Raw genomic sequence first — 46828 nt, 5'->3', positions numbered from 1 at the left:
TGCCTTTTGTAGTATAATGGTTTTGCATCTCAGAGTTCCTTTTAATGTGTTTGTGGTGAACTACATTATATCTCTCTGAGATGTTTTTGCATACTCTCAACTGGCTAACTTCATTTTAGAACTTTCTATTTTAAACTATTAAAATGAATCGGTTACACTAAACTAGACAGAAGAATAAAGTGTTCTACACTAAAGAAAACAGGAGAAACAATATGTCTAGAAAAATACGTCGTCTTTTTACGGATGATTTCAAACACCAAATCGTTGACCTTTATAATGCCGGTATGAAACGACGTGCGCTGATCAAAGAATATGAGCTAACCCCCTCGACCTTTGACAAATGGGTGAAACAGGTCAAAACAACGGGTTCATTTAAAACGGTTGATAACCTCACCGATGAACAGCAGGAGCTGATAGCTCTTAGAAAGCGAAACAAAGAGCTTGAAATGCAGGTCGATATCCTAAAGCAAGCAGCAGTGATTATGGCACAAAAAGGGAAATAATCACTGCTAACAAGGATAAATACAGCATTTCCGCTATGTGTCGGTGGTTGAATCTCCCGCGTTCCAGTTATTACTATAAAGCCTCAGAATCAGTAGCTGAAGCGGCGCTTGAAGAAAAGGTGAAACAAATTTTCCTTGAGAGCCAATCGAGATATGGTGCTCGAAAAATCAAAAAGTGTCTAGAATCTGAAGGCATCCAACTCTCTCATCGTCGCATTCGTCGGATAATGAAGCGATTGAACTTGGTTTCTATTTACCAGAAAGCCGCAGTCAAACCGCAGTCTAAAGGGAAAAATGATGCACCCATCCCAAATCGCTTAGCCAGACAATTCAACCAAGAAACCCCTCTGGAAGTCCTTGTCACTGACTTGACCTATGTCCGTGTTGGTAAGCGATGGGCTTATGTTTGCTTGATGATTGACCTCTATAATCGTGAAATCATCGGTCTGTTAGTCGGTTGGCAGAAGACCGCAACACTCGTCAAACAAGCCATTCAGAGCATTCCTTATGCTCTGACCAAAGTCAAGCTATTTCATTCTGACCGTGGCAAGGAGTTTGATAATCAGCTGATTGATGACATGCTGGAGGCCTTCGGAATCACCCGTTCCCTCAGTCAAGCGGGCTGTCCTTATGACAATGCCGTCGCCGAGAGCACCTACCGCTCTTTCAAACTGGAGTTTATCAACCAAGAAACCTTCCATTCACTCGAAGAACTAACCCTGAAAAACAAGGACTATGTCCACTGGTGGAATCATAACCGCATTCACGGTAGTCTCAACTATCAAACACCTATGGCTAAGCGAGTAATCGCTTAACAAAAACACTTTATAAAAATTGTACAGAAAAGGGTTGCCTTTTCATAGAAACTTCATATTGTCTAAAAATTGCCCCAAAAGGTGGGGAGGCGCAGGGTGTCTAGGAGACATTTGTTGGGTTTTCAATGGCTCATGGTGTAGTCTATTTTTTCTGGCTCGTTTGGTTGAAAAGAGTGAGGGAGCCAATTTGAATAGTGCAACGACTATTAGGTTTAGGCAAGGGAAGACAGACGATTAGAGCACTATCTCGGATACTTTTTGCCAGACCTGATCATTTCCACAAACCGATGGGTAAACAAGGCGGTCATTCCCCAAAGGTTTTCGTCTAGCTTATCGTAGAAGGGAATGGTACGGTGAAAATCCTTGAAGGGGTAGCCCATTCCGTTTGTGATGCGTTCAAATGGAAAATCGCCATTTGCTGTTAATGTTGACGTCAGAGAGTAGTAGACTGGATCGTCTTCTAGTAGCATATCTAGAGGTAAGGTAAAGAGCCGCTCGACTTCTTCGTTGGGAGTGATGGCCTGCCAATCTTCTATCAAAATCTCGCCAACAAAGCAATGAACAGTTCTGGAACCGCTGACTAGAAAGTCAATCTCACCTAAGATTTGAATCTGATCGGAAGCAATGTTGAGTTCTTCCGCCGTCTCACGGATCGCAGCAGCTTTTAGGCTTTCACCTGCTTCTACTTTACCGCCTGGAAAGGCGACTTCTCCTGGCTGGGAGATGTGTTGAGCTCGTATCTGATAGAGAACGTGATAATGATTATCCATTTTGATGAGCGGTAGCAAGACAGCATAGCTGGTCTTCTGATGAATCGGCTTAGGCTGGTAAGTGTTTAAAAGGGACTTGATAGGTTCTAAGGCATGCATATAGGTTTTCCTTGTCATTACTATTTTCTTCATTTTAACATTTTTTGGAAAATCCTACGAATAGAGAGGTAGGAGGATATCAAAATGTTAAATAAAATGATTATGATTGGCCGTTTAGTCCACCAACCTGAGTTGCAAAAAACCACCAATGACAAGCATGTGACTCGTTTTACTATTGCCATCAATCGCAAATACCGTAGCGGAGATGGTGAGCGCCAGACTGACTTTATCCAAACCGTTGCTTGGGGTAAACTGGCAGAGAGTCTGGCAAGCTATGCGACCAAGGGCAGTCTTATTTCTATTGATGGGGAATTAAGGACTCGCAAATATGAGAAAAATGGAGACACCCACTACGTGTCAGAGGTATTGTGCCATGGGTTTCAACTACTAGAGAGTCGTGCCCAGCGTGCCATGCGCGAAAACAATACCAATCAGGATTTAGCAGACCTGGTCTTAGAAGAAGAAGCCTTACCGTTTTAAAGTAGGATGAAACAAAGCTAATTTAAGTTGAGGAAGTGGTCTGAGAAGGTCACTTCCTTAGTTGTTTAGAGTAACGATCTGAGATAAGCAAAGCCTAGTTGCCTTCTGTGGGAATAGGGCATATTATGATGCTGTTTTCATTTGGTAGGCATGGTTTGGTGTTATCCTTCAAAGGAGTTGACGGCTACTGATAAAGTCTAACCCTAAAGCGCAAATAGAACGTCAATGCCAAATTGATTTGCTCTCATGGAAATAGGTGGCTCGAAAATCACCTAATGTAATCGATGGCTTGACTACCTCCAGCAAGGGCTTTGTAGACATGGGGTAGCTTTCATAACGTATAGAGTTGGCGAACCTATCCCCACCAGCTACCACCATTTCAAGCTAGGGTACAATTTGTTGATTGTTCAGCCCCTTCTTGCTATCCAGATTTTACAGGATCTCATAGCCCTTCGATCATCGAGCTGAGTCGGAACAACAACTAGGGTGTCACAGTGTTAACGATTTTTTATGGTTATAAGAGAAATGCTTAGGGGTGGAAGTTGCCAGATTGTTCCAAAACTCCGTGTCATCCATCCTAGCTGCTACAAGTTGCGGGCAGTGTTGCCTATTTCCAAGCTGAGCAATTATACCAATAGCATTACCTTTCAAAAAATGAGTAAAGAGGTTGCGCCGGGGTATTTCAGAAGGGCTTATAACCTCTCTCTGACACCCTTTCTAGTTATTATCCTCTTTTTAGATATCATTTCACGAGTATCGGTAGAATCTTCTTGTTGGAGCATAGAGCAGCCGTTTCTCCATCTTGGGGCGGATTTTTCAGAGAAACCATTTCTTTTTCTTGACTATTTTTGACCAAGTGATAAAATAGAAATTGGATTAGCACTCAAAGATAGAGAGTGCTAAATTATCAATTGTAATATCGGAGGTCTGTATGTTAAAACCATTGGGTGACCGCCTAATTGTGCGTGTCGCAAAAGAAGAAGAGCAAACGGTTGGCGGCTTTGTGCTGGCTGGCGCTTCAAAAGAAGCAACCAAAACAGCTGAAGTCTTGGCTGTTGGGGAAGGAATCCGAACGTTGACAGGTGAGCTAATTGCTCCGTCAGTCGCTGTAGGTCAAACCATTCTGGTGGACAAGTCGGCTGGTATCGACATCAAACACGAGGGCGAAGAGTTTGTTATTATTCGTGAGGCAGACGTTCTGGCTATTGTTAGTTAGCCTACAGTGACAGTAGAGAGGCGATTAACCTGCTTCTGAAGGGCCTTGGGGCAAGCTAGTGATGAGCAAGATGGTTTTGAAACCTGTCTGACAGTGACTTGTTTAACCAATTAACACATCTGGTTTCAAGTAATCAGAGGTGATCTCAAGTTTTCCTCACCTCTCAAAGAGAATTGCTTGGAATCATTGGAGAAGGCTATTCCAAGCTAGCTAGCAAACCTTGTGCTATGCGTGCTTAGCTACAGTGCTATCGCACGCTAGGGGTTACCAGTTGGGCTTGGGAAAGCTCACATCTAGCTAGCTACTGTCGTCAGGCCTTGGATGTCGAGAATTGGGCCTCTAACTGGACAATAGAGCCTATTTAGTATTTATCAGAAAAGAAAAGGAAACAATATGGCAAAAGAAATTAAATTTTCAGCAGATGCGCGTGCTGCAATGGTGCGTGGTGTTGACATCTTAGCAGATACAGTCAAGGTGACCTTAGGTCCTAAAGGCCGCAATGTGGTTTTAGAAAAAGCCTTTGGCTCTCCACTCATCACCAATGATGGGGTGACCATCGCAAAAGAGATTGAATTAGAAGATCATTTTGAAAATATGGGAGCAAAACTCGTTTCAGAAGTTGCTTCAAAGACCAATGACATCGCAGGGGATGGGACAACAACAGCGACTGTATTGACCCAAGCTATTGTGCGTGAAGGCATTAAAAATGTGACTGCAGGAGCTAACCCGATCGGCATCCGCCGTGGGATCGAGAAGGCTGTTGCTGCTGCTGTGGAGGAACTCCAGGCCATCGCTGCGCCAGTGTCTGGCAAGGAAGCCATTGCTCAGGTTGCTGCGGTATCTTCACGTTCAGAGAAAGTCGGAGAGTACATTTCTGAAGCCATGGAAAAAGTTGGAAATGACGGGGTCATTACTATCGAAGAATCACGTGGTATGGAAACAGAGCTTTCTGTTGTAGAAGGGATGCAGTTTGACCGTGGTTACCTCTCTCAATACCTGGTGACAGACAATGAAAAGATGATTGCAGAGCTGGATAACCCTTATATCCTGATTACGGACAAGAAAATTTCTCATATCCAAGAAGTCCTTCCGCTTTTAGAATCTATTTTAAAAACCAATCGTCCACTCTTGATTGTTGCGGATGACGTGGATGGCGAAGCTTTGCCGACTCTTGTTTTGAACAAGATCCGTGGGACTTTCAACGTGGTTGCGGTCAAAGCACCTGGATTTGGGGATCGTCGAAAAGCCATGTTGGAAGACATCGCAATCTTGACAGGTGGTACAGTCATCACGGAAGATCTTGGCTTGGAGTTAAAAGATGCAACGCTTGAAGCCCTCGGTCAGGCAGCTAAAGTAGTGGTCGATAAGGACCATACGACCATTGTTGAAGGAGCTGGTGCTCAGGATGCGATTGCTAATCGTATCGGTGTCTTAAAGGCTCAAATCGAAACGACTACTTCTGAATTTGACCGTGAAAAACTCCAAGAGCGCTTAGCCAAGCTTTCTGGCGGTGTCGCAGTGATCAAGGTCGGTGCAGCTACAGAGACAGAATTAAAAGAGACCAAGCTCCGTATCGAGGATGCCCTAAACGCCACTCGGGCCGCTGTTGAGGAGGGGATTGTCGCTGGTGGTGGAACTGCTTTTGTAACAGTGATGGCTAAGGTTGCCTCTCTAGAGTTGGATGGTGATGAAGCAACTGGTCGTAACATTGTCTTGCGTGCCTTGGAAGAACCTGTTCGCCAGATTGCCCACAACGCAGGTTATGAAGGCTCTATCATCATTGATCGTTTGAAAAATGCAGACCAAGGAGCTGGTTTTAACGCAGCAACAGGTGAATGGGTTGACATGATTGAGGCGGGAATCATTGATCCTGTTAAGGTTAGTCGCTCAGCTCTCCAAAATGCAGCCTCTGTAGCTAGTCTCATCTTGACCACAGAAGCGGTTGTCGCAAACCGCCCAGAACCTGCAAGCCCAGCACCAGCCATGGATCCATCTATGATGGGCGGGATGATGTAGTGCAGTTAGGTGATAGCCCACTAAAAGGTTAGGATTTCCTAGCCTTTTAGTCTATCATTATCTGCTAGTGGCTATCAGTCCACTTTTGAACAGATATTTGTGTGTTCTTTGGTCTTTTTGTGATCGCTTTCAAAAAATATAATAGAAGTGTCATTAATAATATATTTACGAAAAGAGGTAAAGAACATGGAACAATTCCTTGTACCCCTTCAATGGTTCTCGCAGAATATCTTGCAGAAGCCAGCATTTTTCGTTGGTTTGCTGGTATTCATTGGCTACTTGCTTTTGAAAAAGCCCCTGCATGATGTTTTTGCAGGATTTGTCAAGGCGACGGTTGGTTACATGATTTTGAATGTGGCTGCTGGAGGTTTGGTGGTCACTTTCCGACCGATTTTGGCTGCTCTTAACTACAAATTCAACATCGGTGCGGCAGTCATTGACCCCTATTTCGGTCTTGCAGCAGTCAATAACAAGATTGCAGAAGAATTTCCGAAATTTGCTGGCTTAGCCGCCTCTGCTTTGCTGATTGGTTTCTTTGTCAATATTGCTCTGGTAGCACTGCGTAAGGTGACAAAGATTAGGACCTTGTTTATCACAGGTCATATTATGGTTCAGCAAGCTACGACAGTCTCCTTGATTGTTGTCTTGATGTTAGGTGGCTTTATTGGGGAAAATACAGGACTTGCAACGCTTTTGATCGGTTTGGTTTGTGGGCTTTATTGGGCGGTCAGTTCCAATATGACCGTGGAAGCAACCCAGCGCCTGACAGGTGGCGGCGGTTTTGCGATCGGTCACCAACAGCAGTTTGCTTTGTGGTTTGTGGATAAGGTAGCTCCTAAACTAGGGAAAAAAGAAGAGAATTTAGACAATCTGAAGTTACCAGCCTTTTTAAATATTTTCCACGATACAGTAGTGGCCTCAGCCACCTTAATGATGTTCTTCTTTGGAGCAATTCTCTTTGTTCTAGGGCCTGACATTATGGCCAATCCAGAAGTCATCACATCAGGCACGCTCTATGGTGGCCCTGAAAAGCAAGCCTTCTTTATGTATGTCATTGAGGTGGCCTTTACCTTCTCCGTCTACCTTTTCATCTTAATGCAAGGGGTGCGGATGTTCGTGGCAGAATTGACCAACGCTTTCCAAGGGATTTCTGCCAAATTATTGCCAGGATCCTTTCCAGCGGTTGACGTTGCTGCTTCTTATGGGTTTGGATCTTCAAGTGCGGTGCTCTTTGGGTTTGTGTCTGGTTTGATGGGTCAGTTGATTACGATTGTGCTTCTGATTGTCTTTAAAAATCCAGTCCTGATTATTACTGGTTTTGTCCCAGTCTTCTTTGACAACGCGGCTATTGCGGTCTACGCAGACAAACGGGGTGGTTGGAAGGCAGCAGTGATTTTGTCCTTCTTATCAGGTGTCCTCCAGGTGGCGCTTGGTGCCGTTGCGGTAGCGCTTTTAGGGCTCGCCAACTTCGGTGGTTATCATGGCAATATTGACTTTGTTTTACCGTGGTTGCCGTTTGCTTATAGCTTTAAAACTCTTGGGATTGCTGGTTATGTCTTGGTTTGTTTGTTCTTGCTGGCTATTCCGCAACTGCAATTTGCCAAAGCCAAGGATAAAGAGGCTTACTACCGTGGAGATGTCCAAGCGGACTAAGCTTGTGTTAAGATAGAAATTATAAAAACAAAAAATAGAAAAGAGGAAATGATGGTTAAAGTATTAACAGCGTGTGGCAATGGCATGGGATCGTCTATGGTGATCAAGATGAAGGTTGAAAATGCTCTGAGACAGCTCGGTGTGACAGATATCCAATCCGCTTCTTGCTCTGTTGGCGAGGCCAAGGGCCTGGCAGCAGGTTATGATATTGTGGTGGCTTCTAATCATTTGATTGCTGAATTAGAGGGACGCACCAAAGGAAAGTTGGTCGGTTTGGACAATCTGATGGATGACAATGAAATCAAGACCAAGCTAGCAGCGGTACTGGAGTAGGTTAGTCTGAGAGGCTGGAAGATTGACCAGCCTCTTATCTTTGATAGTGAAGGAGATAGCCATGAATTTAAAAAAGGCTTTTGTAGAAAATAATTCGATTCGGTTAGGTTTAACGGCAAGCAGCTGGCAGGAAGCAGTTGAATTGGCGGTGCAACCGCTGATTGAGAGTGGAGCAGTCACTGGGGAGTACTATGACGCTATTATCGCCTCAACTGAAGAATACGGTCCCTACTATGTCCTCATGCCTGGCATGGCCATGCCACATGCTCAGGCTGGAGCAGGCGTTTATCGAGATTCCTTCTCCTTGATTACCTTGACAGAGCCGGTTACTTTTTCAGATGGCAAAGAAGTCAGTGTGCTTTTAACTCTGGCTGCCACAACACCAGCGATTCATACCTCGGTGGCCATTCCTCAAATTATTGCCTTATTTGAATTAGATAGGGCTATTGAACGCCTAGTGGCCTGCCAATCACCAGAGGAAGTTTTGGCAATGGTCGAAGAATCGAAGTCTAGTCCTTACTTAGAGGGCTTTGATCTTGATGATTAGGGAGTTGTTGGCTAGAAGATAACTATCCTAATGAAACTTGGAGAACAGTTTTATTGAAAAACGAGACTTCTTACTTAAAACTGCTTAGGTTGAAGAGAGAATCCATTTGGTGACACTCTTCAATCTTTTTTGTGTCGTTAACTATTAGCCTTCTAAGGGAAGAGCCCTGTTTTTCTTGACCTGCTTCTTTGGGAATGTTTTATAGCATGGCGTTTCTGGGCGAGAGTGGAACTCAATCGGTCATTCGTCAGAATTCGATGAGTCGTTAGCCTACCCCGCACAGTTGATTGGGTCAGTTTTGGAGCCTATAACCTATAAAGCGAACAAAAACTGCCAATCAACCACTGCGGCAAGCTGTTTTTTCTAGCATAGTTTTAATAGAACTGACTTTTTGCCCAGTCTCATTTCCAACTTCCAAAGGTCCCCCGGACCTTTTTGACACTGACGTTGTCAGCTCTATTTCCAACTTCCAAAGGTCCCCCGGACCTTTGGAACTATGCAGGGGGTAACACTAAAACTGGTAAAGCTAGCATTGTTTCTCTTTAATTTCTAGGAGACAAGCTTGGACAGCCTAGCCTCAGGCTGTCAAAGCTCCCAACCCCTTCGTCTTACTCAACCAATCAAAAATCATTGAGAGGCATAGACTTTTGTCCCAGCCTCACTTTCATTAGCATCTTATACCACTGAGGAATTCTATAACCCGAAAGTTCTGGCCTAGGTTATAGGAACTGTATCCATTTTTCAAGGCAGGCATTGTCTTTAAAGTAAGAAGAGGCTTGCTCGTTGCATTTGTCGGACTTGACGATGGCTGCTGATGAGGATTACCGTCCAACTTTGGACACAGTCCTGTGTTTTATTTGGTCTTTTTTAGGTCTTGCAAGCGTTTTATAATAGGGGTGAGTAAGGGATTGGCTCTGCCATTTCCCAAAAGAAAAGGAGAATATCATGACAAAACCTATTCCTAACTTGCAAGTGGCCCTGGACCATTCTGACCTTAAGGGAGCCATCAAGGCGGCAGTCTCTGTCGGTCACGAGGTGGATATCATCGAGGCGGGTACAGTTTGCCTGCTCCAAGTTGGTAGCGAGTTGGTGGAGGTGCTGCGCAACCTCTTCCCAGAAAAGATTATCGTAGCGGATACCAAGTGTGCGGATGCTGGTGGGACTATTGCGAAAAATAATGCTGTACGCGGGGCAGACTGGATGACCTGTATTTGTTCAGCGACCATTCCTACTATGGAAGCAGCCCTCAAAGCCATCCAAGAAGTCAATGGTGAAAAGGGTGAAATCCAAATCGAGCTCTACGGCGACTGGACTTTTGAGCAAGCCCAACTCTGGCTAGATGCAGGAATCTCTCAAGCCATCTACCACCAATCACGTGACGCTCTTCTTGCTGGCGAGACTTGGGGGGAAAAAGACCTCAATAAGGTTAAAAAACTCATTGAAATGGGCTTCCGCGTTTCGGTGACAGGTGGTCTGGACGTGAATACCCTCAAGCTCTTTGAAGGGGTTGAGGTGTACACCTTCATCGCTGGTCGTGGCATCACCGAAGCTGAAAATCCAGCGGCAGCAGCTCGTGAATTCAAAGATGAAATTCGTCGGATTTGGGGGTAAGTATGGCACGTCCGATTGGTATCTATGAAAAGGCGACACCCAAGCACTTGACCTGGTTGGAACGCCTGCAATTTGCGAAAGAACTGGGTTTTGACTTTGTGGAAATGTCTATTGATGAGTCAGATGATCGCTGGGCACGCCTGGACTGGACCAAGGCAGAGCGGCTGGACATGGTCAAAGCCATCTATGAGACTGGTGTTCGGATCCCGACCATTTGCTTCTCAGGGCATCGTCGCTATCCGCTGGGATCAGCTAATCCAGAATTGGAAGCAGAAGCCTTGTCTGCCATGAAAAAATGTATCGAACTGGCTCAAGATTTGGGGGTTCGCGTGATTCAGTTGGCGGGCTATGACGTCTACTATGAGGAAAAATCGCCAGAAACACGGGCTCGCTTTATCAAGAACCTGCGAAAAGCCTGCGACTGTGCGGAGCAGGCTCAAGTTATCTTGGCCATCGAGATCATGGACGATCCCTTTATCAACTCCATCCAGAAATACCAGGCCATCGAGAAAGAAATCGACTCGCCCTATCTCTTTGTCTACCCAGACACAGGCAATATATCAGCCTGGCACAATGACATCTGGAGCGAGTTTTATCTGGGGCACCGCTCTATTGCCGCCCTGCACTTGAAGGACACCTACACAGTGACCGAAACCTCAAAAGGTCAGTTCCGTGATGTCCCCTTTGGTCAAGGCTGTGTGGACTGGGAAGGCATGTTTGATGTACTCAAGAAATCCAACTACCAAGGCCCATTCTTGATTGAAATGTGGTCAGAAAACTGTGAAACCGTCGAGGAAACCAAGATAGCCATCAAGGAGGCGCAGGATTTCCTCTACCCACTGATTGAGAAAGCAGGATTACGCTAATGCCAAAAGAGTTACAGGAAATGAGAAAACGGGTCTGCGAGGCCAACAAGGATTTGCCAAAGCATGGTCTGGTTAAGTTCACTTGGGGCAATGTCTCCGAAGTCTGTCGTGAACTGGGGCGCATCGTCATCAAACCATCAGGTGTGAACTACGACAAGCTGACCCCTGAAAACATGGTGGTGACAGATCTTGATGGCCATGTCATTGAGGGGGATCTCAACCCGTCATCAGACTTGAAAACCCACGTGGAGCTCTACAAGGCCTGGCCCCATATCCACGCGGTTGTCCATACCCACTCAACTGAAGCTGTTGGCTGGGCCCAAGCTGGTCGTGACATTCCTTTCTATGGGACGACCCACGCTGACTATTTCTACGGGCCAGTCCCGTGTGCCCGTTCTCTGACGGCTGATGAAGTCAATGTCGCCTATGAAAAAGAGACAGGAATCGTCATCGTGGAAGAGTTTGCCCGCCGTGGCATCGACCCTGTAGCTGTGCCTGGTATCGTGGTCCGTAACCATGGGCCGTTTACCTGGGGCAAGGACCCGGCACAAGCGGTCTACCACAGTGTGGTCTTAGAGGAAGTGGCCCGTATGAACCGCTACACTGAGCAAATCAATCCGCGGGTGGAGCCTGCTCCTCAGTACATCATGGACAAGCACTACCTGCGCAAGCACGGTCCAAATGCCTACTATGGGCAAAAGGGTCAGGAATAATGATGGCAGAAAGATTGATTTGGCAGTCATTCTTCTCCCCACAGCACATGTCGAGCGTTTAATCACAGGAGTGTGTGGTCAAATCCTGAGGAAAGTGCTATAGTAGGAGATGCATGATCCGTCTCGTGCTCTTTAATACCAAACTCACCCTGGTATTCTTTTCTAAGCAAAAGGTCTACCAAAACCTCTAGATACCAAGGGGTAGGGGGATGTGATCTAGTTTGAAAAGGAATGCTGTAGAGAGGTATGGGCATGGTGAGGTCGGGGAAAATGGTTAGAGGAGGAAGTCATGTTATTACTGGATAAGGATTCGCACGCTTTGTTAACATACTTAATGGATTTAGAGATTCCTGAGACAGTTATGACCATTTCTAAGCGAATTGATCAATCAAGACGAAAAATTTACTATAGCTTGGAAAAATTGAATGAGGCCCTGCCAGAGCATGTGGGGCCCATTATCAGTGTTCCAAGGGTTGGCATTTGTTTGACCGCCCAGCAAAAGATGGCTTGCCAATTTTTGCTTGATGAAATGGATGACTATAGCTATATCATGAGCATGGAGGAGCGGATAGAGTTGTTGCTCTTGTATATCTTGGTCTCTCCAGAGAGGGTCACTCTGGAGCGCATGATGCAGTTGACGGATGTTTCCCGCAATACAACCCTCAACGATTTGAATGCTATCCGAGAACGGCTGAGTCAAGAGTATTGTTATCTGCCCTTGGTGGTGACTAAAAGCCGAGGGTATTTTATCAATTGCCATCTTCTGGACAAGATCCAATATATTTACTCGCTGCTTTTTACGATTTTCACCTCCAGTAATGAGAGTTTTAGGAGCATCTTGGTCAAAAAATTCCAGGAAATAGCAGATGACATGTCGCTTTTTTCGCAGGAAAGTTCGGAAGGCCTGTTTCAGATGCTAAAGGATCTCCGAAAGACTTGGGGCAAGGAGATGTACGATTCGGATATGGAGATGATGATTCGTATGCTCCCTTATATTCTCCTTTGTTATCGTAATAGTGAATTGTCCAGTCAAGAACGGGAAGATGTTAATAGAGAGCTTAGTCTTGTTCACAAACGGATGGAATTCAAAATAGCCAAGCAGATTAGCCTTCACCTCGCCCAACACTACGCTATCTTTTTGGACAATATTGAGCTGGCTCTGATAGGGATCTTGCTGCTATCATCACGCAAGAACTATGATAGCCATACCAATACTTTGGATTTTAGAGACATTGAAGAAGCGATCGAGTTGTTTTTGCAGAAATTTGAAAGGCATACTCCCTTTCAGGTGACTCAGCGGTCGGAACTTGCCAAGCGTCTCCTCATTCACTGCAAGGCACTGATTTTCCGCAAGACTTATCGGATTTTGTCCAAGAATCCTCTGACCTCTCAGATTAAGGATAAGTACGCTTCTCTCTTTGAGGCAACAGCTTTCTGTGTGGACATTCTTGAAGAGGCTTGGCTGATCCAATTAACGGACGATGATATTGCCCACATTGTCATTCATCTGGGAGGGGCGCTTAGAAGCATGGAAGTCCAACGGCCACCAGAGCGCGTCTGCCTGATCTGTGATGAAGGGATAGCCATTCAACGTCTCTTACTGAAGCAATTGGAGTATCATTTCCCGAGCGTAACGGTTGTTGCTGTTTTTACGACAGAACAGTTTAAGAGTGTTGAAGATATCTTAGAAGTGGATGCTATCATTCAGACCAGCGATAGTTTGGAAACCAGTCTTCCTACTGTGGAGGTTAGTCCTATCCTGAGTAGAGATGATGTTTTGAGGGTTGGTAAGATCTTGCTGCACCCGACCTCATTTGGCCATGGTTCACTTGATCAGGAGTTGGAAACGCTTATTGAAGCTTACATTCCCAATCAAGACAACCAACAACTCTTTAGAGCTAAACTGCAAAAATTGATGCGTGATAACTTGATGATCGGCTTAATGTCAGAATAATGCAAGGAACAGTCCAAGAATGAACACAAATTTGTGTCTCATTTGGGCTTTTTTTAGAGCTCTAATAAGTATATGATAAGGGTAGAAAACAAAGCTTTTGGTCAATGATGCTCATGAAAACGACTCTTGCTTCTGTGGTGTTCCAAAAGTATGCAGGACCTGCTATAAAATGGTGCACAGAGAAGGGATTTGGTTTTAAGGGTAGGCATACCAACTATAAGGAGGCATATTATAATATGGCTAAGGTACAAGATATTACAAGAGAATCCTGGATTCTGAGCACCTTCCCAGAGTGGGGGACCTGGCTCAATGAAGAAATCGAGCAGGAAGTGGTGCCAGAAGGCAACTTTGCCATGTGGTGGCTGGGCAACTGTGGTGTCTGGATCAAGACGCCAGGCGGTGCCAACCTCGTCATGGACCTCTGGTCATCGCGCGGCAAATCAACCAAACAAGTCAAAGACATGGTCTGGGGACACCAGATGGCCAACATGGCCGGTGTGCGCAAGCTCCAGCCGAACCTGCGAGTGCAGCCGATGGTCATCGATCCATTTGCCATCAATGAGTTGGACTATTATCTGGTGTCCCATGTTCATAGTGACCACATGGACATCAATACAGCAGCTGCCATCCTCAATAATCCTAATCTTAGCCATGTTAAGTTTGTTGGTCCTGTTGAATCAGGCGACATTTGGGAAAAATGGGGGGTGCCAGCAGACCGTATTATCCGTATCGCACCGGGCGATCATTTTGAGTTTAAGGATATCAAGGTACATGCGGTGGAGTCTTTCGATCGGACCTGCTTGGTCACTCTGCCAATCGATGGTTACGAAGAAAATGGCGGTAGCTTGGCTGGTCTGCCGGTAACGGACGAGCTCATGGCCCGTAAAGCAGTCAACTATGTCTTTGAAACACCAGGCGGCACCATCTACCACGGGGCGGACTCTCACTTCTCAAACTACTTTGCCAAACATGGCCGTGATTTCACCATTGACGTTGCTATCAACAATTACGGAGATAATCCGATTGGGATCCAAGACAAGATGACTTCTATCGACCTGCTCCGTATGGCTGAGAACCTGCGTGCTAAGGTCATCATCCCTGTCCACTATGACATCTGGTCAAACTTCATGGCCTCAACAGACGAGATTATTCAACTTTGGAAGATGCGAAAAGAGCGTCTCCAGTACGACTTCCACCCCTTCATTTGGGAAGTAGGTGGCAAGTACACCTATCCGCTTGACAAGGACCGCATTGAGTACCACCACCCTCGTGGTTTCGATGATGTTTTTGAGCATGATTCAAACATTCCGTTCAAAGCCCTCCTATAGGAGAGAGCACTATATCAAAGAGGCGGGAAATGTTCTGCCTCTTTCTGTTGTCAGTCGATAAAAAATTAGCGATCTAAAGTCCTTGAGAATTGCTGGGACTTTGCCCAGCGGTTCTTTTATGGTAAAATGTAAGGGACTACATAAAAAGGAGAGACCTATGTCTAACGTATCTATTAACGCTATTCGCTTCCTAGGGATTGATGCGATTGAAAAATCAAAATCTGGCCACCCAGGAATCGTGATGGGGGCTGCACCGATGGCCTATAGCCTCTTTACCAAGCACCTTCGGGTGAACCCGGCGCAACCCAACTGGATTAACCGCGACCGCTTTGTGCTTTCAGCGGGTCATGGTTCGATGCTGCTTTATGCCCTGCTTCACCTCTCTGGTTTTGAAGATGTCACACTAGAAGAGATCAAAAACTTCCGCCAGTGGGGCTCTAAAACACCAGGGCACCCTGAACTAGGGCACACAGCAGGGGTGGATATCACGACTGGGCCGCTCGGTCAAGGGATTGCTTCCGCTGTTGGTTTTGCCCAAGCAGAACGCTTCCTAGCTGCTAAATACAACCGTGACGGCTACAACTTGTTTGACCACTATACCTATGTAATCTGTGGCGATGGGGACCTTATGGAAGGTGTTTCTGCCGAAGCGGCGTCCTATGCTGGTTTGCAGAAATTGGACAAGTTGATTGTTCTTTATGATTCAAACGATATCAACCTCGACGGTCCGACCTCTGAGTGTTTCACAGAAGATGTCCGTGCCCGCTACACTGCTTACGGTTGGCATACTATTCTGGTTGAAGAAGGCACAGATTTAGATGCTATTCACGAGGCTATTGAAGAAGCTAAAGCTGCTGGCAAGCCAACCTTGATTGAAATCAAGACCGTCATCGGTCATGGTTCTCCTGCTAAAGCAGGTACCAATGCAGTACACGGGGCGCCACTTGGTCCAGATGAAGCTGCTGCTACCCGTGAAAATCTTGGTTGGGATTACGCCCCATTTGAAGTTCCAGAAGAAGTGTATGCAGACTTCAAGAAAAATGTGATAGAGCGTGGTCAACAAGCCCATAAGGCTTGGGAACAATTAGTGGCGGATTACAAACAAGCTTTCCCTGAACTAGGAGAGGAAATTACCGCGATTTTGGAAGGTAAAGACCCTGTTGTTGTGAAGCCAGAAGATTTCCCAGCTATCGAAAATGGATTCTCACAAGCAACCCGTAATTCTAGCCAGGATGCCCTCAATGTTATCGCTGCTAAGATGCCTAATTTCTTGGGTGGTTCAGCAGACTTGGCCCACTCTAATATGACGGTGATCAAAGGTGAAGGCCTTCAAGATGATACGGAGCGCCTCAACCGCAACATCCAGTTTGGTGTTCGTGAGTTTGCCATGGGAACTATCTTGAACGGTATGGCAGCTCATGGTGGCCTACGCGTTTATGGGGGAACCTTCTTTGTGTTCTCAGACTATGTGAAAGCTGCTGTACGTCTATCTGCCCTGCAAGGGTTGCCAGTGACTTATGTCTTCACTCACGATTCGATTGCTGTTGGTGAGGATGGTCCGACTCATGAGCCGGTGGAGCATTTGGCAGGCTTACGTGCAATGCCAAACCTCAATGTGATCCGTCCAGCAGATGCGCGTGAAACGCAGGCAGCTTGGTACTTGGCAGTGAATAGCCGTCAAACACCAACAGCTCTTGTTCTCACTCGTCAAAACTTGACCGTTCAAGAGGGAACCGATTTTGATAAAGTGGCTAAGGGAGCCTATGTCGTTTATGAAGAGGAAGGTTTTGATACAATCTTGATCGCGACTGGTTCTGAGGTCGAGCTAGCGGTAACTGCTGCCAAAGCCTTGTCTGAAAAAGGAACTAAGGTTCGTGTCGTTAGCATGCCTTCAACTAATCTCTTTGATGCACAAGAAGCGGAATACAAAGAAACTATCTTGCCAAATACAATCCGCCGTCGTGTGGCTATCGAGATGGGATCTACTCAAAACTGGTACAAATATGTTGGTCTTGATGGGGCAGTGATCGGTATTGATACGTTTGGTGCCTCTGCCCCGGCAGCAGAAGTCATTGCAAATTATGGCTTTACGGTTGATAATGTGATTACAACTGTAGAAGGATTGAAGTAGAAACCACTCTATTTCTCAGTGCCCTTTCTAAGAGAGAGACTATTTTACTCTCTATCCGTTTTAAGGAAATAAATCAAAAAGCTCTCAGATGATCATTCTGAGAGCTTTTTGGAATTAAAGTGCAGCACGTAAACGGGCTTGAGCATTCTCGACATTGCGGACAGCACGTGGCAAGAAGGCTCGGATATCATCTTCTTTATAGCCGACTTGAAGGCGTTTGGTATCAATCAGGATAGGACTTTTTAGAATTCTTGGATTTTCAGTAATAATGTCAATCACTTCATTGACACTGAGATCGTCAATATTAACCCCTAAGCCTTTGGCATAACGGTTTTTGGACGAGACGATAGAGGCGATCCCATTTTCGGTTTTGGATAGAATTTCTAAAATTTCAGCTTTCGTAATGGCTTCTTTTCCAAGGTTATGTTCTTTATAAGGGAGATGATGAGCATTTAACCAAGTTTTGGCTTTTTTGCAGCTGGTGCAACTTGATACAGTATAAATCTTGATCATTCAGTAGCTCCTTTTGCTATGATACTAGTATTATAACTAGTATACCATTTTTTGCCATCAGTCGGAAGACCTATTTTGGTCATTCTTCGATTTCTATGGTATCAAGATCAAGAGTGACTTCTTCTGAGAGTGGTTCTTCCACTTGAACTGTAGAGGTTTCCTCGCCTTCTTTGGCTTCAATGAGGCCATAATGAATCCGAACTTTACGATCAATCTCTGCAAAAACTTCTGGATTTTCTTTGAGGAATTTCTTGGCATTTTCAGAGCCTTGACCAATTTTTTCACCGTTATAAGAGAACCAAGCCCCAGACTTCTTGATGATATCTAGATTGCTCGCGATTGTCACCAATTCACCGGTTTGGGAAATTCCTTCGCCATACATGATTTCGACGAAGGCTTCTTTGAATGGTGGGGCAACTTTGTTTTTGACAACCTTGATCTTGGTTTCTTTACCAACGCTCTGGTCTTTCTGATCGCCAGTACCCTTAATTTGGGTTGAGCCACGCACATCTAAACGAACGGAAGCGTAGAATTTCAGAGCACGGCCACCTGGTGTAGTCTCAGGGTTACCGAACATGACGCCCACTTTTTCACGTAGCTGGTTAATGAAGATAGCAATGGTCTTGGTTTTGTTGATTGAGGCACCAAGCTTACGCATGGCCTGGCTCATCATCCGAGCCTGCAGACCAACATGGTTATCACCGATGTCGCCATCAATCTCTGCACGTGGGACAAGAGCCGCTACCGAGTCAATAACAACTAAATCCACCGCCCCAGAATCAATCAACTTGCCTGCAATCTCAAGACCTTGTTCACCCGAATCCGGCTGAGAAAGCAATAACTCGTCAATATTGACACCGAGAGCTTGGGCATACAGCGGATCAAGGGCGTGTTCTGCATCAATGAAAGCTGCAATGCCCCCCTCTTTTTGGCACTGTGCAACTGCATGAAGGGCCACGGTAGTCTTACCTGAACTTTCAGGACCATAAATCTCAATGATCCGACCTTTAGGGTAGCCGCCTGCTCCAAGAGCGATATCCAGCGCCAGTGAACCTGAACTCATAACTTGTACTTTTTGTTCTGCACGCTCACCAAGACGCATAATAGCCCCTTTCCCAAAGTCTTTTTCAATGGTTTTTAGGGCGTCATCGAGGGCTTTTTTGCGTTCGTCACCAAATTTTTTGGTGATTTCATCTAATTTTTTGGTTGGTTTTTTTGCCAAAATAATTCTCCTATTCTACCTTGTTTAATCAACAAGCTGTTTGTCTATTATACCAAATTTCCATCATTTAATAAAGTTTGTCGCATTAGGTTAAAGGCGTGCAGACAGGCAATATGACGGATATCTTGCCGACTGCGTCCTCCAATATTGACTGGATAAGCCTTGCTGAATTCTCGTGTGGCAAGGCCGATAAAAACAGTGCCAGCTGGATGTCCTTCTAGGTGCTCTGGACCAGCTACACCTGTTAGGGCAATGCCATAATCGCTACCGACAATAGCTCTCGCCTGCTCTGCCATGTCACAAGCGGTAGAGGCAGAAACAACTCCTTGACGCGCCAACTGTTCTTTATCAAGTTGTAACAGTTGCGCTTTTTGCTGGGGGCTGTAAGTCACAAAACCGCCTTCAAGGACAGCAGAAGCTCCTGGAAAATCAGCGATAGTGGCCTGAAAGAGTCCTGCAGTGAGGCTTTCTGCGGCGCTAATTGTCTCTTGTCTAGCTGACAAGAGGTCGAAGACAAGCTTAGCGAGGCTGTTATCATCACCGTATCCGTACATAAGATTTCTCAATTGCCCATGGTTTAGAATCTCCTCTTCTAGTTTGGTGAGCTTTTCATCGGCTTTTTGGGGGTCCCTTGCCTTGGTAGATAGGCGCAAGGTCACCTCTCCTGTCTTCGCATAGGGAGCGATGGTCGGATCGGACTGCTTGGCAATCAAATCAGACAATAGGGTTACCAGCTGGCTTTCGCCGATACCGAAAAAGCGTAGGACTCTTGAGTAGAGTTTTTGACCAGTAGTATCCAGTAAGGGGATTAGCTCTTGATTGACCATAGGTTTCAGCTCGCTCGGAGGGCCAGGCAAGACGATATAGGTTACGCCATCAACGTCAAGGTAGCCTCCGACAGCTAAACCAGTTACATTTGGTAGAGGCTGGCTACCGTCAATAATCTGAGCTTGGCGATCATTGTTGCTGGTCCTAACATAATCGGGTCTGCTCGCAAAAAAACGGTCTAGCTTGTCCATGGCATCAGGATCAAAAATAAGGGGACGCCCCAAAAACTTAGCGAGTGTTTGCTTGGTTAAATCGTCTTCTGTGGGTCCTAGACCACCGCAGAGCACAATGAGATCACTTCGTTTGGAAGCTGTTTTTAAGACTTTTAAGAGTCGTTCTTCATTATCCCCAACAGCGATATGGTAAAACACATCCATTCCTATTTGAGCAAATTTTTCAGAAAGGAATTGGGCATTGGTGTTGACAATCTGACCGGTTAAAATTTCGGTGCCGACAGCGATGAGCTCAGCTTTCATGGGTAACCTACCTCTTTATTCGTAATACTGCTTCCATTTTAGCAAAAAAATCCCCAATACACTAGAGATTGGGGAAGCTGACTGATAAAAGGGGAGGTCTGGTTGCTAGGTGCTGAGGATTTGTATTTTTAAGACTTAATGGTTGATGGTTTGATTTTGATTTAGCCTGAACTATTTTTAAAGGGACAATGATCCTCATGGTCATTGACTAAGCCAGCAGCTTGGAGATAGGAGTAAATGCAGACTGGCCCGACAAAGCTAAATCCTCTTTTTTTGAGATCTTTAGAAATAATTTGAGAAAGAATTGTCTGGTTGGGCAATAGGTGATAATCTGGGACGGAGTTAACGATAGGGGATCCGTCTACAAAGGACCAGAGGTAGTGGTCAAAACTGCCAAATGTTATCTGTATCTGTCTGAAAGCCTGGGCATTTTGACGAGTAGCATACAGTTTGGCGCGGTGACGGATGATATCAGGATTGTTTAGTAGGCTATCGAGCTCTTGGTCAGTCATGGTGGCTACTCGCTCTACATCATAATTGTAAAAAGCTTTCCGAAAGGCTTGGCGCTTATTGAGGACGGTCTCCCAAGATAAGCCAGCCTGATAGGATTCCAAGCAAAGCAATTCAAAGAGCGCTTGGTCGTCGTGGAGAGGTCTCCCCCATTCAGTATCGTGATAGCTGATGTAGAGAGGATTGGATGCTTTGACCCAAGAACAGGTAACTTTTTTCATAAGAGTAGTATAACACAAAGAAGAAAACAAGAGGAGGAATGAGGTTGAAAATAGTTTGATAAAAAATTTCAAAACATTTCCTGTTTTTTTAATTTATTTACGAATAAGATGGTAGAAGGGTAAAAATGCTGATCACTGATCAGCTGTTCAATGAAAACGATCCTAGAGTAGACAGTGGTCGGTAGTGACTGACAAAGGCTATTTCATAAGTGAAACGGACAGGCAACAAGCCTTAGTAGGAGGGGGATTATTGGTTTCACAGCGAATGGATCTGATGCTCTAGCTGTTGAGTTTTAAAGAATAGCGATTGTTGATCACTGGTAAAGATACCCGACTCATTCTGAGAACAGGCATTGGCGAAAGGTGCTGCTCAGTAGACGTTTATTGACTATTATCTTGGAGGAAACAGTTATGACAATGAAACACATTTACCAATCAGGTCTGCTAGTAGCAGTTGCGGCACTTAGCCTTTATCAGACTACTTCTGCTCAGGCTGAAGGTGAGCAAGGTCCTGTGGCAACGACAACAGTTGTGGCGACAGGAACTTCCGCTGAAACAGTTCCTACTACAGTGGAAACCTCGGAGGCTAATCAAACACCTTCTGAAACGCTTGAAAAGGGAGAGGGAAAGGAAGAAACAGTTACACCAATTACTCCAGCATCAGAAGCGCCAGCCGAAAAGGATCTCACAACTGTAAAGCCAGATGTTTTAAACGATAATAAGGTGCGTGCATGGCTAGAAAGAACCCAGTTTCAATTTGTACAGACCCTTTTTCGGACAGATGTTGAGGGCAAGGAAATTCATGGAAATGTCGAAGGTTACCAAGCCCCATTGGCTTTGAAAGGGTACACTTATCTATCTACTATCGTTACAACTACTGAAAAAGGCCCAGCCCTTGTTCACCTCTATCAGGATGCGACCCATTTGGATAAAACGATTAGCCGAACAGAGTATCTTGATGGGACATCTGGAAAAAAACTTCAAGCCGATCAAAAAGGCCAAGCTTTCCAAGCTAAAATCGGAGATTTTAACTATTATAATGGCTTTGTGGTTGAAGAAAACGGAGAAAAAGTTTATAAGATTTTTTATCTGACAGATAGCGACTACATTTCTTATGCAGGTAGTCATTACTATGTCCGCTTGACAGACTATACGCGATTCATTGATCGTCAGACTGGTAAGGAGATTGCTACCCGCCAAGACGGCTTTGTTCCTGTCTACGACATCGCTGGTTACAGCTATATTTCAGGTGAAATTGTAGAAGAAGGTGATAAGACTTATTTTGTTCAATCATTTGATCCGCAAAACTCAGAAGTAAAGGAGAAAAAGGAAGAATCAGCTATCGCTTCAATTATTAATAGAGCTGTTGAGAATATGATTCCAACAAGACACCGTCAAAAATCCGACCTACCGACGACAGGAGACAGTAAAACACCAGTAACTTTATTTGGGATTATTTTACTCATTATTTCGGTATTTGCTATAAGCTACAGAAACCATCATAAGCTTGAAATGAAAAGAAAAAAAGCGCTCAACGATTAAGTTGATCGCTTTTTCTCTCAAACAGGCACCGCAGTTCAACTAGAAACAAGGGAGAAATGAAGGGACACTTAGCGCGGTCATTATCCTGAAATGGCTTAGCAGTGCTCTATAGTTTGGTATCCTTTGTTGAGATGGTTTAGCCGAGGCTTACTTTGTCAGTCCAAGGGCTAGCTGTTTCAGCTAGTACACTGTTGAGGTCTTCCATATTTTTACGACCATGTTCAGCTAGCCAAGTACGCCCAGCATCGTCGCCATCTGCAGCATATACGCCGACTGCATCTGCCCAAGTTGCACGGCCACAGAGCACACCGTTGAAGTCTGATCCAGCTTCCTTGGCAAAACGTAGAGTATCTTGGAAGAGGCTGGCTGAGACACCTGCGCTCAAGAAGATAAATGGCAGGTGAGTAGCATCGGACTGAGCCTTGAAGAGGTCAAGCGCTTCTTGGCGGGTATGTAGTGGTGCGACACCATCTTTCGTGAAGCCTTCGACATAGGCCATATTGATAGGGACTTCCACTTTTAAGACGTCAACATTGTAACGAGCTTCTGAAAAGACTTTCATGGCTTCAATAACTTTGTGGGCTTTAACTTTAGCGTACTCCTCGCCCTTGACATCAATGTCGCTTGCGTCGTAGGTTAAGATTTCAAGGAAGTAAGGGATATCTTCAGCTACACACTCAGAACCAACACGTTCGACCCAAGCTTTTTTGATGTCGTTAATCTCGTCGCTTTCGTCAATATCAAAGTAAATCAAGACCTTAACAGCATCTGCTCCTAATTCCTTGATACGTTTAGCTGACCAGTTTGGCAGAAGATCTGGAATTCTGCCGACAGTTGTTGCATCATAACCTGTTTTTTCGTAAGCGACAATCAACCCGCTATTTTCTGCCCGCAACTTGGTGGCTGGAACACCGTACTCTGGGTCTAGAAGAATCGAAGTGGAGAAGGGGGTCAACTCTTGAGAAATCAATTCCTTGAAGCGGATGATAGACTCCTCACCAGTAGAGCCACCACCTGCGATAATCATTTTCCGAAGGGCGCCACGTTGGTCAATGGCTAGGGCACCAATGATATCCTCTTGGTTTGAAAGGTTCTTAAGGTGTTGAAGTTTTCCGGGAGTAAGTGTTAATCTTGTCATAATGCTTCCTTTCTAGTGGATGGTTTCGTTAATATAGTAGACTTCCCCATTGATGAAGGTTGCCTTGAGATTAAGTTGGTCATCTAAGACGATGAAATCAGCAGGATAACCTGGATCAATCTTGCCGCAACGGTCATCGATGCCAACAGAAGCTGCTGGATTGAGGCTGGCCATACGAAGGGCTTCTGCAGGGGTAGCAATCCCCCAGTTGACCACATTTTGAACACCTTGGATCAGTTCAAGGATAGAGCCAGCTAGACTTCCGTTGTGTTTGAGGCGGGCGGTACCGTCTTTGACGATAACATCGAATTCTCCTAGAGTTGATTCGCACTCACCCATGCCTCCGGCACGCATGCAGTCAGTGATAAGAACTGTTTTTTCAGGACCGGTTGCCTGCATGACGATTTTAGCAGAAACGGGATGGACGTGGTGCCCGTCACAAATGAGCTCGTCATATTGGCCTAGGGTCAGGGCTGCACCAACCACACCAGGCTCACGGTGGTGAAGACCGCGCATGCCATTGTAGGTGTGGACAAAGATGTTGGCGCCTGCTTCGACCGCTAAACGGCACTCTTCATAGGTGGCATCTGTGTGAGCCAGGGCGCTATAGATATTTTGGGATTTGGCGTGCTTGATGAAGTCAATTGCACCGTCACGTTCAGGCGCTAGGGCGATTTTTTTGACCCACCCATTGGAGAGCTTCTGCCAGTCATCTAGATAATCGGTAACGGGATCGCTCATGTAGCTGGGGTTTTGCGCACCCTTGTAAACTTCACTGAAAAAGGGACCTTCAAGAAATATTCCTTGAATCTTCGCGCCTTCAAGGCCTTGATCAGCCACTTGGCCGACCGTTTCACAGACAGCATTGAGCTGGTCTCTGGGCGCTGTCAGGGTTGTTGGAAGGTAAGAAGTTACCCCACAGGAGGGAAGGCCAGCAGAGATGGCCCTAAGACCTTCGGCGGAGTTATCCATCACATCATGGCCCATAAAACCATGAATGTGGGTGTCAACAAGGCCAGGCGCGATGCTGTAAGCACTGTAATCGATAATCTCGCCATCAGGCTGATTGTCTTGATAGCTTCCCAAGGTTCCGTCTTCTAGAATAGGGAGGTATCCCGGTCCCTTTACTTCATCCGTAAAATAAAATTGTTTGGCATAAAGGTATTTTGTCATAGTGAGCTCTTTTCTAAGTCAGTGGGTGAATCGTAACCCCTTTGACAACGCGGTTAACGGTGCCGCTCGGAGAGGGGGTATCAGGCTTATTGTTAACCTTAATAGCTGTGAGCAGAGAGATGGTTTGACCGAAGATGGCGTATGGAAGCGCGAGGTAAGCATCTGGAATAGTGCTATAAGCCTTGTCGAATGTAAAGTTTTCGCCGCTAAAGTCAAGGTCATTAGAAACCTGAATACCACAAGTCAAACGAGCGATTCCGTCGCCAGAAATTTCGTTGAGGATATCAAGATCGTATTGGCGTGTGTAGTGATCGTTTGAAACGAAAACGAAGATTAGGGTTTTGTCGTTAACAAAGGATTTGGGACCATGACGGAAACCAAGCGATGAATCAAAGCAAGTGGCGATTTTTCCAGCTGTCAATTCGAGGATTTTGAGTTGAACTTCTCGAGCAAGACCTGCTAGAGCACCAGAGCCAAGATAGACTACGCGGTCAAAGTCTAGGTCAACATAAGTTTGTAAGTCAGCCTCGCTATTGATGACAGCTTGCCCCAGTTTAGCAATAGCAGGAATGTAGCTTTCTTTGTCTTCTAGACTTGCTTGATCAAAGATTAAGGTAGCGGTCAGGGTCATACAAGTGAAACTGCCAGTCATGGCAAAACCAGCATCGTTGGAGCGTTCAGGCATAAGCAATAAGAGGTTGCGCGCATCGCCTTGAGCATTTTGCGCCAATTTACCTTCTGGTGCACAAGTGATAGTGACTTGGTAAAAGTCTTTGACGATTTGTTGCCCCATCTGGACACTGGCAAGACTTTCAGGAGAGTTGCCAGAGCGGGCAAAGGAGACCAAAATCGTTGGAATATCAGCCTTGAAATAGTCGTGTGGGTTTGAAACTAAGTTTGTGGTAGCTACTGACTGGAAATCGAAGCGATCTTCGTCGCCGACACGTTTGAGATAAGGCAATATCGTATCTCCGACATACTGAGAAGTACCAGCTCCAGTGAAGATCAAGCGTAATTGACCTTTAGGGAGCTGAGCAAAGAAATCTTCGATGCGGGTAAGATTAGCCTTGTAGTAGTCGAAGGCTTCTAACCAGAGTTCAGGTTGCTGGCGGATTTCACGTGTTGTGATTTCGGCACCCAGTTTCTCTAACTCGGTCGTCGGTAATTGAAACATAAACATCCTCCTTGGAAATAGTGATGCTATAGGCTTTTTGGCCCATAAAGGAATTAACGGTTATTATAGTGCCTCACTTGATAGAAGAAACGATCATGGCGAGCAACGCTTGAAGTATACTCAATGATTGCTCTATCCTGATTATAGGCTTTCCGGCTGAGGCTGAGGCAGGCGTCTCCTGCTTTGACTCCTAGAAGCTTCGCTTGTTCTTGGGTCAATAGATCAGCCATAAAAATCTCATCAGCGAATTGAATGCTCTGATTGTATTGGGTTTCAAATAGGTGATAGAGCGAGCGCTCTTCAATATCTTGAGCGGATAAATTGGGGAAGTATGTGACCGGCAGATAAGTCATCTCCAGCATCATAGGCTCATCATCAGCCAAACGAGACCGATAAAGGTACCAGAGAGGCGCATAAGGCTCGACTTCTAGCTCTTTAGCGAGCCTGTCGTCAGCCACCACTTGTCCGAAACCTAGAATCTGACTAGTTGGCTTTTTACCTAAGGACTGCATTTGTTCTGAAAAACTGTAGCCCATACTTAGTTTGGGGTGGTCACGCCAAGCAGACGAAGTGAAGGTTCCTTTGCCGTGCTGGCGAGAGATATAACCGAGATGCTCTAAATGGTTTAGTGCAGCACGAACAGTGGTCCGACTGACGTCGTATTGGCGACAAATCTCTCTTTCGGACAAAAATTTTTGAGGTTTGCCTAAAGACTTGATCTCTTTGATCAGTTGGTCGCTCAATTGAAGATACAGGGGTTTCATTTCAATCATATAAATCACCTCCGAATTGGTAATGACCAGTTACCACTATTGTACTCCTTTTTTTGGAAAAAACCTAGATGATAATTTAACAAAATTATAGGCCTTGTTTTCAAAATGAACGATTTCATAAAAGGCTCATAGAAAATCTAGGAAGGACTACTGATTAGACCTCTAAAAGGCATAAAAAGCTTGGAATCGATAAACAAAACTGCCGATTCCAAGCTTTTTCAAAGAGTTTCAGTGATTGAGTAAGCAATGTTTAAATCTGCTTGTAGATTTTTTTAGCATATTCCGAAGGAGGATAGCCAAAGGCGTGTTTAAAGGACCGAGAGAAAGCTGGTAGGGATTGGTAGCCAACCATTCGAGAAATCTCGGTGAGAGAATGGCTAGAATCGCGCATGAGAATCTTGGCCTGTTTGAGGCGCTGTTCTTCGATATAGGCTCTTGGCTGCATGCCAACGAATCGTTGGAAAAGAGCTTGGATATTAGAACGAGACATGCCGAAATGATGACTGATATCAATCACTCGAATACCGGGACTTTGCTTGATATAGTCTGTGATTTGCTGAATGGTATCCTCGTCGTACTTCTCTTTCATCGAAGTGACGCTGCCTGTTGTCGGTCTTGTTTCTGAAATCAGAGAAAGGATGAGCAGCTTAAGGCGAGCCAGCAATTGATCATTTTTATAGGGTGTGTCCTCTTCTTCGCTGATCCGTATTAGCCCTTCTAACTGAGAAACTTGTCCAGAGTCTAGATGGAAAACTCGGTCGAAAAATCTAGGGTCCTCAAGGGTCATATCAAATAAAATAGTGATATAAGTAGTCGTTTCATCCACTTTAACGGTTTGGGAATGTGACTGGTTCTTCTGATAAAGAATGGCGTCATTGCGTTCCAGGTGATACGAGACACCATCAACGGTTGTTTCTAGTTGGCCTTGTTCTACAATGGTCAGTTCACAATAATTGTGGCGATCAACACCGAAGTGATAAGGTGCTTTCTTCACTTGATAATAGAGGGCATAGATTTCAGATAACTGTACCTCTGGTTCGATTGATTGTTTCGGAATAGGGTCTGTTAAAAGTTGCTCAATCGCTTGACTGTCGGGTGCATGCTTGAGTTGAACCTGGCTAGATTCCGAGATGCTGGTTACATTAAAATAAACATTGGAGAACAGTTTGACGGTGCCGTGGAGGATGAATTTTTCAAAAGGACCACTGACTTTTTCGGATACAATCAGCATTGTAATGCCAGATGTAGCTGTTAAATAAATAGGCTTATCATAGGCTAAATAGTGAGTGATTGGCTTGCGCGTCAGAGAAAGGTTGTGGATCCTATGGGATTTAGGTCCGTCTTTGGGAACGGACCTAAAAAAATGGTTTCTAGAAATCGCTGAAGTTTTGGTAAACATAGGAACTCCTTTGGATAGTAGTTGATTAATGGTCGGAGGTTAACTGGAATTTGTAAAAATTCCATTTTTTATACGATTCAATGTATTCGTAGACAGTATTGCTAGCCTCATTAAAGGTGGTGCGGATTTGAAGGACGACAGGTTCATCTGTTGTCGTGTTAAGGAGTTTAGCAACATGTTCTGGTGTCGGAAGAGTGATTTCATTGGTCTCGATGAAATCTTCTTCATTCATATGGATGTTGAAGTCCTCCTTAAAATGTTTGTAAATCGAATTATAATAGGAAAGTTCTGGGTAGTCTTCGTTGATATAGGCTTCAGGAATGAAAGATTTCTGGTAAATATAAGGAACATTATCGGCTTGTCGGATTCTCTCAATGCGATAATAGGCACCGTTTTTCCCTAGTTTTAGCTTTTTAAGAATGTTAGGATCTTGCTCGCGAACAATGGCTAAAACGGTCACCTGGTCCTGTTCAACAGGGAAGAGCTCGACATCTGAAAAAAGGACACGTTTCCCTTTGCGTGCCCTGGAAACAAAGGTTCCCTTGCCCTGTTGGCGCGTGAGGTAACCTTCTGCAACTAGGTCGTTTAAGGAACGAATGACTGTAATTGAGCTGACTTGATAGATGTCCATTAGCTCTGCTTCGGTGTAGAATTTATCGCCACTTGCAAACTTACCTGATCGGAGTTGCTGTTTTAGGTCATTCTTGATCTTCTGATATTTAGGGGTTCTCATAGGCGTCTATCCTTTCTAACATAAGATTTAGTTTTTAAGATTCTTCACTTATCATATTAACATAAAATAAAATTTAAATAAAGCGAATTCATAACTTGGGAAAAAGATTTGATTTGATTAAAATGAGATGATATTTTTTTGAAAACGGCACCAAAAAAATTAAAAATGTTAAATGCGATGATTGACTTTCGGTTTCAAAAATAATATTATATCAATATACGAAAGCGGTTCCTTTAAAAGAGGATTGTTGGAGGAGAAAGGAGGTAATTGTGACAAGATTTCAGATAAAAGATGACTTTTATCTAGATGATAAACCATTCAAAATTATGTCTGGGGCGATTCATTACTTCCGCGTTCACCCTGATGACTGGTACCACTCGCTTTACAACCTTAAGGCATTAGGGTTTAATACCGTTGAGACTTATGTTCCGTGGAATGCCCATGAACCGCAAAAGGGTCGATTTGATTTTACAGGGATTCTAGATTTGGAACGCTTTCTGGATTTGGCTAAAAGTCTTGACCTGTACGCGATTGTTAGGCCTTCGCCGTTCATTTGTGCTGAATGGGAGTTTGGGGGATTACCGGCTTGGCTATTGACTCAGGAGGTTAAGATTCGTCGGTATGATCCAGTTTTCTTAAGACATGTAGCAGATTACTATGATGTGCTCATGCCTAAGTTGGTCGAACGTGAACTTGATCGCGGTGGCAATATCCTCATGCTTCAAATCGAAAATGAATATGGTTCGTTTGGGGAGGAAAAGGCTTATCTTCGAGCGATTAGAGATCTCATGTTGGAACGTGGCGTCGGTGTTCCCTTCTTTACCTCGGATGGCTCTTGGCGAGCGACTCTTCGAGCGGGGAGCATGATTGAGGACGATGTCCTTGTGACAGCTAACTTTGGTTCAAGAGCAAAAGAACGGTTTACCTCTGTTCAGGACTTCCTAGACGAACATGGCAAAAAATGGCCTCTCATGTGTATGGAGTTTTGGGATGGCTGGTTCAACCGGTGGAAGGAACCTATTATTCGAAGGGATCCAGAAGAGCTGGCTCAGTCGGTCAAGGAGTGCTTGGAGCTTGGTTCGATCAATCTTTACATGTTTCATGGTGGGACTAATTTTGGTTTTATGAACGGTTGCTCGGCTAGAGGTGAGAAAGATCTTCCCCAAGTAACATCTTATGACTATGATGCGCCACTTGATGAGCAGGGCAATCCAACCGCTAAATATTATGCTCTGAAAAAGATGCTCCAAGAACTTTATCCTGAGATAGATCAAAAAGAGCCTCTCATCAAAGCTAGCTTGGAGTATAAGGCTATTCCGCTCAAGGACAAGGTTTCGCTCTTTGAGGCTATAGATTCTCTGGCAAAGCCGACGGTTTCGACTTATCCACAAACCATGGAAGAACTGGGGCAATCTACCGGCTATCTACTCTACCGCACGCATCTTGAGAATGATAAGTCTGAGCCAGAACGCCTTCGGCTGATTGACGGCCGAGACCGTGCGCAAGTCTTCGTGAATCAAGAGCATGTGATCACCCAATATCAGTCGGAGATTGGCGACGACATCTTCTACCAACTTCCAGACGGAGAGAGCCAGCTAGACATCCTCATGGAAAACATGGGCCGCGTTAACTATGGACATAAACTCTTGACGGAAACCCAACGTAAAGGTCTCAGACAAGGCGTTATGGCTGATCTTCATTTTCTGACAGAATGGGAGCAGTATTGTCTGCCGCTAGACAACCTCGAAGCGCTTGATTTTTCGGGCCAATGGCAGAGCGGTCAACCAGCCTTCTATCGATACGAAGTAGAGCTAGATGAATTGGAAGATACCTTCTTGGACTTGGAAGGGTTTGGCAAAGGAGTAGCCTTTATCAATCGTGTTAATCTCGGCCGATTTTGGCAGGTGGGACCGATCCTTTCCCTCTATATTCCGAAAGGCTATCTCAAAAAAGGCCGAAATGAAATTATCGTCTTTGAGACGGAAGGGCAAGCGCCTGACACAATTAACTTAATCAAAAAACACCATTATTTAAAAATGGAGGAGGAATAACTTATGGCAATTATAGGAACACGTATCGACGGACGTCTCATCCACGGTCAAGTAGCTAATTTGTGGACTTCTAAGTTGCAAGCTAGCCGTATCATGGTTATTGACGACGAAGTGGCACAAAATGACATCGAGAAGCAAGGCTTGAAATTGGCTTGCCCTCCAGGCGTTAAACTATCTATCCTGCCAGTAGCTAAAGCAGCTGAAAACATTCTAGCTGGTAAGTATGACTCACAACGTCTCTTTATCGTTGCCCGTCGCCCAGACCGCTTTTTGAAACTGGTTGAACATGGGGTGACCATTCCAGAACTCAACGTTGGGAATATGTCCCAAAGTCCTGAAACACGTTCTGTGACGCGCTCCATCAACGTTGTAGACAAAGATATCGCAGACTTTGACGCCCTACATGCAAAAGGTGTTAAACTGATTGCTCAAATGGTGCCAAACGATGCTGCTAAAGACTTCTTACCGCTTCTTGAGAAGGTAAGATAACCTTAATTTTCGGAAATCATTTTAAATTTTTAGGAGGAAACATCATGATTCAATGGTGGCAAATACTTTTACTCACGTTGTACTCATTCTATCAAATCTGTGATGAGTTAACGATTGTTTCATCTGCTGGTTCGCCAGTCTTCGCTGGATTTATCTCCGGTCTCGTTATGGGAGATGTTCAGACCGGTCTCTTGATCGGTGGTAGCTTGCAGCTTATGGTTCTCGGTGTCGGTACCTTCGGTGGTGCTTCGCGTATCGATGCAACGTCTGGTGCGGTTCTTGCAACAGCCTTCTCGGTTGCCCAAGGGATTGACCCTGAACAGGCGGTTGTAACGATTGCAGTACCGGTAGCGGCTCTCTTGACTTACTTGGATATCTTAGGTCGTATGTCAACAACTTTCTTCGCTCACCGTGTGGATGCAGCCATTGAGCGTTTCGACTACAAAGGCATTGAGTTGAACTATCTCCTCGGTGCCATTCCATGGGGTCTCTCACGTGCCCTTCCTGTCTTCCTTGCTCTGTGGCTTGGTGGTGGCTTCGTTGAAAACTTGGTAGCTACTATCGATAACTACAAGTGGTTCGCAAACGGTTTGGTTCTTGCTGGTCGTATGTTGCCAGGTCTCGGTTTTGCGATCTTGCTTCACACCCTTCCTGCAAAACGTTACTTCCACTATTTGGCAATGGGCTTTGGCTTGACGGCTATGTTGACTGTGCTTTATGGCAACATTTCAAGTCTCGGTGGAGCTGTAGGCAGCTTGGTTGGTGCGGTTAATGAAACGCTTGGTGCAGATGCAGCGATTGCCTTCACAAACAACTTCAAAGGCTTGTCAATGATCGGTATTTCTATCATCGGTGTTTTCTTGGCAGTCCTTCACTACCAAAACGCTCGTCGTACAGCGGTTGCAGCGCCAGTATCTAACGTAGAAAGCGGGGAAATCGAAGATGACGAATTCTAATTACAAATTAACCAAAGAAGATTTTAATCAGATTAACAAACGTAGCTTGTTCACCTATCAATTGGGTTGGAACTACGAGCGGATGCAGGCATCAGGTTACCTCTACATGATCTTGCCACAGTTGCGCAAAATGTATGGAGACGGCACACCCGAATTGAAAGAAATGATGAAATTGCATACGCAATTCTTCAATACTTCTCCTTTCTTCCATACTATTATCACAGGTTTTGACCTCGCCTTGGAAGAAAAAGAAGGGATCGCTTCAAAAGATGCGGTTAACGGGATCAAGACAGGTCTCATGGGGCCATTTGCCCCTCTGGGTGATACAATTTTTGGTTCCTTGGTACCAGCTATCATGGGTACTATTGCAGCGACAGCAGCAAGAGAAGGCCAGTGGTGGGGCGTCTTGCTCTGGGTATTGGTTGCTGTGGTTTACGACATCTTCCGTTGGAAACAATTGGAATTTGCCTACAAGGAAGGGGTTAAGCTGATCACCACTATGCGTGATACCCTCACAGCTATCATTGATGCCGCTTCAGTTCTTGGGGTCTTCATGATGGGTGCCTTGATTGCTACCATGATTAACTTTGAAGTATCGTGGGCTCCAACTATCGGTGAGAAAGCCATTGATATTCAAGATATCTTGAACACGATCTTCCCTCGTTTGGTACCTGCGATCTTTACAGGATTTGTCTTCTGGCTCTTGGGCCGTAAAGGCATGAACTCAACCAAAGCGATCTTGATCATCATTGCTCTTGCGGTTGCCCTGTCTGCCTTTGGTCACTTCGTGTTAGGAATGGCGTAATCTATGGCGAAGCAATTAGTATTGATTAGTCATGGAAGCTTCTGTGAAGGCTTGAAGGCCAGCACAGAAATGCTGATGGGTCCTCAAAATAACATCCATACAGTTGTTTTGGAACCCTCAGAGGGAGTTGAAGATTTCCGCGCTAAGCTTGAAGCTGTGATCCATGATTTCGAGGATGTCGTAATCTTTGCAGACTTACTTGGAGGTACGCCCTGTAATGTTGCCTCACGTCTTCTTTTAGAAGGACGCGAGTTCGACCTTTATGCTGGTATGAGCATGCCAATGGTGATTGGCTTCATCAATAACGAATTGGTAGGAACCAATGAGGACTTGGTGGAATTTGCAAGTACTAACATCAAAAAAGTCAATGATTTACTGGCAGCGTCTGATGAGGACGACGAAGACGAATAATACCCCAAAAATCAGGTTTTTAGTTAACATTTTTTAGAGAAAAGGCTATACTAAAGATAAGCCTAACAAGAAATAAGGCTGGGACGAGGGTCCTGGCCTTTAATGATATTTTAGTCAATGAAGAAAGACGCAGTGAATGGGAACTCGCACAGCCGGAGTTGGGCGGTACAAGTTGTTCCCTAGAAATTGAAAAGAGACAGTGCTGGTTTTGTTAGTTTTACCCCTAGACAGATCGTTAGGTGCTTTAACATCAATGAGACAATGCTGATGCTTCGAGGTGCTTGAGCCTTGAAGGTGGGAAAACGTGAGTTGCAAAGCAACGCTATTCTCTAAAATACTGATTTCAATACCTTTTACAGCTCTAATGAATTGGGGAAACATGTTTCCCGAATTCCCAACCTCAAAAGCCTCCCCGAATCTTTTGAGATGTGCTGAGGTGGTTAAAAGGTCTCTCAGACCTTTTTAATCGGGAAATGGGACTTGCAGAGCAAGTGTCGAAACAGGTCTGAGGATAGACTTCCTTCAGCCTGAATTTGAAAAATAAAAAGGGAGGGGAAATTGACTGTTTTGAGTTACAGTTTTTTCTCCCACTTCCGTTTTCGATTACAAGGAGGATAAGATGGCAATTACAGTGAGTGAATTTGGAGCAGAACAATCTAAACTTTATCGCCTGACAAGTGAAACAGGAGTGGAGGTAGCCTTGACTAACTTTGGGGCTCGTATCGTTGAGTTTTGGGTACCTGATTCTGATGGTAAACGCAATATTGTTGTTGGCTATGCTAGTGATGAAGCTTACCGTCAAGAGGATGTATACATTGGCGCAATAGTAGGTCCAGTTGCCGGGCGACTGTCTGGGGCAGAGATTACTTTGGGTGAGGAGACATTCAACTTAACGGCAAACGAAAAAGGTAACAACCTTCACGGTGGTCCAGAAAGTTTGCACACAGCCTATTGGGATACAGAATTTTTGAGCGATTCATCCCTAGCCTTCACAACCGTCTTAGCGGACGGTCAAAATGGCTTCCCTGGTCCGATTGCAGTCAAGGTCATCTACGAGTTGGTTGGAAATGCCCTAACCTATCGTGTGGAAGGGGTATCTGAAAAAGACACCGTCTTTAATCCGACCAACCACGTCTACTTTAACTTGGATGGTGATGTGACTAAGGTGATTGGTCATCACAAATTAAAGATTAAGGCCAATCAGTACGCACCGCTGAAAGAAGACAATACCCCAGCAGGGCATTTGGAAAACGTAGCAGATACAGTTTTTGACTTCCGTGACTTTGCACCGATTGGCCAAGGGTTCCATCGTGATGACCTGCAGCATCAGATCGCACAAGGTTATGATCATGCTTGGGTTCTTGACGCTGAAGCTCCTCAAGTAGAAGTTAAATCCTCTGATGGCAAGATGAGATTAACTTTGGATACAGATTTGCCGTCTGTTGTTATTTATACTTACGGTTGGCCTGTGGCAGAAGGACGTGAGATTGTGCCACACGGAGCCTTTACCTTAGAGACCCAACTCTTGCCAGATGCCATGGTCAATCCTGGTTTTGGCGATATTACCCTAAAAGCTGGTGCTGTCTTTACTAGTCAGACGACCTTTACAGTCACGCTAGCTTAATCCAGTTTAAACCTTATAACCCCCTCCATTCAACTAAGAGCAATGGAGGGGTTTAATCTTTGAAAAAGGTCAGGACCTGTTGCCACAGCTAAGGGAGGATGTTCTTTCTGGTAAAATGGATACCCTTCTTCAATCAAATGAAGAAACAAAAGCAGATCAGTATTGGATTGATACTTACAAACAGATGATTAGTCTCTTCAAGAGGTTCCCGGATTACTTCCCTAACTGTTATTTGCAGTATTATCTGACACCTGACGAAATGCTGGAACACGATGATATTAATTTTACACGTGGTGACTATGTTATGGAGGGACGTGAAAAGCGTATCTATGAAGAATGTCGTCGTGTCATTGCTGCAGGAACAGCAAAAGATTCTTCTTTACATGCAGGTGTGCATGGAAACTATATTGTAGACATTGCTTATGCCATTATACACAATACAAGGGAGCGGTTTACAGTCAATAAAAAGAACCACGGTGCTATTTCAAATTTTGACCCTGAAGCTGTAGTGGAAGTACCTGCTTATGTCGGCAGTATGGGAGCAGAGACAATCAACATCGGTGAAATCCCAACGTTCCAAAAAGGGCTCATGGAAATGCAAAAAGCTTATGAGAAAAAGACAGTTGATGCGGCTCTGACAGGTTCCTACCAAACTGCCCTAGAAGCCGTGATGCTGAACAAAACCATTCCTAATTATACTGTTGGTAAAAAGGTTCTTGATGAGCTTTATGAGGCCAATAAAGACTATTGGCCAGTACTGAAATAATAGCAAACATTTTGAAAGTGAGAAACTATATGGAAAAACGGACATCTCTAACTGCGGAAATGCTCGTTTTTTCTATTCTGAAACTAGTTTTTGCCCAGTCTCTTTTCTTATAGTACTGAAACAGAGATTTGGATATGTCACTCCTAGATTGGCGGTATGAAGCAGTTACACTAAGAATAGACAGTCTTATAAAGTATTCTACACTAAATAAAATAGGGGAATTATATGTTTGGAAAACTACGCCGCCATTATACGGGCGACTTGAAACAATCAGTCGTGGATTTTCACAATGTCGGTGTGAAAGGTAGCTCACTGATCAAATAATATGAGCCAACCCACTACAGTTGATAAAGAGGTTCAATTAAGAAAAAATACTTGAAGCGATTGCGGCAGACGTAATCTATATCCGTGTTAGCAAGTGCTGTGCTTAGATTTGCTTGATCATTGTTCTATATAATCGAGAAGTGCTTGGCGTGTCAGTTGGTTGCTAGAAAGTCTGCAGTGCTTGAAACAACAATGCTTTGTCTAGGTCTAGAGCTTTTGGCGAAATGGTTTCCCAGAAACCATCACTTGATTGTCTAGAATGGCATGGACATGCGGGTGTGTGCCTGGGTCCATGAGCTGCCCATTGTTACAGGCAAAGGTCCAGTCATAATTTGGATAGAGATTGTAAAGGGCACTAATGAACTGTTTTTGGACCTGAAGAAGCTCTAGCGCAGCCTGATTGGATAGATCTGTCAGATTGACCAAAAGCGCTTTAGTGATAATCAGCAAATGCCTTGCCTGGATAGGGTCGATGTCAAAGATTAAGTAACAATGCTCTGTTTCAAGCAGTGGGCGTCGTGTTGAAGGTGATAAAAGATACACGTCATAGGCATTCCTTTTCGATTGGTTATTTTATAGCTAAGTATAGCATAGGGGCTTACAAAGTCAAGAAGATCTGATAGAATAGCTTTATGGAATACACACTTGAAGAAAAAGAAGGCTTTATGCGGGAAGCCTTAAAGGAAGCCGAGAAGTCTTTGGACAAGGACGAGATCCCTATCGGTTGTGTCATAGTCAAAGACGGGGAAATCATCGGTCGCGGGCACAATGCGCGTGAGGAGCTCAATCAGGCGGTCATGCATGCCGAAATCATGGCTATTACCGAGGCGAACGCTCATGTGGGCAATTGGCGACTTTTGGACTGCACCCTGTTTGTGACCATTGAACCTTGTGTCATGTGCAGTGGGGCCATTGGTTTGGCTAGGATTCCACAAGTCATTTATGGGGCGACCAATGCCAAGTTTGGTGCAGCAGGTAGCCTCTATGACATTTTGAGGGATGAGCGCCTCAACCATCGGGTCGAGGTGGAGACGGGCGTTTTAGAAGAAGCTTGCGCTTCTGTGATGCGATCTTTTTTTAAGGCGAGACGCGAGCAAAAAAAGGTGAACTAGCACTCATTTAACAGGCAATCTATGAGACTTGCTTATCTGTCGATTTATGATATAATAGATTCTGGAGCAACATCTTTGCGTGAAGCGGGTCAGGGGAGGAATCCAGCAGCCCTAAGCGAAGTAAGGTGTGTGCTCTTTTTGTATATAGACGAAAAGCCCTTTGAAATCAAATTTTCAGAGGGTTTTTCATAATCCTTGTTTATAAGGTGAGAAAATGGTAAGATAGGTTCAAAACAAGGACAAGAGCAGCTTAGGAGGCGACTATGACTAAAGAAGAATGGGTGGAATGGTTTCAAGCGGTGAACGGCCGTAATCCCTTGCCAGAAGAATTTCTGGTGGCCAAAACTAAGGGAGAATTTAGGCAAAATGATCCCTTGCCACACCCTCAAGGGTTGACAGATTTAGCGGACAAACACCTGGTTAATCAGCGAGGTCCATTGAAGGTTGATTGGAAAGAAATGCCAGATTCAACTTCATCAGATGAGACTAATGACGTAACACCAACTGCTGGAGATCCCTTGATCTCGCCTGAATCTCTTGATCAGTTGAAGGAAAAGACCAAGCTCTATTCAGGGATTGTTGCAGAAAAAGTAAAAGATGGCGCTAGTTTGGCAGCGAGCTATGCCAAGGAAGGTGTGGACATGACAGCGACGTATATCAAGGACGCCAAGGAGCGCCAGCTCCAAGAACAGGCGAACTTTAAAGACACGGGTTCCTATTTTGATGGCAGTGTATTAGAGTATATCATCTATTCTGTAGGGGTTGCTTTCTTTATGGTCGTGACCCTTGGTCTTGGTCTGCCTTGGGCCCTATGTGCCTGGAAGAAATGGGAGGTTCGACATACTGTCATTGGCGGGCGTCGCCTACGTTTTGATGGCACAGGTCTTCAGTTGTTTGGAAACTGGATCAAATGGTGGTTACTGACCCTGATTACCTTTGGTATTTATGGTTTTTGGGTCTATGTCAGGTTAATGCAATGGATCACCAAGCACACGCATTTTGCAGACGAATGGTAAAGAAATGAAAAAATTAGAAAAATAGGTTTGGCACATCTCCTTTTGATGAGCATGTCCGCTTGTTCGGTTAGCAAACAAAAAACCAACAACCGTTTCTACGACCTCTTCATTAGAAGAGAAGACGGAGCCTGCCCATCACGGGTCGTACTGCAGAGGGTGTATGGTGAGAGATTATTCTCGTCAGTAAAAAGTACCTTTATCGGCTCGGCTGATGATGCACTAGGTAAGCTTTCAGAAGCCCGGCTTACTTTTTTTGAGGATTCTTACACAAATATAAGCGTTAGGATTCTCGAGTTTTAATCAGTACAGTGGGTAATCGCGGTTATGGTTATCAGGCTAGCCGTTATGGTGCCTAGGTCGCTAGAGATGGGCAGGCAGGGGCAGATCGTTATTCTGCTAGAGCCGGTTACAGTGAACATCAGACGGCTGTCTTTGATGTCTTAGATGGGATTAGTTAATTGTCAGAAGAGCTTGAAGCGGTCGCTTGACTTGAAAAGCATGCGCATGATTATGTCTATATGATCCGTTACCCTAGCGATATAGAAGAAATCGTAGGCTCTAGGGGAGAAACTGGGCATTTGCGATAGATTGACAAGAAGTCAAAGAAATTTATGAGTCTGGCTTAACCTTATAGGAATATTTTAAGGTTTTTGGTGGTTATGATGATTGGCTCTGATTGGCAGTCAGAGAAATAGAGTGCACCTCTTTGTTGATTTGGAGAACAGGATCAGAGAGGATGTGACCTGTCTAAAGAAGGGTCTTTTGTTCCCAGATGCAGTGGTGGTATGCGGAGCTGTCTACGATGTCAACAGTGGTCATGTGATAGAGGTAGTATAAATCATGAGACATGCGCTTGAAAGAGTGTGTGTTTTTGTTATAACTTCAAGACAATTTTTCCTGTAAAGATTAATAAGGCTTTGAGCTCCCGTTTATGAATAATAGGTGTGAGTGGGCGGATCAATGTTTTGTTAAAACAATACAAAGAGACTGATAATAAGAAAGTAATCAGTAGGCTAATCACTCCAGCTGATACTCAACAAAAATCAAAAATAGCTTCGGAAGCGAAGTTTATGATAGAACAGGGGATTATCGCAGCGAGTTGTTAACGGCTATCAGTATAAAATCGCATAGAATCTACCAAGGTCACTAGTCTGGGTAGGTTTTTTTACCACTTAGGCGGTATTGGTGACCACTTACTGAAAATGCCTTGTTTTTTCCAATCTGCTTGGTATAATAAGAACATCAAAAGAAAAGGAGGGCCTAGATGAAAATCAAGATTGAGCTGGATGAGCAGTTGGATGATGTAGAAGTCGTGATTCGTGCTAGTCGATTGGGGCCGGAGATCGAGCAGATTCAGCAGCTATTGGCCCAAGCCAAGCGCCCTCCTTTGATTTTTTACAAGGGCAACAGCGAGTACTTCCTAGATGTTCAGGACCTTCTCTTTTTCGAGACAGACGGGGCAAAGATTTATGGACATACCAAGAACAAGGCCTATGAAGTCAAGCTCAAACTCTATGAACTAGAGGATTACTTGCCCAGTTACTTTTGCCGGGTGGCCAAGGCGACCATTGTCAACACCAAGTCCATCTATTCCTTGGACAAGTCCTTTTCAGGGACCAGTACGATTCGGTTTTATGATACCCACAAGCAGGTCCATGTCTCGCGGCATTATTATCAACTATTAAAAGAAAAATTACGAGAAACGAGGTAGCCTATGAAAAAAACAATGATGGGGGTCGGTCTGATTGTGCTGGCAGGCCTGTTGGTCTTTGGTCATTATCTTCCCACCTTGTCTCTGCCCTGGTGGAAATTACTCTTGGTGGCTGGTTTTGGACTAGATGCACTCCAAAATGTGTTTCGAAAAGACATCAAAAGTAGCTATATTGGCTTTGCTTTAGTCTTTGTCCTTCTAAATAGTGAGTATGGCTGGATCAAAGTTGGGATTTGGACCTTGCTTTTTGCTCTCGTTTTGGCTTATTGTGGGATAAGGATTTTGGTTCCTAAAAAACGGACCTGGTCAGGTGGTCTAAAGTCTGTAAGAGGTATTCAGTCGAGTGATGGAGACGTGGCCTTTGGCTCGGTCACCCGGTATATCAACGACGATGATTTTAAACATGGTGGCGCAGATATCGCTTTTGGGAGTGCGGATATTTATTTTGATAATGCAAGGATTGTAGGTGATGCAGCGAGTTTTACTATTGATGTTGCCTTTGGATCAGCAAGGTTACATGTGCCTAGAACCTGGCGTGTAGACATTCAAGCGGATAAGGCCTTTAGTACGATTGAGCAGGAGCATCCACCTGTTGAGTATGAGAAAACTTTAAAACTGGAAGTGGATTTGGCTTTTAGCAGTTTGGAAATTCTGTATATCTAAATTTTAGGGCAGCAGGCCTGCTCTAAAATTTATCGGAATAGTTGTCTGAAAATTCTGTCTTTTTATATTGAAGAAAGGAACCCCATGAAAAAACTACTTAGCAACAAGATTTTTATGCTGGTCTTTGCCAGCGACATGCTCTCCAACTTTGGTGATGTGCTTTATTATCTGGCGCTGATGACCTATGTTTTGGACTTGCCTGATGCCAAAATAGCCATTGCCCTAGTCAGTGTCTCGGAGACCTTGCCGATTTTGACAGGCTTTCTCATGGGTTATCTGGCAGACCGGACCCCTGATAAGGTCAGGACTATTCTCTATACAATGGCCTTTCGGACAGGGCTCTATGCCCTTCTTGGGATAGCCATGGGCTTTAGGCCGAGCTTGGGGATTGCCCTTCTGGCTTCTGGGATTAACCTTTTGTCTGATTTGGCTGGGCAATACGAAAACAGCCTCTACACGCCGCTGAGTTTGCGGATTGTGGCAGATGAGGATAGGGAAGTCGCCTTTTCCTTTCAGCGGGCAGTCTCTTCTATTTTTTCCATCGGCTTTCAAACAGCGGGCGCCATGCTGGTTTCTGTCCTTTCTTATCGAGCGATCGCCTGGCTAAACAGTGGGACCTTTTTGGTCTGCCTATTGACGATGCTCTTCTTACATCCTAGTCTTGCAAGAATGCTTGCGCAAAGACCCTTGAAAATTGAGCAACGAGCCGAAGGCGAGAGTTTCCTGTCTGACCTTTTCAAGAGCTTACAGACGGCAGTCAGGGAATGTTTGGCTCTGCCGGAGTTGCGGACCATCATGGTCATTGTGCCCCTGATCAATGCCCTTTTTAGTGTTGTGCCTATTCTGTTGACGGTAGCCATCAATAGAGATCCTCACTTTGTGCTCATCAATCCTGCGACCACCCTTGCTGCGGTTTCTGTTTCCATGCTGGTAGGAGGGATCCTAGGCAGTGTATTGGGAATGACCGTTTTTAAAAGGTTAGGTATTATGCGCATGATCCAGTTTACGTCTCTTTTAGTGCCATTGCTCTTTCTTGGTTTTTATCTGCGTTTCCTTCCTGGATTTTTCGTGGTTCTCTTTGTGGCAATGCTTCTGGCTGCGGGAGTCAATCCTAAGCTCAATGCCCTGATTATGAACCGCCTGCCCGAAGAAAAGATTGCTATGATTAGCAACGGAATTGGAACCTATTTTCACTTGGGAACTTTGGTCTTTCGCTTATTAGTTTCAGCTTTGGTTGTGGCCGTTCCGCTAGACATGCTCCTACTAGGCTTTCTGATCCTAGGAATCATCGTGGCAGTTTACTCGTCTTTGGGTCAAGGCTTGATCAAGAAAAAGATGGCCTGATTTTCAATGGGACGACAAACGTATGAAGAAAACTTTGGTTTCAGAAAACAATTTTTCAGGGAATTGGTGTGCTTTCTAGATAAAATTTGTGGTATAATTTCTGTGATATGAACAGAATGGTACTGATTATCTGAATGTTTTCAAGAAATTTTTTGAAACAATGCATGTAGCTAGAAAATGGTTGCATGCATTTTCTTCATGCGTACGGCATGTTTCAATGGTCTTTCGTCTTCATTTTTCCGGAAAACGTGCTATAATAGAAACGATTGAAAAAAATAAAGAGGAAAAATGATGACACAAGCTATTCGCGTGCGTTATGCACCAAGTCCAACAGGGCTCCTGCACATTGGGAATGCCCGTACAGCCCTTTTTAACTATCTTTATGCCCGCCACCACGGAGGAACTTTTCTGATCCGTATTGAGGATACTGACCGCAAACGCCATGTCGAAGACGGCGAGCGTAGCCAGCTTGAAAATTTGCGCTGGCTAGGGATTGACTGGGACGAAAGTCCAGAGACCCACGAAAACTACCGCCAGTCTGAGCGTTTGGAGCTCTATCAGAAGTATATCGACCAGCTGCTTGCGGAAGGCAAGGCCTACAAGTCCTATGTCACAGAAGAAGAATTGGCTGCTGAACGGGAGCGCCAGGAAGCAGCAGGTGAAACACCGCGTTATATCAACGAGTATCTTGGTATGTCAGAAGACGAAAAAGCAGCCTACATCGCAGAACGTGAGGCGGCCGGTGTCGTTCCAACAGTTCGCTTGGCTGTGAATGAAGTGGGTATCTACAAATGGACCGATATGGTCAAAGGTGAGATTGAGTTTGAAGGCGGCAACATCGGAGGGGATTGGGTTATTCAGAAGAAAGATGGGTATCCAACCTATAATTTTGCTGTTGTGATTGATGACCATGAAATGCAGATTTCCCATGTTATCCGTGGAGATGACCATATTGCTAACACGCCTAAGCAGCTTATGGTTTATGAAGCCCTCGGATGGGAAGCTCCAGCTTTTGGCCACATGACACTGATTATCAATAGTGAGACAGGCAAAAAGTTATCCAAACGTGACACGAATACCCTGCAATTTATCGAAGACTACCGCAAAAAAGGTTACTTACCAGAAGCAGTCTTTAACTTCATTGCGCTTTTGGGGTGGAATCCTGGTGGGGAAGAAGAAATCTTCTCTCGGGAGCAGTTGATCGAACTCTTTGATGAAAACCGCCTCAGCAAGTCGCCAGCAGCCTTTGACCAGAAGAAGCTGGACTGGATGAGTAATGACTATCTAAAAACAGCCGATTTGGAGACAGTCTATGCCCTTTGTAAACCATACCTAGAAGAAGCTGGCCGGTTAACTGACAAGGCGGAAAAGCTGGTAGAGCTTTACAAGCCACAACTCAAGTCAGCAGATGAAATTGTTGGTTTGACAGATCTCTTCTTCTCAGATTTCCCAGAATTAGGTGAGGCAGAAAAAGAAGTCATGGCAGCTGAGACAGTTCCTGCTGTTCTGGAAGCCTTCAAGGCTAAGCTTGAGGCCCTTCCTGAAGAAGACTTTGTTGCAGAAAATATCTTCCCGCAAATTAAGGCGGTCCAAAAAGAGACGGGAGTCAAAGGCAAAAGCCTCTTTATGCCAATTCGGATTGCTGTCTCAGGAGAAATGCACGGACCTGAATTGCCAGATACCATCTATCTTTTGGGACGTGAAAAATCAATTGCACATATCAATCAAGTGTTGGCAGGATTGACTAGCTGATCATAAGGAGAATGACCAAGAATACGCGTGTATTCTTGGTTTTTTTGAAAAATATGTTATAATGATAAAGGAATTGATAGGTGGAGGTTATCTTTGAGAAAAAGCTATCGTATCAAAAAAGAAAAGGATTTTTCAGCTATTTTCAATACTGGTCAGAGCAAGGCCAATCGAAAATTTGTCGTCTATCATTTAAAACAGAATCAGAAGCATTTTCGGGTGGGCCTATCGGTTAGCAAAAAGCTTGGAAATGCAGTGACTCGAAATGCGATCAAGAGACGCTTGCGTCATATTCTCATAGCCCATCGCAATCATATCGTGACCGAAGATTTTGTTATTATTGCTCGTAAGGGAGTAGAGCAGTTGAGTTATCAAGAGCTCGAAACCAATCTCTTACATGTTTTAAAATTAGCAACTATTTACCAAGAAGGAAAACAACGTGAAACGAAAGATTAAACTAACGCTGATGCTAGCGGTTGGATTAATGGTTTTGACGGCCTGTGGAACAGGGCCTATCACCAGTGAGACAACGGATTTTTGGGACAAATTTGTCTATTTCTTTGCCCAAGCGATTCGCTTTTTAGGGGTGGGTGGTAATATCGGTATTGGGATCATTCTCTTTACCCTAATTATTAGGACGCTTCTTTTGCCCCTTTCTAAAGTTCAGATGGCATCTAGCCGTAAGATGCAGGACTTACAACCTAAAGTTAAGGAACTGAGAGAGAGATATCCTGGTCGAGACAATCAGTTACTATTGACGGAAGAAATTCAGCGACTTTATAAGGAAGAAGGCGTCAATCAGATGGCTTCCATGTTGCCACTCTTTGTTCAGATGCCAATCCTTATCGCTCTCTTTCAAGCCTTGAGCCGTGTTGATTTTCTAAAAACAGGGCAATTCCTTTGGCTTAATCTTAGCCAAACAGATCCCTACTATATCCTTCCGATTTTGGCGGCTGTTTTTACCTTCCTGAGCTCCTGGTTGATGAGCAAGGCTCAGTTGGAAAAAAGTGGCATGATGACTGCGATGACTTATTTGATGACTGCCATGATTTTTTGGTTTGCCCTCAGGAGTTCTAGTGGTGTAGCTCTTTACTGGACAGTCAGCAACGCCTACCAAGTATTCCAGACCCTCTTGTTTAATAATCCTTTTAAAATCATAGCAGAGCGAGAAGCGGAGAGGTTAGCAGAAAAGCAACGTATGGTCAGAATCCGAAAAGCCCAGAAAAAAGCTAAGAAACGAAAATAATCATAATAAATCATTTAGGAGACAAACGATGTTATTTACTGGAAATTCTGTTGAAGAAGCGATTCAAAATGGTCTAAAAAGTTTAAATATCCCTCGTCATAAGGCTCATATTACAGTTGTGGCGCGTGAGAAAAAAGGTTTTCTAGGAATTGGGAAAAAACCCGCTCAAGTTGAGGTTGAAGCGATTAACGAAGTAACTGTCCAAAAAGCCAACCAGAAGGCTGTTCGTGGTGTGCCTGATGAAATCAATGCTAAAAATGAACCTGTTAAAAGCGTTAGTGAGGAAACGGTTGACTTGAGTCGTGTCGTCGCAGCGGTTAAAGAATACGAGAAACAAGGGGAAATTGTCGGTGAGGATGTTAAGGCTGAAATTTTGAAGAATGACAAATCGGCAACTACTATTTTAGAAGAAACAGGTAAGATTGAGATTCTTAAAACAGTTGAGGCGGAAGCTACGACAGCAACGAGCTTTGAAGATCTTGATATCCAAGTGGAAAAACAGCACCAAGTGGAGGATGTGTCAGCAGAGGTAGCTAGCTATCTTCAAAGTGTTCTTGATGGCATGGATGTTGAGGCGGAATTAGATGTCAGTCATAACAACCGCTCGATTAACATTCAGATTGAAACCAATGAACCAGGGCGAGTGATTGGTTATCATGGTAAGGTCTTGAAGTCACTTCAACTCCTAGCTCAGAATTACATTTACAACAACTATTCACGTCATTTCTATGTCAGCCTCAATGTCAATGACTATGCAGAACACCGTGCCGAGGTCCTGCAGGGCTATGCGCAAAAGGTTATTGAACGGGTTTTAGAAACAGGTTCGGCTTACCATACGGATCCGATGTCTAACAACGAGCGCAAGATGATTCACCGTATCGTATCCAAGGTGGATGGTGTGACGTCCTATTCAGAAGGCAATGAGCCGCACCGTTATGTCGTTATTGATATTGATGGAAAAGATGAATAGTCCTTGGAGCCGTTAGTCTGTCCCTGCCTCTTGCTATTGATGGGCTTGGGGTAGTGAATAGGGGGAGGGGAGAACTTAGGAACGTCCTGTTTTGACTACCCCAAAAGACGTTTAGCTGTTTTTCTGCAAAATATTAACCAAGACAGTGATAAGTAGCTTGACAAATAGAAGCTATTTGGATAGAATAGTAAGGTATGTTTAGTAACTGATCAAAATAGCCGGCTAAACGAATACGAAAATTCTAGAGGAGGTATTCATTGTGAAACGTACTTTTCAACCAAGTAAAATCCGTCGTGCGCGTAAACATGGTTTCCGTAACCGTATGTCTACTAAAAATGGACGTCGCGTATTAGCAGCTCGTCGCCGTAAAGGCCGTAAAGTTTTAGCTGTTTCCTAAGAGACGAATAAGAAGAGACCAATGGGAACTCGAGCCTATTGGTTTTTATTTTTTAGTCTTGCAGCCACTTTTCCATCAGTGCTTGTGTAGAGTGCCTTATACTTAACAAAAATCAAAACCTGAATCATTTAGTAGTCATCGAGTACGTATTGTTTGAACCATGTAGCAACTCCCAAAATAGTCGAAGAGCCTGCTATGCTCAGGTTTTGAATTTAATTAAATATTAGCTGAGTAGCTAAATAATTATAGGTGACTCTTCCTCTAGTTCAGTTAAAGAACCCTTTCATGAACCGGGTGTTTAAAATAGTTTTGTGCTTCATACTAACTTTTAGCTAAATTTCAAGTCCAAGTTAGGCATTTAGTAAAAATTGTCTAGGAGATAAATAGTTCAAACATTTCTTTGGATAGTTGTTAATCCAATTTTCGATGAAGGCGACCATTCTTGTGGTCGTTTTCT

The 46828-nt window shown here is 44.5% G+C and carries 42 protein-coding genes, 1 other RNA gene and 2 pseudogenes; 32 read left to right on the top strand and 13 right to left on the bottom strand.

The window, feature by feature from the left end; translation table 11 throughout:
• Positions 1-212: 212 nt before the first annotated feature.
• A protein-coding gene (locus HF992_RS09085; protein ID WP_168549719.1) for an IS3 family transposase occupies positions 213-1318 on the top strand; the annotation gives its coding sequence in 2 pieces (ribosomal slippage) (positions 213-489 and positions 489-1318; 1107 coding nt in all).
• 242 nt (positions 1319-1560) lie between these two features.
• On the opposite strand, the gene HF992_RS09080 is transcribed toward HF992_RS09085, so the two are convergent.
• Entirely contained in the window at positions 1561-2169 is a 609-nt protein-coding gene (locus HF992_RS09080; RefSeq protein WP_425505604.1) for an NUDIX hydrolase, read from the bottom strand.
• Between the two features lie 102 nt (positions 2170-2271).
• On the opposite strand from HF992_RS09080, the gene HF992_RS09075 reads away from it, so the two are divergent.
• From HF992_RS09075 to tkt, 12 genes are all read left to right on the top strand, one after another.
• Complete coding sequence (locus HF992_RS09075) at positions 2272-2667, top strand: single-stranded DNA-binding protein (RefSeq protein WP_168549717.1); 396 nt, start codon at positions 2272-2274, stop codon at positions 2665-2667.
• A gap of 931 nt (positions 2668-3598) precedes the next feature.
• Positions 3599-3883 (top strand): co-chaperone GroES, encoded by a 285-nt coding sequence (gene groES / locus HF992_RS09070; protein ID WP_168549716.1) that lies wholly within the window; start codon positions 3599-3601, stop codon positions 3881-3883.
• A 393-nt stretch (positions 3884-4276) separates the two neighbouring features.
• A complete protein-coding gene (groL, locus tag HF992_RS09065) occupies positions 4277-5899 on the top strand; it encodes a chaperonin GroEL (RefSeq protein WP_168549715.1) in 1623 nt (540 codons plus the stop codon).
• 186 nt (positions 5900-6085) lie between these two features.
• Complete coding sequence (gene ulaA / locus HF992_RS09060) at positions 6086-7552, top strand: PTS ascorbate transporter subunit IIC (RefSeq protein ID WP_168549714.1); 1467 nt, start codon at positions 6086-6088, stop codon at positions 7550-7552.
• A gap of 51 nt (positions 7553-7603) precedes the next feature.
• A complete protein-coding gene (locus HF992_RS09055; RefSeq protein ID WP_168549713.1) occupies positions 7604-7885 on the top strand; it encodes a PTS sugar transporter subunit IIB in 282 nt (93 codons plus the stop codon).
• A 61-nt stretch (positions 7886-7946) separates the two neighbouring features.
• Positions 7947-8432, top strand: a complete 486-nt coding sequence (locus tag HF992_RS09050) for a PTS sugar transporter subunit IIA (RefSeq protein ID WP_168549712.1) — start codon at positions 7947-7949, stop codon at positions 8430-8432.
• Positions 8433-9377: 945 nt separating this feature from the next.
• Positions 9378-10043 carry a 3-keto-L-gulonate-6-phosphate decarboxylase UlaD gene (locus HF992_RS09045; RefSeq protein WP_168549711.1) on the top strand — a complete coding sequence of 222 codons (666 nt, stop codon included), beginning with the start codon at positions 9378-9380 and terminating at the stop codon, positions 10041-10043.
• A 2-nt stretch (positions 10044-10045) separates the two neighbouring features.
• The gene (locus HF992_RS09040) at positions 10046-10909 is read left to right on the top strand and encodes an L-ribulose-5-phosphate 3-epimerase (protein WP_168549710.1); all 864 of its coding nucleotides are present in this window, start codon (positions 10046-10048) and stop codon (positions 10907-10909) included.
• Positions 10909-11622: an L-ribulose-5-phosphate 4-epimerase gene (locus HF992_RS09035; protein WP_168549709.1), complete on the top strand. Its 714-nt coding sequence runs from the start codon at positions 10909-10911 to the stop codon at positions 11620-11622. Before HF992_RS09040 ends, HF992_RS09035 begins: the two co-directional genes overlap by 1 nt.
• A gap of 289 nt (positions 11623-11911) precedes the next feature.
• Positions 11912-13576: a BglG family transcription antiterminator gene (locus HF992_RS09030; protein ID WP_168549708.1), complete on the top strand. Its 1665-nt coding sequence runs from the start codon at positions 11912-11914 to the stop codon at positions 13574-13576.
• A gap of 236 nt (positions 13577-13812) precedes the next feature.
• Positions 13813-14904 (top strand): L-ascorbate 6-phosphate lactonase, encoded by a 1092-nt coding sequence (gene ulaG, locus HF992_RS09025; RefSeq protein WP_168549707.1) that lies wholly within the window; start codon positions 13813-13815, stop codon positions 14902-14904.
• 157 nt (positions 14905-15061) lie between these two features.
• Entirely contained in the window at positions 15062-17035 is a 1974-nt protein-coding gene (gene tkt / locus HF992_RS09020) for a transketolase (RefSeq protein ID WP_168549706.1), read from the top strand.
• A gap of 114 nt (positions 17036-17149) precedes the next feature.
• Here the strand turns inward: tkt and spx are convergent, their stop codons facing one another.
• From spx to HF992_RS09000, 4 genes are all read right to left on the bottom strand, one after another.
• Positions 17150-17548 (bottom strand): transcriptional regulator Spx, encoded by a 399-nt coding sequence (gene spx / locus HF992_RS09015; protein WP_168549705.1) that lies wholly within the window; start codon positions 17546-17548, stop codon positions 17150-17152.
• Between the two features lie 79 nt (positions 17549-17627).
• The gene (gene recA / locus HF992_RS09010; RefSeq protein ID WP_168549704.1) at positions 17628-18770 is read right to left on the bottom strand and encodes a recombinase RecA; all 1143 of its coding nucleotides are present in this window, start codon (positions 18768-18770) and stop codon (positions 17628-17630) included.
• A gap of 47 nt (positions 18771-18817) precedes the next feature.
• Positions 18818-20074, bottom strand: a complete 1257-nt coding sequence (locus tag HF992_RS09005) for a competence/damage-inducible protein A (protein WP_168549703.1) — start codon at positions 20072-20074, stop codon at positions 18818-18820.
• A 161-nt stretch (positions 20075-20235) separates the two neighbouring features.
• On the bottom strand, positions 20236-20805 hold the full coding sequence (locus HF992_RS09000; RefSeq protein ID WP_168549702.1) for a DNA-3-methyladenine glycosylase I: 570 nt from the start codon (positions 20803-20805) through the stop codon (positions 20236-20238).
• A gap of 411 nt (positions 20806-21216) precedes the next feature.
• Between HF992_RS09000 and HF992_RS08995 the strand changes: the two genes are divergently transcribed.
• Entirely contained in the window at positions 21217-22347 is a 1131-nt protein-coding gene (locus HF992_RS08995) for a hypothetical protein (protein ID WP_168549701.1), read from the top strand.
• Between the two features lie 136 nt (positions 22348-22483).
• On the opposite strand, the gene lacD is transcribed toward HF992_RS08995, so the two are convergent.
• The 6 genes from lacD to HF992_RS08965 all read right to left on the bottom strand — a co-directional run bounded on the left by lacD (position 22484) and on the right by HF992_RS08965 (position 28737).
• The gene (gene lacD, locus HF992_RS08990) at positions 22484-23485 is read right to left on the bottom strand and encodes a tagatose-bisphosphate aldolase (RefSeq protein WP_168549700.1); all 1002 of its coding nucleotides are present in this window, start codon (positions 23483-23485) and stop codon (positions 22484-22486) included.
• 12 nt (positions 23486-23497) lie between these two features.
• Positions 23498-24658 (bottom strand): N-acetylglucosamine-6-phosphate deacetylase, encoded by a 1161-nt coding sequence (nagA, locus tag HF992_RS08985; RefSeq protein ID WP_168549699.1) that lies wholly within the window; start codon positions 24656-24658, stop codon positions 23498-23500.
• A gap of 13 nt (positions 24659-24671) precedes the next feature.
• Positions 24672-25832 (bottom strand): AgaS family sugar isomerase, encoded by a 1161-nt coding sequence (locus HF992_RS08980; protein ID WP_168549698.1) that lies wholly within the window; start codon positions 25830-25832, stop codon positions 24672-24674.
• Between the two features lie 53 nt (positions 25833-25885).
• Complete coding sequence (locus HF992_RS08975; RefSeq protein WP_168549697.1) at positions 25886-26605, bottom strand: GntR family transcriptional regulator; 720 nt, start codon at positions 26603-26605, stop codon at positions 25886-25888.
• 250 nt (positions 26606-26855) lie between these two features.
• A complete protein-coding gene (locus HF992_RS08970) occupies positions 26856-28004 on the bottom strand; it encodes an AraC family transcriptional regulator (RefSeq protein ID WP_168549696.1) in 1149 nt (382 codons plus the stop codon).
• Positions 28005-28029: 25 nt separating this feature from the next.
• Positions 28030-28737, bottom strand: coding sequence for a GntR family transcriptional regulator (locus tag HF992_RS08965; protein ID WP_168549695.1), 708 nt, complete (start codon positions 28735-28737; stop codon positions 28030-28032).
• A gap of 269 nt (positions 28738-29006) precedes the next feature.
• On the opposite strand from HF992_RS08965, the gene HF992_RS08960 reads away from it, so the two are divergent.
• The 7 genes and pseudogenes from HF992_RS08960 to HF992_RS08930 all read left to right on the top strand — a co-directional run.
• A complete protein-coding gene (locus tag HF992_RS08960; protein WP_168549694.1) occupies positions 29007-30788 on the top strand; it encodes a beta-galactosidase in 1782 nt (593 codons plus the stop codon).
• 3 nt (positions 30789-30791) lie between these two features.
• Positions 30792-31277 carry a PTS sugar transporter subunit IIB gene (locus HF992_RS08955; protein ID WP_168549693.1) on the top strand — a complete coding sequence of 162 codons (486 nt, stop codon included), beginning with the start codon at positions 30792-30794 and terminating at the stop codon, positions 31275-31277.
• A gap of 44 nt (positions 31278-31321) precedes the next feature.
• Positions 31322-32233: a PTS mannose/fructose/sorbose/N-acetylgalactosamine transporter subunit IIC gene (locus HF992_RS08950; protein ID WP_168549692.1), complete on the top strand. Its 912-nt coding sequence runs from the start codon at positions 31322-31324 to the stop codon at positions 32231-32233.
• The gene (locus HF992_RS08945) at positions 32220-33038 is read left to right on the top strand and encodes a PTS system mannose/fructose/sorbose family transporter subunit IID (protein ID WP_168549691.1); all 819 of its coding nucleotides are present in this window, start codon (positions 32220-32222) and stop codon (positions 33036-33038) included. Before HF992_RS08950 ends, HF992_RS08945 begins: the two co-directional genes overlap by 14 nt.
• 3 nt (positions 33039-33041) lie before the next feature.
• Positions 33042-33449 (top strand): PTS sugar transporter subunit IIA, encoded by a 408-nt coding sequence (locus HF992_RS08940; protein ID WP_168549690.1) that lies wholly within the window; start codon positions 33042-33044, stop codon positions 33447-33449.
• A gap of 619 nt (positions 33450-34068) precedes the next feature.
• Positions 34069-35073, top strand: a complete 1005-nt coding sequence (locus HF992_RS08935; protein WP_168549689.1) for an aldose epimerase family protein — start codon at positions 34069-34071, stop codon at positions 35071-35073.
• A gap of 55 nt (positions 35074-35128) precedes the next feature.
• Positions 35129-35839 (top strand): annotated as a pseudogene (locus HF992_RS08930) (family 4 glycosyl hydrolase); the annotation flags it as partial.
• A 531-nt stretch (positions 35840-36370) separates the two neighbouring features.
• Here HF992_RS08930 and HF992_RS08925 read toward each other — a convergent pair.
• Positions 36371-36706 carry an HIT domain-containing protein gene (locus HF992_RS08925; protein ID WP_168549688.1) on the bottom strand — a complete coding sequence of 112 codons (336 nt, stop codon included), beginning with the start codon at positions 36704-36706 and terminating at the stop codon, positions 36371-36373.
• An 89-nt stretch (positions 36707-36795) separates the two neighbouring features.
• Here HF992_RS08925 and tadA point away from each other — a divergent pair, with 89 nt between their 5' ends.
• The 11 genes from tadA (at position 36796) to rpmH (ending at position 46371) form a co-directional block, all read left to right on the top strand.
• Positions 36796-37275, top strand: a complete 480-nt coding sequence (gene tadA / locus HF992_RS08920; RefSeq protein WP_168549687.1) for a tRNA adenosine(34) deaminase TadA — start codon at positions 36796-36798, stop codon at positions 37273-37275.
• A 58-nt stretch (positions 37276-37333) separates the two neighbouring features.
• An RNA gene (ffs, locus tag HF992_RS08915) (signal recognition particle sRNA small type) lies at positions 37334-37419 on the top strand.
• Positions 37420-37931: 512 nt separating this feature from the next.
• Positions 37932-38291 carry a DUF898 family protein gene (locus HF992_RS08910; protein ID WP_425505603.1) on the top strand — a complete coding sequence of 120 codons (360 nt, stop codon included), beginning with the start codon at positions 37932-37934 and terminating at the stop codon, positions 38289-38291.
• A gap of 1264 nt (positions 38292-39555) precedes the next feature.
• Positions 39556-40002 (top strand): LytTR family DNA-binding domain-containing protein, encoded by a 447-nt coding sequence (locus HF992_RS08905; RefSeq protein WP_168549686.1) that lies wholly within the window; start codon positions 39556-39558, stop codon positions 40000-40002.
• 3 nt (positions 40003-40005) lie between these two features.
• Positions 40006-40665 carry a LiaF transmembrane domain-containing protein gene (locus HF992_RS08900; RefSeq protein WP_168549685.1) on the top strand — a complete coding sequence of 220 codons (660 nt, stop codon included), beginning with the start codon at positions 40006-40008 and terminating at the stop codon, positions 40663-40665.
• A gap of 84 nt (positions 40666-40749) precedes the next feature.
• Entirely contained in the window at positions 40750-42009 is a 1260-nt protein-coding gene (locus tag HF992_RS08895) for an MFS transporter (protein WP_168549684.1), read from the top strand.
• A 291-nt stretch (positions 42010-42300) separates the two neighbouring features.
• Positions 42301-43761 carry a glutamate--tRNA ligase gene (gltX, locus tag HF992_RS08890; protein ID WP_168549683.1) on the top strand — a complete coding sequence of 487 codons (1461 nt, stop codon included), beginning with the start codon at positions 42301-42303 and terminating at the stop codon, positions 43759-43761.
• Between the two features lie 93 nt (positions 43762-43854).
• A complete protein-coding gene (gene rnpA / locus HF992_RS08885) occupies positions 43855-44214 on the top strand; it encodes a ribonuclease P protein component (RefSeq protein ID WP_168549682.1) in 360 nt (119 codons plus the stop codon).
• The gene (locus HF992_RS08880; RefSeq protein WP_168549681.1) at positions 44198-45004 is read left to right on the top strand and encodes a membrane protein insertase YidC; all 807 of its coding nucleotides are present in this window, start codon (positions 44198-44200) and stop codon (positions 45002-45004) included. Before rnpA ends, HF992_RS08880 begins: the two co-directional genes overlap by 17 nt.
• 28 nt (positions 45005-45032) lie before the next feature.
• Positions 45033-45974 carry an RNA-binding cell elongation regulator Jag/EloR gene (jag, locus tag HF992_RS08875; RefSeq protein ID WP_168549680.1) on the top strand — a complete coding sequence of 314 codons (942 nt, stop codon included), beginning with the start codon at positions 45033-45035 and terminating at the stop codon, positions 45972-45974.
• Between the two features lie 259 nt (positions 45975-46233).
• Positions 46234-46371 (top strand): 50S ribosomal protein L34, encoded by a 138-nt coding sequence (gene rpmH, locus HF992_RS08870; RefSeq protein WP_083903309.1) that lies wholly within the window; start codon positions 46234-46236, stop codon positions 46369-46371.
• 350 nt (positions 46372-46721) lie between these two features.
• Here the strand turns inward: rpmH and HF992_RS08865 are convergent.
• Positions 46722-46828 (bottom strand): annotated as a pseudogene (locus HF992_RS08865) (IS30 family transposase); the annotation flags it as partial.

Origin of the sequence: Streptococcus ovuberis (genome assembly GCF_012396585.1) — a bacterium.
GTDB classification, from domain to species: Bacteria; Bacillota; Bacilli; order Lactobacillales; family Streptococcaceae; genus Streptococcus; species Streptococcus ovuberis.
The sequence above is the reverse complement of the archived record's forward strand: the minus strand, read 5'-3'. Positions and strand labels throughout refer to the sequence as shown.

Excerpts from the sequence above, each read along its gene's own strand:
- HF992_RS08905 (WP_168549686.1), top strand. The coding sequence starts at position 39,556 with ATGAAAATCAAGATTGAGCTGGATGAGCAGTTGGATGATGTAGAAGTC.
- groES (WP_168549716.1), top strand. The coding sequence starts at position 3,599 with ATGTTAAAACCATTGGGTGACCGCCTAATTGTGCGTGTCGCAAAAGAA.
- HF992_RS08940 (WP_168549690.1), top strand. The coding sequence starts at position 33,042 with ATGGCGAAGCAATTAGTATTGATTAGTCATGGAAGCTTCTGTGAAGGC.
- HF992_RS08995 (WP_168549701.1), top strand. The coding sequence starts at position 21,217 with ATGACAATGAAACACATTTACCAATCAGGTCTGCTAGTAGCAGTTGCG.
- HF992_RS09040 (WP_168549710.1), top strand. The coding sequence starts at position 10,046 with ATGGCACGTCCGATTGGTATCTATGAAAAGGCGACACCCAAGCACTTG.
- HF992_RS09030 (WP_168549708.1), top strand. The coding sequence starts at position 11,912 with ATGTTATTACTGGATAAGGATTCGCACGCTTTGTTAACATACTTAATG.
- gltX (WP_168549683.1), top strand. The coding sequence starts at position 42,301 with ATGACACAAGCTATTCGCGTGCGTTATGCACCAAGTCCAACAGGGCTC.
- HF992_RS09005 (WP_168549703.1), bottom strand. The coding sequence starts at position 20,074 with ATGAAAGCTGAGCTCATCGCTGTCGGCACCGAAATTTTAACCGGTCAG.
- groL (WP_168549715.1), top strand. The coding sequence starts at position 4,277 with ATGGCAAAAGAAATTAAATTTTCAGCAGATGCGCGTGCTGCAATGGTG.
- HF992_RS09035 (WP_168549709.1), top strand. The coding sequence starts at position 10,909 with ATGCCAAAAGAGTTACAGGAAATGAGAAAACGGGTCTGCGAGGCCAAC.
- HF992_RS08970 (WP_168549696.1), bottom strand. The coding sequence starts at position 28,004 with ATGTTTACCAAAACTTCAGCGATTTCTAGAAACCATTTTTTTAGGTCC.
- ulaA (WP_168549714.1), top strand. The coding sequence starts at position 6,086 with ATGGAACAATTCCTTGTACCCCTTCAATGGTTCTCGCAGAATATCTTG.
- HF992_RS08935 (WP_168549689.1), top strand. The coding sequence starts at position 34,069 with ATGGCAATTACAGTGAGTGAATTTGGAGCAGAACAATCTAAACTTTAT.
- HF992_RS09000 (WP_168549702.1), bottom strand. The coding sequence starts at position 20,805 with ATGAAAAAAGTTACCTGTTCTTGGGTCAAAGCATCCAATCCTCTCTAC.
- ulaG (WP_168549707.1), top strand. The coding sequence starts at position 13,813 with ATGGCTAAGGTACAAGATATTACAAGAGAATCCTGGATTCTGAGCACC.
- HF992_RS09050 (WP_168549712.1), top strand. The coding sequence starts at position 7,947 with ATGAATTTAAAAAAGGCTTTTGTAGAAAATAATTCGATTCGGTTAGGT.
- nagA (WP_168549699.1), bottom strand. The coding sequence starts at position 24,658 with ATGACAAAATACCTTTATGCCAAACAATTTTATTTTACGGATGAAGTA.
- tkt (WP_168549706.1), top strand. The coding sequence starts at position 15,062 with ATGTCTAACGTATCTATTAACGCTATTCGCTTCCTAGGGATTGATGCG.
- HF992_RS08895 (WP_168549684.1), top strand. The coding sequence starts at position 40,750 with ATGAAAAAACTACTTAGCAACAAGATTTTTATGCTGGTCTTTGCCAGC.
- HF992_RS08955 (WP_168549693.1), top strand. The coding sequence starts at position 30,792 with ATGGCAATTATAGGAACACGTATCGACGGACGTCTCATCCACGGTCAA.
- HF992_RS08975 (WP_168549697.1), bottom strand. The coding sequence starts at position 26,605 with ATGATTGAAATGAAACCCCTGTATCTTCAATTGAGCGACCAACTGATC.
- HF992_RS08980 (WP_168549698.1), bottom strand. The coding sequence starts at position 25,832 with ATGTTTCAATTACCGACGACCGAGTTAGAGAAACTGGGTGCCGAAATC.
- HF992_RS08950 (WP_168549692.1), top strand. The coding sequence starts at position 31,322 with ATGATTCAATGGTGGCAAATACTTTTACTCACGTTGTACTCATTCTAT.
- HF992_RS09045 (WP_168549711.1), top strand. The coding sequence starts at position 9,378 with ATGACAAAACCTATTCCTAACTTGCAAGTGGCCCTGGACCATTCTGAC.
- HF992_RS09055 (WP_168549713.1), top strand. The coding sequence starts at position 7,604 with ATGGTTAAAGTATTAACAGCGTGTGGCAATGGCATGGGATCGTCTATG.
- HF992_RS08900 (WP_168549685.1), top strand. The coding sequence starts at position 40,006 with ATGAAAAAAACAATGATGGGGGTCGGTCTGATTGTGCTGGCAGGCCTG.
- jag (WP_168549680.1), top strand. The coding sequence starts at position 45,033 with ATGTTATTTACTGGAAATTCTGTTGAAGAAGCGATTCAAAATGGTCTA.
- tadA (WP_168549687.1), top strand. The coding sequence starts at position 36,796 with ATGGAATACACACTTGAAGAAAAAGAAGGCTTTATGCGGGAAGCCTTA.
- HF992_RS09075 (WP_168549717.1), top strand. The coding sequence starts at position 2,272 with ATGTTAAATAAAATGATTATGATTGGCCGTTTAGTCCACCAACCTGAG.
- HF992_RS08965 (WP_168549695.1), bottom strand. The coding sequence starts at position 28,737 with ATGAGAACCCCTAAATATCAGAAGATCAAGAATGACCTAAAACAGCAA.
- HF992_RS08945 (WP_168549691.1), top strand. The coding sequence starts at position 32,220 with ATGACGAATTCTAATTACAAATTAACCAAAGAAGATTTTAATCAGATT.
- spx (WP_168549705.1), bottom strand. The coding sequence starts at position 17,548 with ATGATCAAGATTTATACTGTATCAAGTTGCACCAGCTGCAAAAAAGCC.
- lacD (WP_168549700.1), bottom strand. The coding sequence starts at position 23,485 with ATGACAAGATTAACACTTACTCCCGGAAAACTTCAACACCTTAAGAAC.